Below are 54928 nucleotides of genomic sequence, written 5' to 3' on the forward strand. Positions count from 1 at the left end.
GGATCGAAACCGCCTTCCAGCTGGAAGATTGCCTTCAGGTTGTTGCCGAGGGCTTCGCTGCCCTTCAGGCCCCAACGGCTGTTGGTGACCGCGCCGTTGGTCAGTTCCCACAGATTGTCGTTGTTGGCGTTGGCGTTCGTGGTGAAGCGGATGCTCTGGTCGACGATACCGTACAGGGTGACGGACGTCTGGGCGTACGCCGAACCTGCCAACAGGCTGCCGGCTGCGAGGACGATGGCCGATTTCTTCATGGTGCTCCTTTTCTGTCTTGTATTGTTCTCCGCCGGATCACGGCAGTGACGAGGTCTACGTTTGGTGTAGACGTCGCGAAAATCTAACAAAACGTAAGCATTAAGGACACAAAACTCCGCCAAAGCGCGCTTTCCAGCAGGATTTTGGTGCAATTCCGTTGTCTGGCCGCTACACAATTCCGGATTGGTGCGAAGCGGCAAAGCCGGAAACCGGCCTGTGCACTGAGCTGGCGGGGGAACGGGAGAAAGCGGGGGAGAGAGGGGGAGAGAGGGGAGGGACAAACCGCGGCGCAGGAGCCGCGCCGCGGTCAGGGTGAGCAGCGATGAGGGCTGGGGGAATCAGCCCTGCGGGATTTCGATCTTGACTTCAAGGACCTCGAGATTGTCCTGGCGCTCGAGGCTCACGCGCAGGTCCTGGTCGCTGATCTTGACGTACTTTGAAATCACCGCCACCAGCTCGCGCTGCAGCGCGGGCAGGTAGTCGGCGGGCGCGGAATGGCCGGTGCGCTCGTGGGCGAGGATGATCTGCAGCCGCTCCTTGGCGACCGACGCGGACTTCTTCTTCTCTCCCAGCAGGAAGGAAAGGATCGACATTGGGATGAGCCCTCCTGACCGTTACTTGTTGCCGAAGATGCGGGAGAACAACCCCGGCTTCTGGTAGTCGATGAAACGCATCGGCTTGTCCTTGCCGAGGAAGCGGTCCACCACGTCGCCATAGGCGTCGGATACGTCGCTGCCTTCCAGGTGGATAGCGGGCGTGCCCTGGTTGGACGCATGCAGCACGGCTTCAGACTCCGGCACCACGCCGATCAGCTTGATGCGCAGGATTTCCTGGATGTCGGTCAGCGACAGCATCTCGCCGCCATGCACGCGCTTGGGGTTGTAGCGGGTGATCAGCAGGTGTTCCTTGATCGGGTCGCCGCCTTCGCTGGCGCGCTTGGTCTTGGATGCCAGGATGCCCAGGATGCGATCCGAATCGCGCACCGATGACACTTCCGGGTTGGTGACGATCAGCGCTTCATCGGCGAAGTACATCGCCATCAGCGCGCCCGACTCGATGCCAGCGGGCGAATCGCAGACGATGAATTCGAAGTCCATGTCGATCAGGCCGTTGATGACCTTCTCGACGCCGTCGCGCGTAAGCGCGTCCTTGTCGCGCGTCTGCGAGGCCGGCAGGATGAACAGGTTCTCGCACTTCTTGTCCTTGATCAGCGCCTGGCGCAGGTTGGCTTCGCCCTGCACCACGTTGATCAGGTCATACACCACGCGACGTTCGCAACCCATGATCAGGTCGAGGTTGCGCAGGCCGACGTCGAAGTCGATCACGGCAGTCTTGTGGCCACGCAGGGCCAGGCCGGCGGCAAAGCTGGCGCTGGTGGTGGTCTTGCCGACGCCTCCCTTGCCGGAGGTCACAACGATGATTTTTGCCATGGCTCTTTGGTCCAGTAATGGGTTGAAGCTTACGCTGCTTTGATTGGGGATCCCGAGGGGCGCGCTGGCTTATTTGAGCCGCAACGCTTCCAGGATCAGTTTTTCATCGGCCAGGCGGACCTGGGCGGTCTTGCCGAGCACGTCGGCCGGGAGCGTCTGCTCCGCGGTGCGATAGATGCCGGCGATGGAAATCAGTTCAGGCTCCATGCACGTGCTGAAGATGCGCGCGCCGGTATTGCCCTTGACGCCCGCCAGCGCGCGGCCGCGCAGCGGGGCGTAGATATGGATGTTGCCTTCGGCGATCACTTCGGCGCCGTGGCTGACCACGTCGAGGATCACCACGTCGCCCTGCGCGTAGATCTGCTGGCCCGAGCGCACCGGCTTGTCGATCAGCAGGGTCTGGGTCTGGCGGATGGCGGCGGCCACGGCGGCGTCGGTCGCGGCGGCAGCGGCCGCGCGGACGGCCTCTTCGCGCGCGGCCTGTTCGGCGGCGGCTTGGTCGGCGGCCTGTTCCGCGGCAGCAGCGGCCTTGGCCTCGGCGGCGCGATCGGTGGTGCTGCCGCGGCGGCTCTGGCTGTCGAGCAGCGGCAGGCCGAAGCGCTCGGCCCACTCGCGCTGGCCGGGACGGGCCACCACCCCAATGGCGCGCGCCTTGAGCGTGGCAAGCGTCTCGATCACCGTTCCGAGCGCAACGGCGCCATCGTCTTCCAGTGCGCGCAGGTCCAGCGCGATCACGTCATTGGAGAAGAAGTCGGGAGTGGCTTCGAAGCGGGAGAGGAGGTCATCCCGCAGCGCAGCCATGTCGGCGGTCTGGAGGGCGAGAAGGAGGGCGTCGACGTTGCCACTGCGCAGCTCGAAGCGTGGCGTTTTCTTCTGGGACATAGCCGGGTGACCGTGGAAATGCCACATTCTAACGTTGTCTCTGTCGCGAACTGTAACAATTGGCGTGATAAAAGCGATGTAGGCGCGATGCCGGCGTGATGGGTGGCCTGTGCGTTCCATATGCACTGCGATGGCACAGCGTGGCCCGGCGAATGTGTGCCAGCCGTGGCCTGCGCCGCGCGACAGCGGGACGGCATAGCGTGGGCAAAGCAAAGCCTTGTTACGATTGCGCCATCTGATAGCGGAGTTCCCATGGGCGCCATCGTCAATTGCGTAGCCTACCGGCAGGGCAAACGGCTCGGCACGGTCGGCATGGAAGAGATTCCTTCAGTGCTGAGCGTGCCGGGCACTTTCGTCTGGCTCGGGTTGCACGAACCCGACCTCGCGCTGCTGCGCCAGGTGCAGCACGCCTTCGGCCTGCACGATCTCGCGGTGGAAGACGCGCTCGACGCGCACCAGCGTCCCAAGCTGGAGGCCTACGGCGATTCGGTCTTCGTCGTGCTCAACACCGCGCAATTGGTAGAGGATGAAGTCGTGGTCGGCGAGACCCATCTCTTCGTCGGCCCCAACTACGTGGTGTCGGTGCGCCACGGCGCCAGCAGCACCTACGCCCCGGTGCGCGAGCGCTGCGAACATGACCCGCAAGGGCTGGCCAACGGCCCCGGCTACGTGCTGTACGCGCTGATGGACTTTGTCGTCGACCACTACTTGCCAATCGTGACGCGGCTGGAAGATACCTTCGAAGCGCTGGAGCAAGGCATCTTCCGCGACGAATTCGACCGCGCGGCGATCGAACGCCTGTATCGGATCAAGCGCCAGGTGCTGCGGCTGCGCAATGCGGTCAGTCCCGTCGAGGATATGTGCGGCCAGCTGATCCGCCTGCACGAGGACCTGGTGCCAAAGGAGCTGCGCGCCTACTTCCGCGACATCGAGGATCACGCCAGCCGGCTGGTGCGCACGCTCGACGTGGTGCGCGAAATGCTGACCACCGCGGTGCAGGTCAATCTGGCGCTGGTCACCGTGGGCCAGAACGAGGTGGTCAAGCGGCTGGCCGGCTGGGGCGCGATCCTGGCGATCCCGACCGTGGTGTTCAGCCTGTACGGGATGAACTTCGATTTCATGCCCGAACTGCAATTCCACTACGCCTACCCGGCGGTGATTGGCGTGACGGCGCTTGCCTGCGGTGCGCTGTGGCGGCGGCTGCACCGGGCGGGATGGATCTGAGCACGTTGCTTATATATCTGTACGACGAATGTTATGGGGTGAAATCAAGGTGCGTTGATTATTCGCGCGGATAGTAAGACTGCTACCGAGCCTGCCTACCGGGCGCGTGCCCTGACTCCTACACTGGAGCAAAGAAGGCGCCGCGCCCGGAGTCCGCCATGTCGATTGCCCGTTCCCCGATTGCCGTCTTGCTGGCCGGCGCCATCGCCGCATGGCTGTCTGTGCAACCCGCCGCTGCCGCGCCGCAGCCGCCCGCGCCGGCGCAGGCCCAGACCCGCGATGCCGTCACGGCCTATGAGGCCGGCAACTTCGACCAGGCCCTGCGCGGTTTCGCCAGTGCCGCCCGCCAGGGCAACCGCCTCGCCCAGTTCAACTACGCCATGATGCTGCTGCGTGGCGAGGGCACCCCCGCCCGCCCGCAGGAGGCTCTGGTATGGCTGAAGAAGGCGGCCGACAATGAGATGACCCATGCCCAGTACACCTGGGGCGACCTGCATGAGCGCGGCGAGCTGGTGCCCAAGTCACTCGAGGAAGCCAACCGCTGGTATGAGCGCGCGGCGCAGGGCGGGCACGTGCAGGCGCAGATGGCGCTGGCGACCAACTACTTCACCGGGCGCGGGGTGCCGCGGGACTACGCGCAGGCGTTCGCGTGGTACAGCCGCGCCGCCAGTGCCGGCGACGGCGGTGCGCAGTACATCGTCGGCAGTTTCTATGAGCACGGCGAGCCAGGCGTGGTCGACCGGGATATCGAGCAGGCCAAGATTTGGTATGCGCGCTCGGCCGCGCATGGGGATCCGGGGGCGCTGGCGAAGTTGAGGTCGTTGCTGCAGGAGACGGTGCGGGGCAGGGCGGGGATGTAGGGAAGAGAGAAGCAGAAAGCGAATCCGACGGTGTTGGGTGCACCAGAACCGCCCGAGCTAGCCTAAGCAAGGTGTTCTCCCTCTCCTCTCAGGGGGAAAGGGTTGGGGGAGGGGTGGGCTAGCCAGGAACCACATCAAGCGGGGCCAACGGTTTTAACCCGCCGCGCTCAGCTTTTGACACGCCTGCCCTCTCCCCCGGCCCCTCTCGCGGGAGAGGGGAGCAAACAGGCGGTTTGTTGAGGCTGTCTCAGTCCTCTGAACTCAGCCGAGTTTCTTGCGCAGCAATTCGTTCACCTGCGCCGGATTCGCCTTGCCCTTGGTCGCCTTCATCGCCTGACCAACCAGCGCATTGAACGCCTTCTCCTTGCCGGCGCGGAACTCCTCCACCGACTTGGCATTGGCCGCCAGCACATCGTCGATGATCTTCTCCAGCTCACCGCTGTCCGACATCTGCTTCAGCCCCTTGGCCGCAATGATCGCATCGGCATCGCCGCCATGCTCGCCCGCCCACATCGCCGGGAACACATCCTTCTTGGCAGTGTTGTTCGACACCGTGCCATCGGCAATGCGCGTCAGCAGCTTCGCCAGTTGCGCCGGCGTGACCGGCGCGGCATCGATGGCGATGCCTTCGCGGTTGAGCTGCGAGGCCACGTCGCCCATCAGCCAGTTGGCCGCCGGCTTGGCATTGGCCGCGCCGGCGTCGGCCACCACGGCCTCGTAGTAGGTGGCGAACGCCTTGGTCGCGGTCAGCGTGGTGGCGTCATACGCTGACAGGCCGTATTGCGAGACAAAGCGCGCCTGCATCGCGGCCGGCAGTTCGGGCAGTTCGCCGCGCACGCGGTCGACCCACGCCGCGTCGATTTCCAGCGGCATCAGGTCCGGATCGGGAAAGTAGCGGTAGTCGTGCGCGTCTTCCTTGGTGCGCATCGCGCGGGTCTCGCCGGTATCCGGGTCGAACAGCACGGTGGCCTGCTGGATCTTGCGGCCGTCCTCGATCTCCGCGATCTGCCACTGCACTTCGTATTCGATGGCCTGCTGCAGGAAGCGGAACGAGTTCAGGTTCTTGATTTCGCGGCGGGTGCCGAATTCCTTCTGCCCGAACGGGCGCACCGACACGTTGGCGTCGCAGCGGAAGCTGCCTTCCTGCATGTTGCCGTCGCAGATGCCCAGCCACACCACCAGCGAGTGCAGTGACTTGGCGTAGGCCACCGCTTCGGCGGCGCTGCGCATGTCGGGCTCGGTGACGATTTCCAGCAGCGGCGTGCCGGCGCGGTTCAGGTCGATGCCAGTCATGCCGGCGAAGTCCTCGTGCAGCGACTTGCCCGCGTCTTCTTCCAGGTGGGCGCGCGTCAGGTTGACGGTCTTCTCGTAGAACTCGCCCTTCTTGCCCTCGACCTGGATGGTGATGGTGCCGCCCTGGACCACCGGGATCTCATACTGGCTGATCTGGTAGCCCTTGGGCAGGTCGGGGTAGAAGTAGTTCTTGCGCGCAAAGATGCTGCGCGGCGCGATGGTGGCGCCGATCGCCAGGCCGAACTGGATGGCACGCTCGACCGCGCCCTTGTTGAGCACCGGCAGCACGCCCGGCAGCGCCAGGTCCACCGGCGAGGCCTGCGTATTGGCCTCGGCCCCGAAGGCGGTGGAGGTGCCGGAAAAAATCTTGGAGGCCGTCGAAAGCTGCGCGTGCGTTTCGAGGCCGATCACCACTTCCCATTGCATGGCGGTATTCCTGTTCGGTTCTTTCGGTTCTGTTTGTTGCGGTGGAGCGGCGCTGCCGCCCCGGTGTTCTTTGGCTTCGTTCCGCCTTCTAGGGGTCGGGACTGGCGAGCCATGAGTCGAGCTGGGCCAGCGCGGCCACGCGCGCCACCGCGTCGCCGCCGACGGTGACGCCTTGCACCTTGCGTGCGGCAGCGGGCACGTCGCGGCGCATATGCAGCTCGCTGGTGCCGTCAAAGCCGTGGTACGCGCCCGGGAAGATCTCCAGCCGGAAGCGCGCCCCCGGCTGGCGCGCCAGCACGGCGCTCTGCAGCATGGCGCAGCGGGTAGCGGGCGTCCAGTCGTCAGCGCCGCCGATCATCAGCAGTATCGGCGCGCGCAGGCGGAAGCTGTGCTGCTGCACCGCGCGCTTGCAGCCGGGGTAGAACGCAACCGCGCGTTCCACCTGCGGCGTGCCGGCCGGCCACGGGCGGCTGGCGTCGACGGTGGCCAGCACCGCCTGCGCGCCGTTGGACCAGCCCAGCAGCACGACGCGTGAGGTATCGATGCCCGGCTGGCTGGCCAGCCAGCGCAGCGCGGCCAGCGCATCGGCGCGGCGGGTGCGGTCGTCGATGCCGCGCGTGTCGGTCGGCTCGGTGCAGATGCCGTGGGGCCGTCCGCGGGCGCTGAAGCTGTCGGGCATCAGCACGGCGTAGCCGCGTTCGGTCAGCCACTGGGCGTATTCGCGATAGCGCTGCTGCAGCATGGCGGCGACCTCGCCGTCTGGTGTGGTCTCGCGCGCGGCGTGCGCCGACAGCAACCCGCCGCAGCCGTGCAGCGCCACCACCACCGGCAGCGCGCGCGCCGTTGCGCCTTCGCGCGGCAGGAACCAGTAGGCGGTCAGCGCGGGCGCGGTCGCGTCGCCGCGCAGCTGGACGCGCTGCGCCGGCACGGGTGCCGCTGCGGATCCGGGCGTCGGCCGCGTCACCGCGTTCGGTGCCAGCGCGCCGGCGGGTGTCAGCGGCGCCGGCTGCGTCAGCGCGGGCGCGGGGAGGTCGGGCGTATGCGCCGCGGCGCCGGCCAGCCACGCACCCAGCGCCAGCGCCACGGCCGCGCGCAGCAGCCGGCTGGCGGCGCTGGTGGAGCGGGGCGGGGTGGCGGAGGCGGTGGCCATGGCGGTCGGCATCGGCGGTATTGGCAAGATCAGCGCGTGCTGGCGCAGGCGCCGCTGCCGGGCTCGAACATCACGGGCCAGGCCTGCTCGTAGATGCCGGGCGTGCAGCGCTGCTGGCAGTTGGCATGCGCCAGCGTGACGCGGCGCGGGTCCTGCCAGACCATCAGCTTGCAGCCGCTGCCGTCATTGGCGCGCAGCTCGATATGCGGCCTCTTCTGGACCTGGCGGAAGTCCGCCAGGTTGAAGCTGCACGAGCCGCGCCTGCCGACCCACAGCTTCCACGACAGCTGCTGCACGCTGTTGTCGGACACGCGCAGCTGGGCATCCTCGCGGAAGCCGTCTTCCTCGGTGCGGCGGCAGTCGCCCACCAGGTCGATATCGCGGCTGGCGATCGGCGTGGGCCGGCCGAGCCCGCCCGGCAGCGGGATGCAGCCGGCCACCGCCGCGGCGAGCGCGGCGGCCGCCATCAGGCGCAGCGGAAGCAGGCGGGGGGCGGAGCGCGAGGTCATGGTCATGCCTTGGCGGGACGGCGCAGGTGCCAGTCGGTCGCCTGCTGGAACGCGTGCGCGGTCTGCAGCAGGCGCGCTTCGTCGAAGTAGTTGCCGATCAGCTGCAGGCCGACGGGCATGTTGCCCTCGCCGAAGCCGCACGGCACGCTCATGCCGGGCAGGCCGGCCAGGCTGGTCGACAGCGTGAAGATGTCGGCCAGGTACATCTGCACCGGGTCCGAGGTCTTCTCGCCCAGCTTCCACGCCACCGTCGGCGCCACCGGGCCCATGATCACGTCGCACTGGTCGAAGGCGCGCTGGAAGTCGTCGGCGATGATGCGGCGGATTTTCTGCGCCTGCAGGTAGTAGGCGTCATAGTAGCCGTGCGACAGCACGTAGGTGCCCACCAGGATGCGGCGCTTGACCTCCGGGCCGAAGCCTTCGGCGCGGCTCTTCTTGTACATGTCGAGCAGGTCGCGGTACTCGGCGGCGCGGTGGCCGTAGCGCACGCCGTCGAAGCGCGACAGGTTGGACGAGGCCTCGGCCGGTGCGATCACGTAGTACACGGGAATCGACAGCTCGGTCTTGGGCAGCGACACCTCGACCAGCGTGGCGCCGAGCTTTTCATACTCGGCCAGCGCCGCGCGCACGGCCTGCTCGACGTCGGCGGACAGGCCCTTGCCGAAGTATTCCTTCGGCAGGCCGATGCGCAGGCCGGCCAGCGGGCGCTCGGCGGTGGCGCTGGCACGCGGCTGGCCCAGCAGGCGGGTGTAGTCCTCGTCCACGCCGCCCTGCTCGGGCGGGATGCTGGTCGAATCCCTGGGATCGAAGCCGGCCATGGCGTTGAGCAGCAGCGCGCAGTCCTCGGCGCTATGGGCCATCGGGCCGGCCTGGTCGAGCGACGAGGCGAACGCGATCATGCCGTAGCGCGACACGCGGCCATAGGTCGGCTTGATGCCGGTGATGCCCGAGAACGACGCCGGCTGGCGGATCGAGCCGCCGGTGTCGGTGCCGGTGGCGGCGGGCGCCAGGCCTGCGGCCACCGCCGCGGCCGAGCCGCCAGACGAACCGCCCGGCACGCGGCTGGTGTCCCACGGGTTTTGCACCGGGCCGAAATGCGAGTTCTCGTTGGACGAGCCCATCGCGAACTCGTCCATATTGGTCTTGCCCAGCGTGACCATGCCGGCCGCGGCCATGCGCTCGACCACGGTGGCGTCGAACGGGCTTTCGTAGTTGCCCAGCATCTTCGAGCCGGCGGTGGCGCGCCAGCCACGGGTGACGAACACGTCCTTGTGCGCGACCGGCACGCCGGTCAGCGGCGTGGCCTCGCCGCGCGCGCGGCGTTCGTCGGCGGCGCGCGCCTGCGCCAGGGTGCGCTCGGCATCGACGTGGATAAAGGCGTTGAGCGCGGCGGCTTGCTCGATGCGGGCCAGGTACTCGCGCGCGAGCTCCTCGGCGGAGACGGAGCGCGCGGCCAGGGCGTCGGCGAGCTGGCGCAGGGAAGTCACGGAATCAGCGGAAAAGGGCATGACAGTCGGTTGGCATCAGGGGTGGCGCAGGGTGACGTAGTGAGGTAGCGGCCGCGATAGCGGGGTTCGCGGCGGCGGCGGTCACTCGATCACCTTGGGCACCAGGTACAGGCCGTTTTCGGTGGCGGGCGCGGGGCGCTGGTAATCTTCGCGGCGGTCGGCTTCGGTGACCACGTCGTCGCGCAGGCGCTGGGCCATGTCGCGCACGGCCGACAGCGGGTGGGCCAGCGGCACGATGCCGGTGGTGTCGACCGCCTGCATCTGCTCGACCAGCGAGAAAAAATTGTTCAGCTGCGCAAGCGTCTGGGCGGCCTCGTCATCGCTGGTTTCGATGCGGGCCAGGTGGGCGATGCGCTTGACGTCGGATAGGTCGAGGGCCATGGCGTGGTGTTCGGATGCTCGGATGCGGAAGGCGCCGGCGGGGCCGGCGGCCGGCCGTGCGGCGGAGGCGTCGCGCGGCCCGGACAGGCGGCTCCGGAGCGCGGCAAAGACGCCACGGAGTCGTCGGAATTACAGGTATTTTCAGGCTGTAAACGCCCGAAGCAGCAGGAATTATAAGGTATCATTGCGTGCTTCCGACCTTTGGCAACGCCTTCGTCACATGGCTGCCAAACTGGCTGCATACAGCCTTGGCCGGCGCCCCCGCGCCAGGGCCGCCGAAAGCGCCAGAAGGTGGAAAAAACCTGGGTCCTCTGATTAGGCCTCTGCCGCCGGCCGGACTATGTCTCAATGTCTTATGACATGCCGGTCCAGCGCCCGACAAATACTCGCGAACTTTTGCGCGAGGTCTAATCAAAGGTTCCCGTAGGGCCGGCATCGCGCATTGCAAATCGCAAAAATGCAAATTCGCAAAAGTGCTAGATTGCAACTTTGCAACCGCGTGCCGGCGGCGGTGCCGATCCCGATTCCGACTCTGCTCCCGGCCGCCCCGCGCCGGACGGCGGGCGGGCCGGGAAGCCGAGAACCATTCCGTATTCAACACAAGCATTTCGTGGCCGGGCCGCCCGCGGTGCCGGCCGCTTCGCCTACCCGCGAACACCACCACAGACAGGATTCCTGATGTTCGGATTTCTCCGCAGCTACTTCTCCAACGACCTGGCGATCGACCTCGGCACCGCCAACACGCTGATCTACATGCGCGACAAGGGCATCGTGCTGGACGAGCCCTCGGTCGTCGCGATCCGCCAGGAAGGCGGCCCCAACGCCAAGAAGACCATCACGGCGGTGGGCAAGGAAGCCAAGCAGATGCTGGGCAAGGTGCCGGGCAATATCGAAGCGATCCGCCCGATGAAGGACGGCGTGATCGCCGACTTCACCGTCACCGAGCAGATGCTCAAGCAATTCATCAAGATGGTGCACGACAGCAAGCTGCTGCGTCCGAGCCCGCGCATCATCATCTGCGTGCCGTGCGGCTCGACCCAGGTCGAACGCCGCGCCATCCGTGAGTCGGCGCTGGGCGCCGGCGCCAGCCAGGTGTACCTGATCGAGGAGCCGATGTCGGCCGCGATCGGCGCCGGCCTGCCGGTGTCGGAGCCGTCGGGCTCGATGGTGGTCGATATCGGCGGCGGCACCACCGAGGTGGGCATCATTTCGCTGGGCGGCATGGTCTACAAGGGTTCGGTGCGCGTGGGCGGCGACAAGTTCGACGAGGCCATCGTCAACTACATCCGCCGCAACTACGGCATGCTGATCGGCGAACAGACCGCCGAAGCCATCAAGAAGGAAATCGGCTCGGCCTTCCCGGGTTCCGAGGTCCGCGAGATGGAAGTCAAGGGCCGCAACCTGTCCGAAGGCATCCCGCGCGCCTTCACCGTCTCGTCCAACGAAATCCTGGAAGCCCTGACCGATCCGCTCAACCAGATCGTCTCGGCGGTGAAGATCGCGCTGGAACAGACCCCGCCGGAACTGGGCGCCGACATCGCCGAGCGCGGCATGATGCTGACCGGCGGCGGCGCGCTGCTGCGCGACCTGGATCGCCTGCTGGCCGAGGAAACCGGCCTGCCGGTGCTGGTCGCCGAAGACCCGCTGACCTGCGTGGTGCGCGGCTCCGGCATGGCGCTGGAACGCATGGACAAGCTGGGCAGCATCTTCTCCTACGAGTAAGCAGAAGGACGCTCACGTGGCGATGCGCGGCCTGCCGGATCCAGCGATCAGGGCGGTGTCGCGGCGCTGCATCCGTCAGGGGCTAGCCCCCACCGAACCCGCCGCCTGGCCGTGCCGCCCCCTTTTGGGGCGCGGTACGGCGGGCGGCGGGGCGTTTCCGCGTGTGCACCGGTTTTCAATCGGGTAAATGGATTACTCCCCTCCGCCGCTCTTCAAGCAAGGCACCTCCGCTGTCGCCCGGCTGGTCCTGTATGTGGCCATTGCGCTGGCGCTGCTCGTGGTCGACGCCCGCTTCGACGCGCTCAGCGTGGGCCGGCAGGTTGCCGCCACCGTGCTGATGCCGGTCGAACGCCTGGTGCTGACGCCGCGTGACGCGCTGCGCACGGTGTTCGACTATGCGCAGTCCTCCGCCATGCTCGCCACCGAGAACCGCGAACTGCGCCAGAGTGCGGTGCAGCAGGCCGAGGCCTCGGTGCGCCAGGCGCAGCTCGAGGCCGAGAACAACCAGCTGCGCAAGCTGCTCGGGCTGGCGCAGCAGTCGGCCACGCCGGTCACGGCCGCCGAGATCCTCTATGATGCGCGCGACCCCTACAGTCAGCGGATCGTGATCGACAGGGGCAGCCAGCACGGCCTGCGTGCCGGCTATCCGGTGATCGACGAGCGCGGCGTGGTGGGCCAGGTCACGCGCGTGTCGCCGTTCCAGTCCGAAGTGACGCTGCTGACCGACAAGGACCAGGCCATCCCCGTGCAGGTGGTGCGCAACGGCCTGCGCAGCGTGGCCTTCGGCGGCGCGCGCGCGGGCCAGCTCGACCTGCGCTTCATGGCCGCCGCGGCCGACCTGCAGCAGGGCGACCTGCTGGTGACCTCGGGCCTGGACGGCACCTATCCGCCGGGCCTGCCGGTGGCCAGGATCGTCCATATCGAGCGCAAGGCCGATACCGCGTTCTCGCGCGTGTACTGCGAGCCGGTGGCCGGCGTGCGCGCGCACCGCCAGCTGCTGGTGGTGCGCTACGACGCCGCCATCCCGGCGCGCGAGACTGTCGAGGCCAAGCCGGAGGCGCCGGTCAAGGGCGCCAAGTCCGCCGCCGCGCGCGCCGCCGCCGCCAGCGCCGCCGCAGCCAAGGCCCCGCCCGCCAAGGAGGCGTCACAGTGACCAATCGCCAATACCTGCTGCGGCCGGTCAATCCCGCCTTTATCGCGCTCAGCTTCGTGCTGGCGTTCCTGTTCAACCTGATGCCCTGGGGCGACACGCTGTGGATCCCCGACATGGTGGCGCTGGTGCTGGTGTTCTGGAACATCCACCAGCCGCGCAAGGTGGGCATGGGCGTGGCGTTCGCGCTCGGCCTGCTGATGGACGTGCACGATGCGCGGCTGCTGGGCGAGCACGCGCTGGCCTACACGCTGCTGGCCTACTTCGCCATCACCATCCACCGGCGCGTGCTGTGGTTCACCGTCTATACCCAGGCGCTGCATGTGCTGCCGCTGCTGTTTATCGCGCACGCGGTGCCGGTGCTGATCCGCCTGGCGATGGGCGCGCCGCTGCCGGGCTGGCCGTTGTTGCTGGCGCCGGGGATCGAGGCGCTGCTGTGGCCGCTGGCCACCAGCCTGCTGCTGGCGCCGCAGCGCCGTTCGAGCGATGTCGACGAGACGCGTCCGATCTGACGCCGCACGCACCTGACCGCACCTAAACGCTCACTCCTGGCCAACGCAGTACCATGACCGAAATCCGCAACGTCGAACTGGAAATCGGCCGCTTCCGCATCCGTGTGGCGGCTGCCGCCCTGTTCACGGTGATCTGCTTTGGCCTGCTGTTCACGCGCTTCCTGTGGCTGCAGTGGTACAAGCATGACCAGTACTCGGCCAAGGCCGAGGATAACCGCATCTCGGTGGCACCGATCGAGCCCAACCGCGGCATCATCATGGACCGCAACGGGATCGTGCTGGCGCGCAATTATTCCGCCTACACGCTCGAGATCACGCCGTCCAAGCTGACCGACACGCTGGACAACACCATCGAGGGCCTGTCGGCGCTGGTCGATATCCAGCCGCGCGACCGGCGCCGCTTCAAGCGGCTGATGGAAGAGTCGCGCAGCTTCGAGAGCCTGCCGCTGCGCAGCCAGCTGAGCGACGAGGAAGTGGCGCGCTTTTCCGCGCAGCGCTTCCGCTTCCCGGGCGTGGACGTGCGCGCACGGCTGTTCCGGCAGTATCCGCTGGGCGAGTCGGCCTCGCACGTGATCGGCTATATCGGCCGCATCTCGCAGCGCGACCAGGAGCGCATCGAGGCCATGGACGAGGCCAACGATGCCGAGAGCGCCAAATACGACCCGCGCAAGGACGGCGACAACTACAAGGGCACCAACTACATCGGCAAGATCGGCCTGGAGCAGAGCTACGAGACCGAGCTGCACGGCCTGACCGGCTTCGAGGAAGTGGAAGTGAGTGCCGGCGGGCGCCCGATCCGTACCTTGTCGACTTCGCCCGCCACGCCGGGCAACAACCTGATCCTGTCGCTCGACATCCGCCTGCAGCAACTGGCCGAGGCGCTCTACGGCGACCGCCGCGGCGCGCTGGTGGCGATCGAGCCTTCCACGGGCGACATCCTGGCCTTCGTCTCCAAGCCGACCTACGACCCCAACCTGTTCGTCGAAGGCATCGATACCAATACCTGGAACGAGCTGAACAACTCGCCCGACAAGCCGCTGCTGAACCGCCCGCTGCGCGGCACCTACCCGCCGGGCTCGACCTACAAGCCCTTCATGGCGCTGGCGGCGCTGGCCACCGGCAAGCGCACCGCAGCCTGGGGCATGTCCGATCCGGGCTTCTTCACGCTGGGCAACCACACCTTCCGCGACGACAAGCCGGGTGGACACGGCTGGGTCGACATGCACAGCTCGATCGTGCATTCGTGCGACACCTATTACTACGCGCTGGCGCGCGACATGGGCGTCAACGGCATCCATGACTTCATGAAGCCGCTGGGCTTCGGCCAGATCACGGGGATCGACATCGAAGGCGAAAGCCGCGGCATCCTGCCGTCGACCGACTGGAAGCGCAAGGCCTACCGCAAGCCCGAGCAGCAGAAGTGGTATGACGGCGAGACCATCTCGCTGGGCATCGGCCAGGGCTACAACAGCTTCACCATCCTGCAGCTGGCGCAGGCCACCTCGGTCATCGTCAACAACGGCAAGGTGATGAAGCCGCACCTGGTCAAGGCCGTGGAAGACGCGGTCACGCGCAAGCGCACGCTGACGGTGCCCAAGGAAAGCTACACGATCCCGCTCAAGCAGGCCGATATCGACGTGATCAAGCGCGCCATGGTGGCGGTGACGCACTCCGGCACGGCGGCGCGCGTGTTTGCTGGCGCGGCTTATGAATCCGCCGGCAAGACCGGCACCGCGCAGACCTACAGCCTGGCCAAGGGTGAGAAGTACAACCACCACGCACTGGAAGAGCGCAAGCGCGACCACTCGCTGTACACCGCCTTTGCGCCGTCGGACAACCCGAAGATCGCGATCGCGCTGATCGTCGAGAACGCCGGCTTCGGCGCCGCGGTGGCCGCGCCGATCGCGCGCAAGCTGATGGACTTCTACCTCACCGGCAAATGGCCCGGCGAGCTGGAAGCGATCGCGCCGCCGGCCACCGAGCTCGTGGCAGGCCGCCCGCCGGTCAATACGCCCAGCGTGTTCACCACCGGCCAGACCGCCAGCATTGCCAGCGCCACTGTGATGTCCGGCGGCGCGGCCGCGAGCGGGGCCGGCGCCAGCGCGGTGGCCGCGGCCTCCGCGCCGCACGCCGGCGCCTCCGCCGCCATCGCCGCGGCCATCGACCCGGCCGCGATCGCGCCGGCATCGGCGGTGCAGTCGCTCGATGAACGCATGCTGCAGGCGCTGGGCCACAGCAAGCCCCTGGCGCCGCAGCCGGCCTCCGCGCCCGCTGCGCAGCCGGTCAAGGCGCCCGCGCCCAAACCACGCGTCAAGCCCGTGTCCGCCAAGGCGGCCAGCGGTGCCGACGCCACTCGCTGAAGGAGACGCGCATGGATCGACGCCGCGTCCTGTCACTCGTCAAGACCGCGCTGACCGGTTTTGACAAACCGCTCTCACTGATCGTCTTCCTGTTGTTCGCTACCGGCATCGTGGCGCTGTACTCGGCCGCCATCGACATGCCGGGCCGGGTCGAGGACCAGCTGCGCAACATCCTGCTGTCGTACGTGGTGATGCTGGTGATCGCCTACATGCCGACGCAGACGCTGATGCGGGTGGCGGTGCCCATCTATACGGTCGGGGTGGCGCTGCTGATCGCGGTGGCGATGTTCGGGCTGATCCGCAAGGGCGCGCGCCGCTGGCTCTATGTCGGCATGGTGATCCAGCCGTCCGAGATCATGAAGATCTCGATGCCGCTGATGCTGGCCTGGTACTTCCAGAAGCGCGAGGGCGTGATCAAGTGGTTCGACTTCGTGGTGGCGCTGCTGCTGCTGCTGATCCCGGTCGGGCTGATCGCCAAGCAGCCTGACCTGGGCACCGCGCTGCTAGTGATGGCCGCCGGCATCTACGTGATCTACTTTGCCGGCCTGTCGTGGCGGCTGATCCTGCCGCTGTTGGGGCTGCTGGTGGTGGCGATCACGCTGCTGATCACGTTCCAGAACGATATGTGCGCGCCGGGCGTGAACTGGCCGGTGCTGCACGATTACCAGCAGCATCGCGTCTGCACGCTGCTCGATCCGACCAGCGATCCGCTCGGCAAGGGCTTCCACACCATCCAGTCGATCATCGCGATCGGCTCGGGCGGGGTGGAGGGCAAGGGCTGGCTCAAGGGCACGCAGACGCACCTGGAGTTCATCCCGGAGAAGCACACCGACTTTATCTTCGCGGTGTACTCGGAGGAGTTCGGCCTGATCGGCAATGCGGTGCTGCTGGTGCTGTACCTGCTGCTGATCTTCCGCGGACTGTTTATCGCGGCTAACGCGCCGACGCTGTTCTCGCGGCTGCTGGCGGGATCGATCACGCTGATCTTCTTTACCTATGCCTTCGTCAATATGGGCATGGTGAGTGGCATCCTGCCGGTGGTGGGGGTGCCACTGCCGCTGATGAGCTATGGTGGTACGGCGCTGGTGACGCTGGGGGCGGGGATCGGGATTCTGATGAGTATTTCGCGGCAGAAGCGGTTGATCCAGACGTAGCGCGGCCCAGCGTGCTAAGGGTTTGCTCCCCTCTCCCGCCTGCGGGAGAGGGAGAACACCTTGCTTAGGCAAGCTCGGGCGGCTTTGGTGCACCCAACACCGCGCCCCTCTTCTGGCTGGGTGGGTTTGTTAAACTGCCACCCAATTTTCTCTACCGGTTCCCGCCATGAACGCCCAAGACGTCGCAGCCTACCTGCAGAGCAACCCTGAATTCTTCGAAGAGCACGCCGAGCTGCTGGCCGCGGTGCAGCTGACCAGCCCGCACAGCCACCGCGCCGTGTCGCTGCAGGAGCGCCAGATGGAAATCCTGCGCGAGAAGAACAAGGGTCTGGAGCTGCGCCTGGCGGACCTGGTCCGGCACGGCCACGACAACGACCGCACCCAGCAGCGCATGCATGACTGGCAGCTGCGCCTGCTGGCCGAAGCCGATTCGCACGCGCTGCCCTATGCCGTGCAGGACGGCCTGCAGCAGGTGTTCGATGTGCCGGCGGTGGCGCTCAAGCTGTGGGACGTGGCCGAGCAGTACGCCCATATGGAAGTGGCGCAGGGCGCCAGCGAAGACCTGCGCATCTTTGCCGAAGGCCTGCGCGCACCGTACTGCGGCACCAACGGCGGCTTCGAGGCCGCGGCGCTGCTGGAGCGCGACGATATCGTCTCGCTGGCGATGGTGACGCTGCGCGTGCCCGTGCGCGCCGCCGACGCGGGTGTGGACGCACAGGGCGCGGCCTTCGGCCTGCTGGTGCTGGGCTCGCCCGATCCGCGCCGCTTCCATGAAGGCATGGGCACCGCCTACCTGACGCAGATCGGCGAGGTCGCCGGTGCCGCGCTGAACCGGCTACGCGACTGAGGCGCGGTCGACCACAGCGGCTGACGCCATGACCGCACGCCGGCCGCCCCGCCAGGCCAACGACCCCGCGCCGGCCAGCGACAGCGCGCCCCCGCCGGCTCCCGATCCTCTCGTCACGCGCTACCTCGACTGGCTGCGCGGCAGCCGCAAGCTTGCCGAACACACGCTCTCCAGCTACAGCCGCGACCTGCGCGTGCTGCAATCCCACGCGGCACGCTACGCGCCCGGCGCCGGGCTGCTGGCGCTGCAGACCCACCATATCCGCAACTTCGCCGCCCGGCTGCATGCCGTCGGGCTGGTCGGCACCAGCATCGCGCGCACGCTGTCGGCATGGCGCGGCTTCTACCAGTGGGCGGCTCGCCATGGCCACGGCGTCACCGTCAATCCGGTCGACGGTGTGCGCGCGCCGCGCTCGGGCCACGCACTGCCCAAAGCGCTGTCGGTCGAGCACGCGGTGGCGCTGGTGTCGCACCCCGCCGGCACCGATGCGCAGGCGCTGCGCGACCACGCGGTCTACGAGTTGTTCTATTCGAGCGGATTGCGGCTGTCCGAGCTGGTGCAGCTCGATGTGCGCTACGCCGATGCCGATGGCTACCGCTCCGGCAGCTGGCTCGACCTGGCCGGCGCCGAGGTCACGGTAACCGGCAAGGGTTCGCGGCAGCGCTCGGTGCCGGTCGGCAGCAAGGCGGTCGAGGCGCTGCGCGCCTGGCTGGCGGTGCGCGACACACTGCTGCGCCCCGGCGCCGCCCCGGAAGACGCGCACGCGCTGTTCCTGGGGCCGCGCGGCAAGCGGCTGTCGATGCGCACCGTGCAGCTACGGCTCAAGCAGCAGGCCTTGCGCGCCGGCGTGCCGGCCGACGTGCATCCTCATATGCTGCGGCACTCGTTCGCCACGCACCTGCTGCAGTCGTCCGGCGACCTGCGCGCGGTGCAGGAGATGCTGGGACATGCCAGCGTCTCGACCACGCAGGTCTATACCGCTCTCGATTTCCAGCACCTGGCGCGCGTCTACGACAAGGCCCATCCGCGCGCCGGTCGCGCGCGCAAGACAGCGGCGCCGCAGGATGCCGAGGCTGCGGACGACCCAGCCGAAGACTAGTCGTCAGCCCACTGCGCCAGCACTTCGCGAAAGCGCTCCATCTCCGGCAGGAACCAGGCGCGGAACGCCTGCACCTTGGGTGCCTCCAGCATGCCCGGCGCGCACACGAAATACAGCAGCCACGGACACGGGATGCTGACATCGAACAGCCGCATCACGCGCCCCGCCAGCAAGTCGTTGTAGGCCAGCGACGAGCGGATCAGCGCGATCCCCTGGCCCGCGGCAGCGGCTTGCAGCAGCAGCGACGAATCCTCCAGCAGCAGGCCCTTGCGCGGCTCCGGCCAGTCCAGCCCGGCGGCCTCGAACCACGGCTTCCACGGATCGCCCTCGCCGCGCAGCAGCGGCAGGCCGCCCATGTCCTGCGGCCGCTCGGGCAGCCGTCCGCCGTTGAAGCCGGGGCTGCAGACCGGGAAGAAGACGTCGTCCATCAGCTTCTCGACATACAGGCCGGGATAGTCGCCGCTGCCCATGCGCAGCGCGATATCGACCTCCTCGCGGGCAAAGTCGACCAGCGTGTTGGACGACAGAAGCTCGACGTCCAGTTCCGGGTGGCGCTCGATAAAGCTGCCGATGCGCGGCGTCAGCCAGCGCGCGGCGAACGACGGCATGGTGCTGATGGTCAGCCGCTTGTCACGGTTGCCGGCCTGCAGCACGCGCGTGGCATCGGCGATCTGCAGCAGTGCGTCGCGCACGCGCTCGGCATAGACGCGGCCGGCCGGCGTCAGCGCGACGCGCTTGCCGTGGCGCTCGAACAGCGGCATGCCCAGCTCTTCTTCCAGCGCGCGGATCTGGTGGCTGACCGCGCCGTGGGTGACGAACAACTCGGTCGCGGCGCGCGAAAAGCTCTCGTGCCGCGCCGCGGCCTCGAAGGCGCGCAGGGCGGTCAGCGCGGGCAGACGCGGCAATTCACGATGCCAGCCGCGCGGCAGGTCCTTTTCCCAGGCGCTTTTCCAGGCCATGGCGGTCTCCCTGATCTCTGGGGGTATGTGAGTTTGACTAACAAGAACAAAGAAAATATATCGTTTTGATAGTGCCCGGGCAATCACTAATATTCTTTCACCGGCCCCTGCTGTTGCGATTTTTTTCACGGTGATTTCCACGTTATTTAACTGGCTCGGTCCCAATACCGGGCCAGTTGCCGAGAAACCCGCGACACTTCGGCGCCCCCTGCCGAAGCCGGCTGAACGGAGAACCCTCATGAAAACCGTGCTCACAACGACTGTGTTCACCCTGAATCCTGGCGAAGTCACCGCGCTGTCGGTGCACGCCGCCCAGCGCCTGCACGTGGAAAATGCCCGCGGCACCGACGTATGGCTCACGCGCGAGAACGATTCGGAGGACTACTGGCTGCGTTGTGGCGGCAGCCTGTTGCTGCGCTCCGGCGATGAGGTGACGGTCAGCGTCGATCCGCGCGCGGAGCAGCCGGTGCGGCTGGCCCTAATCGCCGAAGCGCGCCGCCCGGCGCTGTCGCTGGCCGATGTGCCGCACCTGGTGTATCGCAGCCTGCGCCGTTTGGTTCGAGGTACGGAGTGGACGCCTAACCAGGACCAGGTCACCGCATCCTGACGCGGGAGCCGGCGAGGCATCGTCCACGTCACGCCCGGGCCGCGCGCACCTGCGCCTGGTCTGGTCGCGTGGCGGATCGGACGATGCGCCACGCTCGCGACCGTAAGCGGTGCAGGGAAGGGAGCCGGCGCAAGCCGGCCCTTTTCGTTACACTCTCGCCATGCATCCGATCCACGTCATCGAACGCGGCCGCGAGGACTATCAGCCGTGCTTCGACGCGATGCGCGCCTTTACCGCCGCACGCACGCCCGAGACGCCCGACCAGATCTGGCTGGTCGAGCATCCGCCGGTCTACACGCTGGGCCAGGCGGGCGATCCCGCACACCTGTTGTCGCCGGATGACAACATCCCGGTGGTGCAGATCGATCGTGGCGGGCAGATCACTTATCACGGTCCCGGCCAGGTCGTGGCCTACCTGCTGGTCGATTTGCGCCGCCGCCACCTGATGGTGCGCGAGCTCGTGCACGGCATCGAGCAGGCGGTGCTGGACACGCTCGCGGCGTATAATCTCGCAGCCGAACGCAAGCCCGGCGCCCCCGGCATCTACCTGTCCGACGGGCCGCACCAGGGCGCCAAGATTGCCGCGCTCGGCCTCAAGATCCGCAACGGCTGCAGCTACCACGGCGTCAGCCTCAACGTGCAGATGGACCTGTCGCCGTTCCTGCGCATCAATCCCTGCGGCTATGCCGGACTGGAAACGGTCGACATGGCGAGCGCGGGCGCCACCTGCCCGGTGGCCGATGCCGGTGGCACCCCGCTGCCCGTAACCGCGGCAAGACAACCCGAAATCGCGCAGCGCCTGGCGGCGGCATTGTGCGAAGTGCTGGCAGCGCACGAAGCCCGCGTGCTGGCAGCCGAAGAAACCGCCACGCCGGCCCTGGCCTCCTAGTCAAAAGCGAAATGCACGCTGAGCGCGTGCGGAGAAATGTATGAGCGACGCCCTGATCGCCACTTCCAGCGAAGCCCCGCAGTCCCCCGCGGAGCAGTACGACCCGACCCGCAAGCAGAAGTCGGCCGACAAGACCGCACGCATCCCCATCAAGATCGTGCCGGCCGAAAAGCTCAAGAAGCCGGACTGGATCCGCGTCAAGGCCGCCACCGGCAGCTCACGCTTCTACGAGATCAAGGACATCCTGCGCGCCAACAACCTGGTGACGGTGTGCGAGGAAGCGAGCTGCCCCAACATCGGTGAATGCTTCGGCAAGGGCACGGCCACCTTCATGATCATGGGCGACAAGTGCACGCGCCGTTGCCCGTTCTGCGACGTCGGCCACGGCCGCCCCGATCCGCTCGACGTGAACGAGCCGGGCAACCTGGCCCGCACCATCGCCCAGCTCAAGCTGAACTACGTGGTGATCACCAGCGTCGACCGCGACGACCTGCGCGACGGCGGTGCCCAGCACTATGTCGACTGCATCTCGCAGACGCGCGACCTGTCGCCCGCCACCCGCATCGAAGTGCTGGTGCCTGACTTCCGCGGCCGCCTGGACAAGGCGCTGGACATCCTGCAGGCCTGCCCGCCTGACGTGATGAACCACAACATGGAAACCGTGCCGCGCCTGTACAAGCAGGCCCGCCCGGGTGCGGACTACGAGCACTCGCTCAAGCTGCTGCAGGAATTCAAGCGCCGCAACCCCAATGTGCCGACCAAGTCCGGCCTGATGGTGGGCCTGGGCGAGACCGACGAGGAAATCCTCGAAGTCATGCGCGACATGCGCGCCCACGACATCGACATGCTGACCATCGGCCAGTACCTGGCGCCGTCGAACCACCACCTGCCGGTGCTGCGCTACGTCCATCCCGACACCTTCAAGATGTTCGAGGAAGAGGCCTACAAGATGGGCTTCACCCACGCCGCGGTGGGCGCGATGGTGCGCAGCTCGTACCACGCCGACCAGCAGGCGCATCAGGCGGGGTTTGCCTGAGCGACAGCGCTGCAAACTGATCGAGCAGAGACGGCCGGGACTTCCCGGCCGTTTTTCTTTGGTGCCCCGCCATGGTGCAGCCGGCCGCAGTGGCCCTTGCGCCCCTAGGGTCAACCCTGACTGTTTCTCCTCGTTTCGTTTCGATATTATGAATTCATCGATAAATTATCGATGAAATACAACTGCGTCACATTCCGGCTTGCCTGCCTACACTGGTAGCAAGTGCGCTACCGGGAATCCCATGAACTCCTGCACCGTCCACCGACTCGCCGAGCAGGCGCTGCTGTACAGCGTCGCTCCGCCCGCATCGCTGGAAGTCCAGCGTCGCATCTGGGCGATGGCCGCCAGGGCGGCGGACTGGCGCGGCGTGGTGGACGTGGTGCCGGGCATGAACAACCTGACGGTGATCTTTGACGGCAGCGCCGACGTGGACGCGCTGGAACGCAACCTGAAGCTCGCGTGGGCCTCGGGCGAGGCGCGCAATGCGACGGGCAAGCTGGTGGAGATCCCGGTGCGATACGGCGGCGAGCACGGCCCGGACCTGGGCGACGTGGCCGCCCATACCGGCCTTTCCCCGCAGGAAGTGGTGCGCCGCCATGCGGCCGGCGAGTACGTCGTCTACTTCCTCGGTTTCCAGCCTGGCTTCGCCTATATGGGCGGCCTGGCGCCCGAGCTGGCCACGCCGCGCCGGCGCGAGCCGCGCGTGGCGGTGCCGGCCGGCTCGGTCGGCATCGGCGGCGAGCAGACCGGCATCTATCCGGCGGTGCTGCCGGGCGGCTGGCAACTGATCGGGCATACCGCAGCCGAACTCTTCGTGGCGGACCGCGATCCGCCGTCCCTGTTCGCGCCCGGCGACACCGTGCGCTTTGTCGCCGAGGAAATCATCGCGTGATCGAGATCATCCGACCTGGCGCGCTCGCCTCGGTGCAGGACCTGGGCCGAACCGGCTTTCGCCGTTTCGGCGTGGGCCGTTGCGGTGCGATGGATCCGCTGGCCGTGGCGGTCGGCAACCGGCTGCTGGGCAACGAGCCGGGCTGCGCCGCCATTGAATTCACGCTGGGCCGCGCCGCGGTGCGCTTTCACGCGGACCTGCGCGTGGCGCTGGCCGGCGCCGAGTGCGGCGCCAACCTGGACGGTGTGCCGGTGTGGTCGTGGCATGCCTTCGATGCGCACAAGGGCGAGACCCTGACGCTGCCGTCGACACGCGGCGGCACGCGCGTGTACCTGTGCGTGGCCGGCGGCATCGCTGTCGAGCCGGTGATGGGTTCGCGCAGCACCGATTTGAAATCCGGTTTCGGCGGCCTGGGCGGGCGTCCGCTGCAGGAAGGCGACCGCCTGCCCGCGGGGCGCCCGGGCCTGGCGGCCGAGGGCGACTGGATCGGCGTGCAGGCGCCGACATGGGCGCTGCCGGCCAAGGTTGATGGCAAGGCCACGCCGATCCGCATGCTGCCCGGGCCCGAGTACGAGGATTTTGACGCCGCCTCGCAGCAAGCGCTGTGGCAGGCCGACTGGACCGTCACGCCCAACAGCAATCGCATGGGCCTGCGCCTGAACGGACCGGCGCTGGTGCGCCGCCCTGAGCGCAGTGCCGACCTGCTGTCGCATGGGGTGGTCCCCGGCGTGATGCAGGTGCCGCCGGCCGGCCAGCCGATCGCGCTGATGGCCGATGCGCAGACCACCGGCGGCTATCCCAAGATCGGCGTGGTGATCGGCGCCGACCTGTGGCGGCTGGCGCAGGTGCCGCTGGGCGCGCCGGTGCGCTTCGTGCAGGTCACGCTGGGCCAGGCCACGGCGGCGCAGGCCGAGGTGGACCGCTACCTGCGCCAGATCGACCAGGCGCTGCAATGGCAGGGCAAAGGCATGACCATCGCCGCGCGCCGGCGCACGCTGACCCGCGCGGCGGCATGAGGGCACGCGCGCAGCACAGGTAACCGCGCCGGCGCGCAGACCACGCACCGGCCACACTGACAAAGGCGGCGGCACACACCGCACCGCACAGGAGAACGGCAATGCAGATCGATTTGAACGCCGACCTCGGCGAAGGCTGCGGCAACGACGAGGCGCTGCTGGCGCTGATCAGTTCCGCCAACGTGGCATGCGGCTGGCACGCCGGCGACGCGGCCACCATGCTGCAGACGGTGAAGTGGGCGATCGAGCACGGCGTCGCGATCGGCGCGCACCCGAGCTACCCGGACCGCGAGAACTTCGGGCGCACAGAAATGCAGCGCGACCCCGAGGCCGTCTACGCCGACGTGCTGTACCAGATCGGCGCGCTCGACGCGATCGTGCGCGCGCAGGGCGGCCAGCTCCATCACGTCAAGGCGCATGGCGCGCTCTACAACCAGGCCGTGCGCGATCCCGCGCTGGCCCGCGCGATCGTGCGCGCGGTGCGCGACTTCGATTCCGACCTGGTGTTCTTCGGCCTGGCCGGCAGCCAGATGATCGACATCGCCAGAGAGGCCGGCCTGCGCGTCAAGCAGGAAGTCTTTGCCGACCGCGGCTACAACCCCGACGGCACGCTGGTCAAGCGCGGCACGCCCGGCGCGCTGCACGAGGACGAGGAAGTTGCCCTGAGCCAGACCCTGACCATGGTGCGCGAGCAACGCGTGCGCGCCATCGACGGCACCTGGGTACCGATCCGCGCTGAAACCGTGTGTCTGCACGGCGACGGCGCCCACGCGCTTGCCTTTGCGCGCCGCATCCGGGAACGGCTGGGCGCGGAAGGCATCGCGATTCGCGCCAGCGACTGAGCGCACCCGCGCCGCTTCGCTGGTTTCTCCCGCGGCCCGCTCCGTCGTGCTGTACGACGGCTGCCGTCCGCGCGCCTTCGTTTTATTCGTTTGGTGTCTCTTATGGAACAGGCAGTCAATCTTTGGCCCCTTGTCGGGGTCGGCGTCATCATTATCGGCTTCGTGCTGCGCTTCAATCCCATGCTGGTGGTGGTACTCGCCGCGCTGGCCACCGGGCTGGCCGCGCCGATGCCGCTGATGCAGATCTTCACCGCGATCGGCACCGCCTTCGTCAAGGCGCGCAACCTGCCGCTGATCATCCTGCTGCCGCTTGCCGTGATCGGCCTGCTCGAGCGGCACGGCCTGCGCGAGCATGCGCAGGCATGGATTGCGCGCATCGCCTCGGCCACGGTCGGGCGCCTGCTGATCGTCTACCTGGGCGTGCGCGAGCTGACCGCGGCGATCGGCCTGACCAGCCTGGGCGGCCATCCGCAGATGGTGCGCCCGCTGCTGGCACCGATGGCAGAAGGCGCAGCCGAGAACCGCTTCGGCCACCTGCCCGAGCCGGTGCGCCAGCGCGTGCTGGCCTTCTGCGCCGCCACCGACAACGTGGGCCTGTTCTTCGGCGAGGACATCTTCGTCGCGTTCGGCGCCATCGCGCTGATGCATACCTTCCTGCTGTCATCGAACATCGACGTCGAACCGCTGCATATCGCCGTGTGGGGCATCCCCACCGCGATCTGCGCCTTCCTGATCCATGCGGTGCGCCTGAAGCGCCTGGATGGCTGGCTGGAGCGTGAGCTGGGCGGCCAGGCCGCCACAGCCAGCGCCGCCGGAAATGTCGCAATGAAGTCCGGCGAGTAAGGGGCCAGCCATGATCGTTTCCATCGAATATCTCTACTGGCTCGCCGGCCTGGTGCTGGCCATCACCGCGCTGATGACCTTCGCGGATCGCACGCATCCGCGCCGCCTCAGCACCGGCCTGTTCTGGCTGCTGTATGCGATCGTGTTCCTGATCGGCGACCGGTTGCCGCCCGCGGCAGTGGGCATCGGTGCTGTGGTGATGGCGCTGATCGCCGGCTTCGGCGGCGTCGGCCACGGCAAGCATGACAGCCTGCCAGAAGAAGAACGCCGCGCCAGTGCGAAACGCCTCGGCAACAAGCTGTTCATCCCGGCGCTGCTGATTCCGCTGGTGACCGTGATCGGCACGATGCTGTTCAAGGACGTCAAGCTGGCCGGCGTGCCGCTGCTCGATCCCAAGAACGTGACCTTTGTCTCGCTCGGCATCGGCTGCCTGATCTCGCTGGGGGTGGTGTGCTGGCTGACGCGCGACACCGTGGCGCAGGGCGTGCGCGAATCCCGCCGGCTGACCGAGTCGCTTGGCTGGGCGCTGGTGCTGCCGCAGATGCTGGCGATGCTGGGCCTGGTGTTTGCCGACGCGGGCGTGGGCAAGGCCGTGGCGCACCTGTCCACCGCCTACATCAACATGGACTACAAGCTGGTCGCGGTGGCGGTCTACTGCGTGGGCATGGCGCTGTTCACGGTGATCATGGGCAACGGCTTCGCGGCCTTCCCGGTGATGACCGGCGGCGTGGGCGTGCCCATCCTGGTCGGCATGTTCGGTGCCAACCCGGCGGTGATGGCGGCGATCGGCATGTTCTCGGGCTATTGCGGTACGCTGATGACGCCGATGGCGGCCAACTTCAATATCGTGCCGGCCGCGCTGCTGGAGCTGGACGACAAGAACGCCGTGATCCGCGCCCAGGTGCCGAGCGCGCTCGCCATCCTCGTCGCCAATATCGTGCTGCTGTACTTCCTGATGTAACCGCGGAGCCCTTGCCATGCATACCGTGCTTCTGACCGGCTTCGAGCCGTTCGAGAACGAACCGATCAATCCGTCCTGGGAGGCGGTGCGCGCGCTCGACGGCGAGCGCGTCGGCGATGCCGTGATCGTGGCGCGCCAGCTGCCGTGCGTGTTCGGCGCGGCGATCGACGCGATCGGCGAGCTGGTTGGCGCGCTGCAGCCGACGCTGGTGATCGCCGTCGGCCAGGCTGGCGGGCGCACGGAGATGTCGGTGGAGCGCGTGGCGATCAATGTCGACGATGCGCGCATCGCCGACAACGCCGGGGAGCAGCCGATCGATACGGCCATTGTCGAAGACGGCCCCGCTGCATACTTCTCGACGCTGCCGATCAAAGCCATGGTGCGCGACATGCGCGCCGCGGGCGTGCCGGCCTCGGTGTCGCAGACGGCGGGCACGTTCGTGTGCAACCATGTGTTCTACGGGCTGATGCACCGGCTGGCGCAGCACAAGCGCGGCGAGGTCCGTGGCGGCTTCATCCACATCCCCTATCTGCCCGAACAGGCCGCGCGCCATCCCGGCCAGCCGAGCCTGGCGCAGGAAACGCTGGTCAAGGGATTGCGCCAGGCCGTGGCGACGGCGCTGGCGACCCGCGCGGACGTACGCGAGCAGGGCGGCCAGTTGCACTAGCCTGCCCGGCCCTGGCTACTCCTGCGTACCGGCCGCGGCCGCCTCACGGCGCGCCGCGGCTTTTTTCATGGCATGCCGGCGCAGGCTGACCTGCTCGAAGCGCCAGATCACATAGCAGAACGCCAGGAACGGCCACAACCAGCCCAGCCATTGCGCCAGGCTGTTGAAGTGGACGAAGCGGCCCATGCGCCAGCCTTGCTCCGAAATCCACGCATACGGGTTGGACGGCAGCACGTTGGTCAGCACCACCAGCGTGAGCAGCGCCGCCATCGCCAGCACCGCGCGCAGCCAGCGCGGCAGGTACAGCAGCAGCGCCAGCACCAGCGAGCTGGTCAGCAGCGCGAAGCGGCCGCCTTCGGACAGCCAGACGAAGGCGCTTTCGGCCGGGAACTGCAGCTCGGCCACGGTGGCCTTGAGCAGCAGCGCCGCCGCCAGCAGGCCGGCCAGGATGCGCAGCGACGGTGCGCTGCGGCGCATGGCGATCGAGGCGAACAGCCCCGTGCCGACCCAGCTGCTGGCGGTTACCAGCGATTCCAGCAACTGCTGGCTCTGCATGTCCTCGGGCCGCAGTCCGATATGGTCCTGCCACGCCTCCAGCTGCGGGAACAGCATCTGCAGCACCTGCATCGGCCACGAATCCGGATCGGTCAGCCATTCGCGCACGATGCCGCCCATGCCGAACAGGTGCTCCTGCGGGAAGATCTGCGCAAACGGCCACAGCATCAGCAGGATGATGGCAAAGCTGGCGTGCGGCTCGAACCAGGCATGGCGCAGCCGCGTAAGGCGCCCGTCGTCGATCAGCGCGCGGGTGAAGGGCGCCACCACCGCGCCGCCCAGCAGCGCGCCCAGCGCATTGGTGATCAGGTCGATGTTGGACGAGATCCGGCTCGGCAGCCAGGTCTGGAACGCTTCCATGCACGCCGACAGCAGCGCGCCCGCCACCAGCGCCACCAGCGTGGCGCGCCCGCCCGACATGCGCGGATGCAACGCCAGCACCACCAGCGCGCCGAAGGGGAAATACCCCAGCACATTGGTCAGCAGGTCGAAGTCGGTGATATAGCGCGGCTTGGGCGCGGTCAGGAAGGCGAACGGCGAGATGCCGTTGTCGACCCAGCCCGAAAACGGGTACAGGCTTGCGTACACCACCAGCAGCGTGAAGCAAAGCAGCCCCACGCGGGCCAGCGGCGAATACTGTGGCCCGGCCGGTTCGGGTACGGACGTTGCCGCCGCAGGCAGCGGCGAGGGCGGCGCGGAGGGCGGCGGGGGAGCCGGCTCCATGGGCATATCTCCTTGCTTGTCTTTACTTTAGCTGCAGTGTGCCGGCCCAGTCGAGCACCGTGGCGATCACCGCGTCGCTGGCGTCAGCCAGCGCCTTGGCGCCGCCGGCACCATCGCCGCTGGGCGCGGGCCGGCGCACCTCGAAGGTCTGCTGGCCGATCATGCCGTGGTGGTACACCGTGGCGCGCAGCCGCACCACGCCCTGGCTGGTGGTGGCGCTGTCGAATACCTGCTCGAACTGGAGCAGGTCGACCTTGAGCGCCGGCACGCTGGTGTCGCCGGACCAGGTCAGCGCGCCGCGCGCCGCCACGGCTTCGCGCAGCCGCTCGTCGAACAGGCGCGTGGGCGACATCACCCAGCGCTGCGTGGCATAGGCCTGCAGCCGCTGCGCCTGCGCGTACCGCAGCCGGTAGTAGAGCGCGTTGCCTTCGAGCCAGTCGGGGCCGTCGGTCTGCGTCACGCGCAGTCTGGGCAGCGGCGCCGGGCCCGGGTTTGTCGCGGGGAGGGCAGCGGACGGACCCAGGTCATAGGTGATGGTGGGCGTGCCGCGCGACAGCGCGCAGCCCGACAGCACCAGCGCCGCGGCCACCAGCGCCAGCAGCGTGGCGGAGGCGGAGGCGGAGGCGCGGCGATGTTGGCGTGGCATCTCGGGGGCAGGGTTCACGGCGATGTCTCGGCGGTTGGCAGTTCTTTGGTCTGGACAGGAGGGCGCCGTCATCAGGGCGTGCTGAAGCCCGGCTCGCCCGGCCCCGGCGTCGGCGTCGGCACGCCGAACAGCACGCTGTTCGGGCTCTCGTTGAACTGGCCGGCGGCGCGCTCGAAGGTGCGCGCGGTCTGGCGCGCGTCACGGGCCAGGCCGTTGAGCTGCGGCAGCGTTTCCTGGCTGAAGGTGCCGGCCGCCGACTGCACCGAGGCGGACGCGCCCTGCAGGTCGCGCCCGACGCTGTCGACGGTGCGCATCACGGTGCCGTTCGGGTTGGCCAGCTCCTGCGTCAGGCGCCGGGTCGATTCCAGCGTGGCGTTCAGGTTCTCGGTGACTTTCGGCAGCCGGTTCGTGGCCGGCGCCAGCGAAGCCGAGAGCTGCGAGTAATCCTCGGCGGTCTTGCGCACCGAGCGGATCGCCGCCATCAGCTCGGCGCGGTTGGCGGTCTGGAACATGTCGTTGAGCGAGGACAGCAGCGTCTCGGCCTGGGTCAGCAGCGTGTCGCCGCGCTTCTCCAGCTCCTCGAAGAAGCCGGGGCGCATGGCGATGCGCGCCGGCGCCTTGGGCGAGGTGGCCAGCGGCGGCGAGGTCGCGGAGCCGTCGTGCGCGGCGGAGTCATCGAGCTGCACGTATGCGATCCCGGTCACGCCCTGGAAGCCCAGCGTGGCATAGGTGGTGCGCGTAATCGGCGTGTCCTTGTTGACGCTGATGCGCACAATGATCTGGCCTGGCACCTGCGGATCGAACTTGATCGATTCGACCTTGCCCACCGCCAGGCCACGGTACTTCACGTCCGCCTGCGGGCCCAGCCCGTTGACGGTGGAGCGGGTGATCAGGTCATACGGCACGCGCACCGCGTGGTCGCTGCTGAACCAGAAGATCGCGAACATGACCAGCACGGCCAGGCCGATCGTGAACACGCCCGCGAGGAATGCGTTTGACTTGTTTTCCATCATGCTTCTCCAGAGGGCGCCGCATCCGGCCGCGCGGGGTGTGCGGACTGCGCGGACTGCCCTGGCTGCTGCAGCGCCTGCAGGGCGCGCTGGGCACGCTCGCCCAGGAAATACTCGCGGATGAAGGGGTGGTCCACCTTCACCACTTCGGGGATCGGCGCCGCGGCCACCAGCTTGTGGTCGGCCAGCACTGCGACGCGGTCGGACAGCGCCACCAGCGTGTCCAGGTCATGCGTAATCATCACCACCGTGAGGCCCAGTTCGCGGCGAAGTTCCCGGATCAGCGCGACATAATCGTCCGAGGCCATCGGGTCCAGCCCCGCGGTGGGCTCGTCCAGGAACAGCAGCTCGGGCTCCAGCGCCAGTGCGCGCGCCAGCGCCACGCGCTTGATCATGCCGCCGGACAGGTCCGACGGCATCTTGTCCGCATCGCGCGCGGACAGGCCTACCAGCTGCAGCTTGAGCAGGGCCGCGCGGCAGATCAGGTTGTCGGGCAGCGCACGCAGCTCGCGCAGCGGCAGCGCGATATTGTCGATCACCGACAGCGCCGAGAACAGCGCGCCGCGCTGGAACTGCAGGCCCCAGCGGTTGCGCAGCGCCTGCAGCTGCGCCGCGTTCAGCCGGCGTGGCTCTTCGCCGAACACGCGGATGGTGCCCGAGGTGGGCCGCTCCAGCCCGACGATCTGGCGCAGGAGCACGGTCTTGCCGCTGCCCGAGCCGCCGACGATCGACAGCACCTCGTCGCGGTAGACGTCCAGGTCGATGCCGTCGTGCACCACGACCTTGCCGAAGCGCTTGACCAGGTTGCGCACCTCGATCACCGGCGTGGGCTTCGGTTGCGAGGCTTGCGAGGGGGCTTGCGAGGCGGGCGGCAAGGAACTCATATGCCCACGTCCTTGAACAGGATCGCAATCACCGCGTCGGCCAGGATCACGATGGTGATCGAGGTCACCACCGAGGCGGTCGTGCCTTCGCCCAGGCTCTGCGTGTTGGGCTTGATGCGCAGCCCGAAGTGGCACGCCGTCAGCGCGATCAGGATGCCGAACACCACGCCCTTGCCCAGCCCCAGCCACAGGTTGGCCACCGGCACCGCGTCGGGGAGTTCGCGCAGGAAGAAGGCGGCGCTGATGCCAAGCTGCATGCGCGCGGCCAGCATGCCGCCGGCCAGCGCCATCACGTCGGTCCACGCCACCAGCAGCGGCATGGCGACGGCCAGCGCGATCACGCGCGGCATGATCAGCCGGAAGCCGTGCGAGATGCCCATCACGCGCATCGCGTCGAGTTCCTCGGTCACGCGCATCACGCCGATCTGCGCGGTGATGGCCGAGCCCGAGCGCCCCGCGATCAGGATCGCCGCCAGCACCGGCCCCAGCTCGCGGATCACCGCCATGCCGAGGATGTTCACGATAAAGGTGCTGGCGCCGAAGGTGCGCAGCTGGTTGGCCGACAGGTACGACAGCACGATGCCGATCAGGAAGCCGACCAGCGCGGTGATGCCCAGCGCCTTGTAGCCCACGTTGTAGATATTGGCCGAGATTTCGCGCCACGGTCCGCGCTGCGGCATGCGCGCGAAGCGCAGCAGGTCGAAGGTGAGCTGGCCGAGCATGGTGATGCCACGGCCCAACTGCTCGCCGAACGACAGCACGTTCGCGCCGAACAGCGTGACCGGGTTGAAGCGGTCCACCATGTGCTTCTTCCAGCCTTCGTCCTGCACCGCGGCGATGCGCTCGAACACGCGGCGCTGGCCGTCGCTGGCATCGAGCTGCGACGGCAGCTTGCCATCCCACGCCTGCCACAGCAGCTGCCCGCCGATGTGGTCCAGCCGCTCCACTTCCGCGAGCGACCACTGGGCATGCTCCGGCGCCAGGGCCAGTTCGTGCAGTTGCGACCGCAACTGCCGCGCCTGGTGGCAGCCGGCCAGGGCGAGCGCGGTCCAGTCGCCACGCAGCTGTACGCTGACGGTTCCGTCCCCGCGGGTGATCTGGAAATCTGGCGTCGTCTGGCGTTCCAAGGGCAAGGGATGTGATGACCGAGTCCCGATTCTAAGCCACCCGCCCCACTGGCGCGACCGCGGGCATGCCGCCGCCCTGCCCGGGCACGCCGCACGGCTACAATGCGGCATCCGTGGCCGGCGCCCGCGCTTGCCTGTGCGCTATACGATCCCCGTCGATCCCAGTCCTCTTGCTCCCTTTATCCCGCATGCCCGCCGATCCTGCCAGCCCGTCCAATCCGTCCGCCCAGTCCGCCCAGTCCGCCCAGTCCGCCCAGTCCGCCCTCTCCTGGCGCATCGATGCCGACGCCCTGCGCGCCGCGCTCTCGCCCGCGCTGCGCGATTGGACGCTGGAACTGGTGGAGAAAACCGGCTCGACCAATGCCGACCTGACCACCACCTGCCGCCAGATGCCCTGGTCCGACGCCGGCCGGCTGCGCCTGGCCTACCGCCAGACCGCCGGGCGCGGGCGCCAGGGCCGGACCTGGCAGGGGCAGGCGGGCATGACCTTCTCGGTGGCGTTGCCGCTGGCGCTGGCACCGGCGCAACTCAGCGGCCTGAGCCTGGCCGTGGGCCTGGCGCTGGCCGAGGCGCTGGGCGATGTCGATGCGCGGCTGGGTGCGCGCGTCGGCCTGAAGTGGCCCAACGACCTGCAGATCGACGGCCGCAAGCTGGCCGGCATCCTGATCGAATCGGTGCCTGCGGGCCCGCAGCGGGTCTGGGCCGTGATCGGCATCGGCCTGAACCTGGTGCGCGACGCGCAGATGGAAGCGGCGCTCGGCCGCGAACTGGCGGGCGTGGCCGAGGCGCTGCCCGGCTTCGACGCCCAACGCGACGCGCCGCGCCTGCTGGCCGCGTTGCTGGAGCGGCTGGCGGTGATGCGCACGGACTTCCTCGCGCATGGCTTCGGGCCGATGGCGCGGCGCTGGTCCGCCGCCGATGCCTACCGCGACCAGCCGGTGCGGCTGCTGCACGACGGCCAGGTGATGGCCGAGGGCATGGCGCGCGGCGTCGACGAGGCCGGCCACCTGCTGCTGGAAACGCCGGCGGGGCTGGAGCGCATCGCCAGCGGCGAGCTGTCGCTGCGGCCTGCGCCGGGCCAGGGAGACGCCGCATGAGCACGCCGCGGCTGCTGATCGATATCGGCAACACCCGCCTGAAATGGGCGTGGTGCGAGCCGGATGCGCCGGTGCCGGCGACCGCGGGCCTGCCCACGCCATGGCAGCACGCCGGCGCGGTCACGCATGCCGACGACGGCGCACTGAAGACGCTCGCCGCCGGCCTGCGCGCGCTGCGCGGCAGTGGCCCGATGCCGGCGGTATGGATCGCCAACGTGGCCGGCCCGGTGATCGCGGCGGCCGTCGATGCGGCGCTGGTCGATGCCTTCGGCGCCTTGGCGCCGGTGCAATGGGTGCGCAGCGCCGCCGCGCACGGCAACCTCGCCAACGGCTACCGCGAGCCCACGCAACTCGGCGTGGACCGCTGGGTCGGCGCCATCGGCGCGCACCGCTGGCTGCCGCACGACACGCTGCTGGTGGTGACCGCGGGCACGGCCACCACGCTCGATATCGTCACGGTTTCAGCAGATGGTCGGGCGCGCTTCGAAGGCGGCCTGATCCTGCCCGGGCTGGCATTGATGCTCGGCACGCTGGCGCGCAACACCGCGCAGCTGCCGGCGCTGGACGTCGACGACGCCGGCACTGTGGCCGGCGCGAACCTGCGCTGGGCCGACAACACCCACGACGCGATTGCCGCCGGCTGCCTGGCGGCGCAGGCGGGCGCGATCGAGCGCACCTGGCGTGCGCTGGGCGAGCGCGGTCCCACGCGCTGCCTGCTCTCGGGCGGAGCGCGCGCCGCGTTGGAGGGCGCGCTCGCGGTGCCATGCGAGATGCACGATAATCTGGTGCTGCTCGGCCTGCATGCGATGGCATTGGCCGACGCGTAGGGCTACCTGCCATCTTTTTGCCCCAGCTGCCAGCTATCTCCCACCCGATTCATTCCGTCCCCGCCCCATGCTTGCCAACCTCCCACGCCCGCTGCGCATCGCGCTGCTGTTGCTGCTGCTCGCCAATGTCGCGCTGCTGGCGGCGGTGCTCGGGGTGTTCGGGGCGAACCCGCTGTCGGGCTGGTTTGAAACGCCGCGTGAGCCGCATCGGCTGGAGCAGCAGGTGCGCGGGGAGCGCATGCGGTTGCAGCCACCGGCCTCGGCGGCAGAGGCCGCGCCGCGCAGTGGGTTGCCCGCCACCACGGCAGGCACGGTGACCACGCTGGCCGCCGCCTGCATGGAAATCGGCGGCTTCAGCGCCCAGGCCGCGCGCCGCGCCGCCGACGACCTGGCCGCTGCCGCGCTGCTGGTGGAGGCGTTCGAACGCCAGGAACAGGTGCGCTGGTGGATCCACCTGCCGCCGCAGCCCACCCGCGAGAACGCCGAGCGCAAGCTCGCCGAACTGCGCCGGCGCAACGTGACGGAATACTCGCTGGTGACCGCCGGTGCGGCCGAGGCGGCCACCTACACGGTGTCGCTGGGCCTGTTCCGGGAGCGCGAGCGCGCCGAGCGCTACCTCGACACGCTGCGCGGCCACGGCGTGCGCACCGCCATGCTGACCGAGGCCGCGCGCCCGCTCACGCGCCAGTGGCTGCGCGTGCGCAATGCCGATGACGCCGCGCGCGCTCGGATCGAGGATATGCGCCAGCGCTATGGCGCCGAGGACGTGCTGGCCTGCTCCTGAGTCGCACGCAAGCGCGTCAGGCGCCCTGGCGCACCCTGGTCAGCAGCTTGGTGGTCGAGCGGTCGTGAAGGAAGGGGATGGCGTAGGCCTGGCCGCCCCAGCTGCGCACCAGCCGGGTTTCTTCCAGCGTGTCGATGTCGTAGTCGCCGCCCTTGACATAGATGTCGGGGCGTACCAGGCGGATCAGCTCGACAGGGGTCTGCTCGCGGAACAGCGCCACCAGGTCGATCGATTCCAGTGCGGCCAGTAGCGCCATGCGGTCCGACTCATGGTTGAGCGGGCGGTCATCGCCCTTGCCCAGCATCCTCACCGAGGCATCGCTGTTGACGCCCACCACCAGGCTCGCGCCCAGGGCGCGCGCCTGCGCCAGGTAGGTGGCATGGCCGCGGTGCAGGATGTCGAAGACACCGTTGGTGAACACCAGCGGGCGCGGCAGCGCGGCAATGCGCGCGGCCAGCGCGGCGGGGTCGTCGGAGGGCGTCAGCTTGGATTCGAAGGCGGGTACGGACATGGGTCAGGGTCGGAAGTTGAAGGCCGGCCCCGCAACGGGCCCGGCACGCTTGTCCGAGATGGTACCCCGTCTTGTGCCCGACACCGCTGCGGGTTTGCGGCCTAGCCCGCCAGCGGCAGCGCCATGGCCGCGTCATTGGCCGGCAGCGGCACGGTCGCAGCGGCAATGCCGCGCAAAACCGCCACCAGCGCCTGCCGCACGGCGTCGATGCATGTGGCCTGTGCGCGCCCGCTCAGGTAAAGCAGGCTGACGCTGGCCCACGCCGGGAAGCCCTCGGGCACGTCCGCCACGTAGGCCGCGCTGGCGCCTTCGATCCACGGCACGTTGAATTTCAGCACCGGCGTTACGCCACCGCGCGAGCGCCACAGGGCCACCTGAGCGTTCCATGACGGCGCCACGGTCAGCCTGACGCTGTCGGACACGCCCGCCAGGTAGCGCCGCACCGCGCTGTCGGCGTCGGCATCGTCGGCCGCAGGGTCCAGTGCTCGCGCACCTGCCCTGGGTGGTCGCCCGCGACGGAGAGCGGCGGCAGCCGGATCAGGCTGCGCTGGGCCATCATCACATGCTCGGCCATCACGCCGCCCGGGCCGGGCAGCCCGTCCACCGTGACGACGCAGTCGATCAGCCCCCTGGCCAGCGCCTGGCCGGCCTGGCCTCCGTTACCGATCACACCCCTGCCAAGCCGGCGGTGCAACGATGCTATCCGAATTGCGGGATATTACAAAATGAATTGATTTAATCTTTAATGGCGGATCATCAATGCATCGGCGCACGTCGAGATAATCATCGGCAGTGAATTAAGTATTTTATTTTCCGAATTAAATGTCCTGGAGGATCGCGCCCCCACTGGGTTTGCGGCTGATGTATCGGGAAGGCATCGCTGGGCGCTTAAACCGGTGATTGCGTAACCGAATACCTCCCGCGGTTGCGCGGCTTCTGCTACGGCCCCGGGTTTTCTGAAATCATCGGAAAAACAGGAAACGGGAAATGCGCTGGCGCCGCGCCAATGAAAAAGCCCCGCCGGAGCGGTAATGCCGTTCAGTTAAGGTCCTTTCTGAGGAACCGGACGGAGTAGCGCTTAGGCAGGGCTTTGACTACACGGGGGCACTTACGCCCCCGTCGTTTTTGGACGATCGCCAACTGAAGTTTGGCGCGCATGCGCTGCAGATGGGCCGGCAGCTTGCCTGGGGCCATGCCGGCTGCCCAGATCAACTCGCCCTGTATCAGGCGCAAGGCCAGCACAAAGCTCAGGTCGGTGGGCTCGGCGCGGGCCTCGAGCGCAGCCTTGGCCATCTCCAGACGCACCAGGTTGTACGCAATCAGTGCCCCCCAGATTTCCTGATACACGCCCTCAGGCTGGCGGCTGCGCAAGGTCAGTTCCGCCCCGAGCATCGTTTGCTTGAGCTCCCGATAGCTCGTTTCGATTTCCCAACGGCGGCGGTAGCACGCGAGGATATCGGCGGGCTTGAAGCGTCGACGGTCCGTCAATGAGGTCAACAGGATGCGATCTGAGTCCTTGTCTCGAATCGCACGCGCTGTCCAGGTCTCTGGCAAGGCCGGATTCTTGGTCCGCGCCTGAGGCGAGACCTTCATCTGGACGATGCCATCGTCCTCGCTGCCGGAGAGCAGCTCCCACTGCAGATTCTTCTTGGCGGGGATCAGGAAGTGGCGCTCGCTGCCGCCCATGCGCAAGCCCCACAGGATCTCTGCGGCCAGAAAGCCCTTGTCAAAGATCGTCAACGAATGATCCGGGATCCGCTCAATGAGCTCCTTGGCATAGAGCATCTCGTTGCGCCCGTAACAGCCAAAGGCGATATCGGCAACAAGATGGGTGGGAACAGCCGTGAGCGAGACCCCGCGGACTTGTGGATAGCTGGCGACCTTGCCGCTGGCGTAGCTCTGCGCGCCAAAGTGGAGGCGATTCTCAGGGCTATCGGCGGTGCGGAAGGTGGTCCCATCCATGGCGTAAAGCGCCAAGCCCTTCCATTTGTAGTGCGCAGCATCCTGAGCCACCCACGCCCGCGCGGTCTGCTCAAACAGCCACAACAGAGGCTTGTCTCCAAGCCGCTCGCGGGCTTGGGCAATCCCGCTCTTGCTGACACAGGCGTTGGCATCGTTGGGCAGTGCCAGATCCAGCGTCTCCAGCACATCGGGAATCGATTGGTGCCGATAGAGCGCCAGCGCGATGACCAGCCAGACCACCTGCTCTGCTGGCAGTCGACGCCGGCGAACGGACGCTGTTCCTGTGGCTGCCAGCGCCTGCTCAATCCAAGCCATCGGCAGATGCTCGCTGAGCCGGGCAAAACTGGCCGGCTCACTAAGCTCAAGGGTGGCGTGGACTTGTTCCGATAGCATCGGAACGGCAAGTTAACAGCTCGACACCTTGTTTACAACCCCTGCAAAGAAAAATGCCGTTCAGACTTAACTGAACGGCATTACCGCCGGAGCGGGGCTTTGCTGAATGCAGCCGTGGCCGCGCGGCCCAGGCTTACGCCGGCTGGGCGCCGCCAGCGCCGGGCAGGCGCGCATTCAGTTCCTTGCGGTAGCGGTTCAGGTCCTGCACCGTCTCGAAGGTGCGTTCGAACAGCAGCGACATGTTGTGCAGGATCCGCTCGATGACCTTCTTCTCCCAGCCTTCGTCGAAGCGGATCTGCTCGTCCAGCCAGTGCTCGAGCCAGTCCGGGTCCGGCAGGCGCGACTGCACCGTGTCGTTGGGGAACAGCGCCTTGTTCACGTGCAGGTTGGTCGGGTGCAGCGGCTTCTCGGTGCGGCGCGCCGAGGCCATCAGCACGCCGATCTTGGCGAAGGCGGCGCGCGCGTTGTCGCCGAACTGGGCCAGGTACTTCTTCATGTAGCGCAGGTAGGCGCCGCCGTGGCGGGCTTCGTCCTGCGACAGGGTGCGGTAGATATGCTTGATCACCGGTTCCGTGTGCCATTCGGCGGCGCGGCGGTACCAGTGGTTCAGGCGGATCTCGCCGCAGAAATGCAGCATCAGCGTTTCCAGCGGCGGGGCCGGGTCGAACTCGAAGCGCACGGCGTGCAGCTCTTCCTCGGTCGGCACCAGGTCCGGGCGGAAGCGGCGCAGGTACTCCATCAGCACCAGCGAGTGCTTCTGTTCCTCGAAGAACCAGATGCTCATGAACGCCGAAAAGTCGGAATCGTGGCGGTTGTCGCGCAGGAACATTTCGGTCGCGGGCAGGGCGGACCATTCCGTGATCGCGTTCATCCGGATGGTCCTGGCCTGGTCGTCCGTCAGCAGGCTGGCGTCAAAGGTATCCCAGGGGATGTCCTTGTCCATGTGCCAGCGGACGGCTTCCAACGATTTGAACAGTTCGGGGTAGAGCATGGTAAGCCTTTGAAATTACGGGCAGATTCTACCAGATGCGAATTATTCTCTTCTTCTTTTTTAGCCGGGATCGGGCCAAATGCAACGTTATTTGCGAGGTTTGGCGCAGCCGGCTGCATTTTGCGGCCGATCAGCGGCGCCCGGGCGTGCCAAGTGCCATTCACGCCGCCCCGTCTTTGTGACGCCGGGCACTCAAGGCGACAGCGCCCGCTCCGCCGCCAACGCCGGGGGCGCCGCGCCGGGCACGATGCCGAACAGGAACGCCGCCAGTTCGGCGGCCTGGGCCTCGGCGTCGCGTTCGCCCAGGGCCATCAGCGCCTGGGTGAACTCGGGCTCGAACAGCAGGTAGCTGGCAAAGGCTGCGCCGCGCGCCTCGGTGCCGCCCAGCGGCGCCAGCAGCGCGCGCACGGTGCGCGGCAGCTGCTTCTGGTGCTCGGCGGCAATGGCCTCGATCGGCTCGCTTGGGGAGATCGTCATCACCTGCACCGGGCGCCAGCCCTCGCGGTCGCCGGCCATTTCCGGCATGCGCGCGAGCAGCCGGTTGATATGCAGCAGCCGCTCCAGGTCGGCGTTGAGCCCGTCCAGGAAGATGCTGGCCAGCGCCTGGCCGCCCACCTGAGCCAGCGACGGGTAGCCGCCGGCCGGTACCGTGTCGAACCAGCCCGAGCGTTGGCGCGAGGCCGCGCCGATCGCCAGGATGCGCGACGCGCCCAGGTGGATCGCCGGTGACAGCGGCGACATCTGCCGCATGGTGCCGTCGCCGAACCACTCATGGTGGCCGTCGATCTCCAGCGGCGTGGCCGGGAACAGGAACGGGATCGATGCCGATGCCAGCAGGTGGTCGACCGTGATCTGCGCCGGCACGGCGATGCGCTGGCTGCGGTGCCACGGGTGGATGCGGTGGTGCGACTGGTAGAAGGTCACGTGGCGGCCGGTGCTGTACGACAGCGCTGTCACCGCGAACGCCTGCAGGGCCCCGCTGTCCAGGCTGGCCTGCACGCGCGCGGGCTCGAACAGCTCGCCCAGCATGCTGCCCAGCGGGGTGTTGTCGAAGAGCGCGCGCGGCGCGCGCCGCTGCGTGGCCCAGCCCAGCGCCAGCGTCGACAGCCAGCGTGCGCCCGACACGCCCACGCGCAGCACGTCGGTGCGGTAGACGTCGTCGGCATGGATGCTGTGCCACAGCGCGCCCAGGCTTTGCGTGGCGGCCTGGAAGTCGGCCGCGTGGATGGCCAGGCCGGCGCCGTTGATCGCGCCCGCCGAGGTGCCGGCGATGATGCCGAACGGCAGCGCCCCGTGCGCCTTGCCGTGGCGCGCGGCGATGCGCGCCAGCCCGCATAGCACGCCCGCCTGGTACGCGGCGCGGGCGCCGCCGCCCATCATGATCAGCGCGGTGGCAGCGGGGTTGGGTCCGGATTGCGGAGCAGGGCGGGGTCCCGACAAGGGGTCGCGGTGCATTGGGGGCTGGGCGAAGGGTGTGGTGGGGCCGCGCCGGCTGGGGGTCAGGAAGCGTTGCTGCCGCCGTTGGCGCCACTGTTGCCATTGCCGTTGCCATTCCCCGCGTTCTTGGCGGGCTTGGCCTTGGCCGCCTTACTGGCCGGCGCCTTCTTTGCAGCGGTTTTCTTTGCCGCCGGCTTGCCAGCGGGCTTGGCCGCCGCGGCCTTGCGCGGGGGGGCGTCTTTCGGCGTTACCGCGGGCGCTTGCGCAGGCGTGCCGGGGCCGGCCGCGCCAAAGCCGCTCATGCCGAACGGTGCAATGCTGGCCGCGGCGGCGCTGCTGGCGATATGGCTGAACTGTTGCTGCAGCATGTCCCACCACAGCCCCGCGTTGGGCGGCGCGGCGGGCTCCGCTTCGCCCGCCCCGGCCTGCGCGCCTGCAGCCTGGGCAGGCTCCTGCGCAGCGGCCTCGGCCTGCGGCTCGTTGTGACCCGTGGCGCCGGTATCGGCGCCGGACCGTTGCGGTGGCGTGGCGCTGGGCGCGTTGGCCGCGCGCGCGACGTTCTCCATCGCCGACTGCATGGCCTCCGGCGAGAGCGCGTTGCCGAAGGTCTGCAGCGCCACCAGCGTGGCGCGCTGCACCTCCAGGCCCTGGATGGTGGTGTGCAGCAGGTTGGTATTGAGCTGCAGCCAGCTCTCCACCGCCTTCAGGTCGGCGATGCGCTTGTCGAGCTCATCGAGGTCCATCGGCGGGGCCATCGCCTGCAACCCGGGCATCAGGCCGCCGGGCATGCCGGTACCGCTGCCCCACAACCGGCGCACAAAGTCGAAGCCGTTGGTGAAATCGGGAATCTGTCCGAACATGGTCGCGCGCTCCGTGTGCGACGCAGCCCAGGGCCGGCCAACAGTGGGCCGGCGGCTGCGTCGTCGTTATCTGAATTGTGGCGGCCGCTTCTGGCGCAGGCTCGCCATGCCTTCGTGCACGTCGGGGCCGGCAAAGCCCATGAATTCGAGCGCCAGCGAGGTATCGAAGGCGGGGCCGGCCATGCGCAGCCAGTTGTTGAGGGCGTACTTGGTCCAGCGGATCGCGGTCTGCGACCCGGCCGCCAGCCGGTTGGCGACCTCGAAAGCGCGCGCAACCAGTTCGTCCTCTTCCACCGCCAGCGAGACCAGGCCGATCCGCTCGGCCTCCTCGCCGCTGACCGACTCGCACAGCATCAGATAGTACTTGGCCTTGGCCATTCCGCACAGCAGCGGCCACACGATCGCGGCATGATCGCCCGCCGCCACACCCAGCCGGGTATGGCCGTCGACGATGCGCGCGGTCTTGGCGGCGATCGAGATATCGGCCAGCAGGCCCGCCACCAGCCCGGCGCCCACGGCCGGGCCGTGCATGGCCGAGACCACCGGCTTGTCGCAGTTGATGACGTTGTAGACCAGGTCGCGCGCCTCGTGCCACACGCGCGTGCGGGTCTCGAAGTCATTGGCCATGTCCTCCACCAGCGCCAGGTCGCCGCCGGCGGAAAAGCCCTTGCCCTCGCCGCGGATCAGCGCCACGCGCACCTCGGGATCGGCGGAGACGTCGCGCCAGATCTCGGCCAGCTCGCGGTGCATGTTGGCGTCCGCCGTGGCCAGCTTCTGGTTGGCCGACTGGGCGGCGCCCATGATGATTTCCAGGATGGGGCCGTGGCGGCGCAGCGTCAGCGCGCGATAGCGGGCGTAGCGTTCGGAGAGTTCAGCGGAAGGCGAGTCATTATTGGGGGCAGTCATGGGTGGCCTGTCAGGTGAGGGGCGTGGGCCGCGCCGGATGGATTGCGAATTTACCAACCGATCGGTCGGTTAATTATATGCGCATCCGGACGGGCGCGGCCTTGCCGACAGGCCGGGCGGCGTTCAGGCCGCCGCCACCAGCTGGTCGATCGCGCCGAACACCGAATGCCCCTGCGCATCGAACATCTCGATCTTGACCGCGTCGCCGAACTTCATGAATTCGGTCGACGGCTTGCCTTCGTCGATGGTCTCCAGCGTGCGCTTCTCGGCGATGCAGCAGTAGCCCTTCTTGCGGTCGACGTTGGAGATCGTGCCCGAGCCGACGATGCTGCCGGCGCGCACATTGCGCGTCTTGCAGATATGCGCGATCAGCTGGCCGAAGTCGAACACCATGTCGGTGCCGCAGTCGGGCTGGCCCACCTTCTTGCTGTTCCAGTGCACGGTCATCGGCAGGTGCAACTTGCGCTCGCGCCAGGCCTCGCCCAACTCGTCTGGCGTCACCGCCACCGGCGAGAACGCCGTGGCGGGCTTGCTCTGGAAGAAGCCGAAGCCCTTGCCCAGCTCGGCCGGGATCAGGTTGCGCAGCGAGACGTCATTGGCCAGCATCACCAGGCGGATGGCGTCGCCGGCCTGCCCGGGGCTGGCGCCCATCTTCACGTCGCCGGTGATCACGGCCACCTCGGCCTCGAAGTCGATGCCGAAGGCTTCGCTGGCGCAGACGATATCGTCCTGCGGCCCGAGGAAGTCGTCCGAGCCGCCCTGGTACATCAGCGGATCGGTCCAGAACTCAGGCGGCATCTCGGCGCCGCGCGCCTTGCGCACCAGCTCGACATGGTTGACGTAGGCGGAGCCGTCGGCCCACTGGTAGGCGCGCGGCAGCGGCGCCATGCAGTCCTTGGCGGCGAACGGGAAGGGGTGGCGCGCGCGGCCGGCGTTCAGTGCGTCGTACAGGTCCTGCAGCTGGGGTGCGTAGAAGTTCCAGTCGTCCAGCACGGTCTGCAGCTTGCCGGCGATATCGGTGGCGTAGTGGGCTTGCTTCAGGTCGCGCGACACGACCACCAGCTGGCCGTCGCGCGAACCGTCCTTCAGGGTTGCGAGTTTCATGAATGCGGTGCGGTAGAGATCGGGGGGGCGTCCGCGTGGCGGACACAACGCCCGCTAGTCTACCGTGGCCGACATTCAGTCCACCGTGATGCCCTTGGCCTTGATCAGCTTGCCCCAGCGGTCAGCCTCGGCGCGCGCATAGCTGGCGAATTCCTCGGGCGTGCTGTAGACCGCCTCGACGCCCACGCCTTCGAGCTTCTTCTGTACCTCGGGCGTCTTCAGCGCCTTGACCAGTTCGGCGTTCAGGCGTGTGACCACGGCCTTGGGCGTGCCGGCCGGGGCCACCATGCCCTGCCAGGCGTAGGCCTCGAAGCCGGCCACGCCGCCTTCGGCCACGGTGGGCACGCCGGGCAGGGCAGCGAGGCGCTTGGGCGTGGCCACGCCGAGCGCGCGCAGCTTGCCTGCCGTCACGTTCTGCTGGCCCGAGGCCAGGTCCAGGAACATCAGGTCGACCTGGCCCGCCAGAAGGTCCTGCACGGCCGGGGCGGCGCCCTTGTAGGGCACGTGCGTCATCTTGACCTTGGTCTGGTCCATGAACAGTTCCATCGCCAGGTGGTGCGGGCTGCCTGCGCCGGGCGAGGCGAAGTTGACCTTGCCCGGGTTCTTCTGCGCGTACTCGACCGCCTCTTTCAGCGTGCGCGCCGGGAACTTGGGATTGGCCACCAGCACCAGCGGGAAGCGCGCGAGCTGGCCGATGTAGACGAAATCCTTCTCCGGGTTGTACGGCAGCTTCTTGTACAGCGACGGGTTGGCGGCCAGCGTGGCGGTGTCGGCGGTCAGCACGGTGTAGCCGTCGGGCTTGGCGTGGGCGACGGCATCGGCGCCGACGATGGTGGCCGCGCCCGGGCGGTTGTCGATCACCACCTGCTTGCCCAGCCCCGGCGTGATTGCCTGGCCGATGGTACGCGCCACCACGTCGGTGCCGCCGCCTGCCGGGTAGGGCACGACCCAGCGGATCGGCTGCGCCGGCCAGTCGTCGGCGCGGGCAGGCGCGCTGGCGCCGGACAGGGCGCCGGCCGCGGCCAGGGCCATCAGCACGATGCGGGTGGAACGAAGCTGAAGCAAGGGACGCAGGGGGCGCATCGGTAGTCTCCGTGTTAAAAAGGGGCCCGGCTCGGCGGGGCATGCATGTGTACGCCGGCAAGGTCTGTTGCGAAGAAAGTCTACCGAGGACTTAAAAATTGGTAAATCGATTTCGCTATAGTAAATTTACCTAGGAATTTGCCCGGGGAACGCTCCTGGGAGCGGCCTTTCGGGCCCATCAACAAGCCAACCAATCCGCTGCATGTCCGAACTCGAAGAAGACGACGCAAAGCTGCGCTCCGGGATCCAGTCCATCGAGGTGGGCTTCAAGTTGTTGCAGGCGCTGGCGGCATCGCCGCGCGCGATGATGCTGCGCGACCTGGCCGCGGCCGCCGGCATGAACCCGGCCAAGGCGCACCGCTACCTGGTCAGCTTCATGCGGCTGGGCGCGGTGGCGCAGGACCCGGTCAGCGGGCGCTACGACCTGGGGCCGTTTGCGCTGCAGCTGGGGCTGGCGGGGCTGAACCGGCTCGACCCGGTCAAGAAGGCGCGCCCGATCCTGTCGCAGCTGCGCGACGAGATCGACCTGACCGCCGGCATCGCGGTCTGGGGCAACCACGGCCCCACCATCGTCCACTGGGAGGAATCCAGCCACCCGGTCACCGTCAGCCTGCGTCTGGGCGACGTGATGCCGATGCTGAACTCCGCCACCGGACGCCTGTACGGCGCCTACCTGCCGCGCAAGCAGACGCTGCCGCTGATTGAGCGCGAACTGGGCGCGCGCGGTAACGATGGCGTGCCGGACATGCCGCGCTCGCTGGCCGAATACGATGCGATCTGCACCGAGGTGCGCGCCCATGGTGCCGCGCGCACGCGGGGCGGGGTGCTGCCGGGCATCAACGCGTTTTCGATGCCGGTGTTCGATGCCAACGGCCATCTGGCGATGGGACTGATCGTATTGGGCGCGCAAAGCATATTCGATGCAGAATGGGGCGGTACGATGGATTGCCGCGTACGCGACATCGCCCAACAGCTCTCATCGGAACTCGGCTACCTTGGTGCCGCCCCTCCGGCCGGACAAACCGGCTAAACCCGACCCGCGCCCCCGCCTCCCCGCGCGGCCAGGCACGGATCCCCGCGTCTGGCGCCGGCGACGCTGGATCATCGTCATTGCGCTGGTGCTGCTGGTCCACCTGCTGGCCGTGGTGGGCTTCGTGCGCATGCCGGGGCCGCTGATCCCGGTGGACGTCAGCAACACGCCCACGTTGGAGGCGGTCCTGCTGCCACCACCCAAGCCGCCCGCCCCGCCCAGGCCGCTGCACGCCCCACGTCCGCGCCCGAAACCGGCCGCGCCGGCCCCGGCTCCCGAAACGCAAGAGACGCCTGCGCCACCCCTTGCCACCAGCCCGCACGGCCCGGCCGAGATGGCATCCGGTATGGGTGGCGAAGGCACCGCAGCCGGACCCGCGGTGGCGCAACCCGCCGCACCGAATGGTGGGGGTGCCCCGGACGGCACCCGTTACAACGCGCCGCCATCGGCCACCATGCACTACGCCAGCTTCGTCAACGGCGTGCAGAACCCGGACGGCCTGATCCGCTGGGAGCAGGACGGCAAGCGCTACCGGCTCGCGGTCGAGACCCGTGTGCTGTGGTTCAAGTTTGCCTTCCAAAGCAGCGGCGCGATGGCCGAGCAGGGACTATTGCCCGAGCGCTACGAAGAGCGCCGCCGCAACAAGCTGGAGAGCTCGCGCTTCGACCCCGCGACCGGCATCGCCGTGCTGGCCTCGGGCAGCCAGGCGCAGTTCCCGCCCGGGGCGCAAGACCGCTTCAGTGTGTTCCTGCAACTGGTAGGCCTGGTGCGCGGCAATCCGCAGCGCTACGTCACGCCAGGTGTGACGGAACAGTTCCTTGTGGCCGACACGCGCGATGTGGAACCCATGCAAGTGCAGTATGTTGGAGAGGATGACATCGATACGGGCCATGGCGTGATACGTGCCAAGCACTTCGTGCGGCTGCAGCGCCGCGCCAACGACCGCCGGCGCGTCGAACTGTGGCTGGCCCAGTCGCTCGGCTGGATGCCGGTGCGGCTGCGCCAGACCGAGCCCGACGGGACCCAGATCGACCTGGTATATCGCGGCGCCGAGGGCCAGTAGCCGGCGCGCCGACACTGACTGACGCATTGCCAACAGCAAGGAGCCCAGCCATGACCGTTGCCATGCCACCCGCCGAAACCCACCGCATCCGCGCCGATGGCGCCGACATCTATGTGCGGCTGGACGGTGCCGACGGGCCGTGGGTGATCCTGGCCCACGCGCTGGGCGCCAACCACACGCTGTGGGACGCCACCGCGCAGCACCTGGCCGCGCGCTACCGCGTGGTGCGCCCCGACCTGCGCGGCCACGGCGCCAGCGATGCTCCGCTGGGGCCCTACACCATGACGCGGCTGGCCGACGATGTCATCGCGGTCATGGACGCGCTGGAGATACCGCAGGCGCATTTCTGCGGCATTTCCGTCGGCGGCATGGTCGGGCAGGCGCTGGGGCTGCGCCATGCCGAGCGGCTGTTGTCGCTGGTGCTGGTGGCCACCAACAGCCAGACGCCGATGGAAGCGCACCCGATGTGGCATAACCGCATCGGCCAGGCCGAGGCACACGGCATGGCCGGCATGGCCGACGCCACGCTGGAGCGCTGGCTTACCACCCCGTTCCGGGCGAGCCATCCTGACGAAGTGTCGCGTATCCGCGACATGCTGGTGGCTACCCAAGTGCGCGGATATGTGGGTGTGGCCGAGGCCATCATGGCTTTCGACCTGACCGGCGCGCTTTCCCGCATACATTGTCCTACGCTGGTAGTAGCAGGCGAGCAGGACCAGGGTGCCTCGGTGGCGATGGCGCAGAGCATCGCCGCCGCCATCCCCGGGGCCCGGCTGGAGGTGATGCCGCAGGCGGCGCACCTGGTGCATGTGGAGCAACCCGAGCGCTTCCATGCCGCGCTGGACGCTTTTCTCGGCAACGCCGCATGCGGAGGCCAGTGCGACGTTCCGTGACAAGCAACACACTGATGTAAAACGCTCAAGAAACTTGTTGCATTGGCCGATGCCCAACCTATGTAAGGCAGCAAATCGTGGCAATGTGGTGACCAGCACTGGCAGCTTGATTTCCCGCGGGTCATCCCAAGTTTGGAGGTAAAGCCGCGGCGCCCCCCTCAAGGCATCAACGAGGCAAGAATCACAAGGGCATGCCGCCCATCCATGACGCCCAGGAGGTGTGCCATGCAAATGATCTACAACAGCGACAACTACTGCATCGTTGAATTCGGTGCGGATGTCGATCAGGCGCCGCTTGAGTTCGGTGGCTATGAAATCGTCGACAAGAACCTGAAGCGCGAGATTTTCCTCGGCGGCCATCTGGCCGAAAGCTTCCGCGCCGATGTGAAGCGCCTGATTGAAAGCGAGCCATCCGTGGAGGAAGTCGATGACTTCCTCGGCAAGTTCGACAATGTGATGACACACCCGCTGGTGATGCACTGAGCGGCTTTGCTTCGAATGGTCACGCCCGCTTCGGCGGGCGTTTTTGCTTTTTGCGGGTGCTGCGCGCCGCGCTCAGTACTGCTCCCATGGCAGCCCGTCATGGCGCCAGCCGTTGAGCGTATTGCGGTGGCGCTGCGCGTCGAGGTCACCCTCGAAGCCATGCAGCACATAGCAGACGTTGGAAAACCCCGCCCCTTCCAGCGCCCGCGCCGCCGCCGACGAGCGGTTGCCGCTGCGGCAGATCAGTAGCACCGGACGCGCCGAGACCTGGCCGGCCAGCTTCTTCACCACCGGTACGAAATGCGGATTGACCTCCCAGTCCGGGCCGTCGTTCCACGGCACGTTGTGGGCGCCCTTGGGATGGCCGACGAACAGGTATTCCATCTCGCTGCGGCAGTCGATGAAGAGCGTCTCGGGCGTTTGCTCCAGCAGGGCCTGGGCGTCGGCGGGGGAGAGGTATTGCATGGTCGGGAAAGGAGCGGGCGTGGAAGTGCCCATGCGGTGACGGTTACGTCTCTCAGTGTAGGCGCCAGACCGTCCGACAGGCAACCACGGGCGGCCGCAAGGCCTTGATACACCTGATAAAATCGCTTCTCTTTGGCCAGCATCGGCCACAGCCGCGGCCCACCGTCGTGCCACCATCGGTCGACGGGCGGCTCGCCTTTCCAGAGTTCCCCGCCATGAGTGCCCCTGAATCCCGCGCCACGCCGCGCCCCTACACCCGGGCTGCCGAGCTGCCCCGGCTGCTGCAAGAACGCATCCTGATCCTGGATGGCGCCATGGGCACCATGATCCAGCGCTACAAGCTGACCGAGGCGGACTACCGCGGCGAACGCTTTGCCGAACACAAGGTGGACGTCAAGGGCAACAACGAACTGCTGCTGCTGACGCGCCCGCAGGTCATCAGCGAGATCCACGAGCAATACCTGGCTGCCGGCGCCGACCTGATCGAGACCAATACCTTCGGCGCTACCCGCGTGGCGCAGGAAGACTACAAGATGGCCGACCTGGCGTACGAGATGAACGTCGAGGCCGCGCGCCTGGCGCGCGCCGCCTGCGACAAGTACAGCACGCCCGACAAGCCGCGCTTTGTTGCCGGCGCCTTCGGCCCCACGCCCAAGACCGCCAGCATCTCGCCCGACGTCAACGACCCGGGCGCGCGCAACGTGACCTTCGAAGAGCTGCGCGTCTCATACTACGAGCAGGGCAAGGCCTTGCTCGAAGGCGGCGCCGATGTGTTCCTGGTCGAGACCATCTTCGACACGCTCAACGCCAAGGCGGCACTGTTCGCCATCGACCAGCTCTTTGAGGACACCGGCGAACGCGTGCCGGTGATGATCTCGGGCACCGTCACCGATGCCTCGGGCCGCATCCTGTCGGGCCAGACAGTGGAAGCGTTCTGGAACAGCCTGCGCCACGCCCGGCCGATCACCTTCGGCCTGAACTGCGCGCTTGGCGCCACGCTGATGCGCCCGTATATCGCCGAACTGGCCAAGGTTTGTGATGCCGCGGTGTCGTGCTACCCCAACGCGGGTTTGCCGAACCCGATGAGCGACACGGGCTTCGACGAAACGCCTGAAGTCACTTCGTCGCTGGTGGAAGAATTCGCCGCTTCCGGCCTGGTGAACCTGGTGGGCGGCTGCTGTGGCACCACCCCCGAGCATATCGCCGCCATCGCCCAGCGCGTGGCAGATAAGACCCCCCGCACCTGGCCCGGCCAGTATCGCGACGCCGCCTGAGCCCGGAGCCTGAGAACATGAGCGACAACAAACTGCCCCCCCGCCCGATGCGCCTCTCGGGCCTCGAGCCCTTCACCATCGACGACGACACGCTGTTCGTCAACGTCGGCGAACGCACCAACGTGACCGGCTCCAAGGCCTTCGCGCGCATGATCCTGAACGGCCAGTTCGACGAGGCGCTGGCGGTGGCGCGCCAGCAGGTCGAGAACGGCGCGCAGGTCATCGACATCAATATGGACGAGGCCATGCTGGACTCGAAGGCCGCGATGGTTCGCTTCCTGAACCTGATCGCTTCCGAGCCGGACATCGCGCGCGTGCCGATCATGATCGACTCGTCCAAGTGGGAAGTGATCGAGGCCGGCCTGCAGTGCGTGCAGGGCAAGCCGGTGGTGAACTCGATCTCGCTGAAAGAGGGCGAGGAGCAGTTCCGCCACCACGCCGAGCTGATCCGCCGCTATGGCGCGGCCAGCGTGGTGATGGCCTTCGACGAGAAGGGCCAGGCCGACACGTATGAGCGCAAGACCGAGATCTGCAAGCGCAGCTATGACATCCTGGTCAATGAAGTCGGCTTCCCGCCGGAAGACATCATCTTCGACCCGAATATCTTCGCGGTCGCGACCGGCATCGAGGAACACAACAACTACGCGGTCGACTTCATCAACGCCACGCGCTGGATCAAGCAGAACCTGCCGTACGCCAAAGTGAGCGGCGGCGTGTCCAACGTGTCGTTCTCGTTCCGCGGCAACGACACGGTGCGCGAGGCGATCCACACCGTGTTCCTCTACCACGCTATCGGCGCGGGCATGGACATGGGCATCGTCAACGCCGGCCAGCTCGGCGTGTACGACCAGCTCGATCCCGAGCTGCGCGAGCGCGTGGAAGACGTGGTCCTCAACCGTCGCGAAGATTCCACCGATCGCCTGCTGGAGATTGCAGACCGCTACAAGGGCGGCGGCGCGAAGAAGGAAGAGAACCTGGCCTGGCGCGGCACGCCCGAGCAGCCGGTGCCGGTGGGCGAACGCCTGGCGCACGCGCTGGTGCATGGCATTAACACCTTTATCGTCGAAGACACCGAGGAAGTTCGCCAGCAAGTCGAGGCGCGCGGCGGCCGTCCGATCGAGGTGATCGAAGGCCCGCTGATGGATGGCATGAACATCGTCGGCGACCTGTTCGGCGCCGGCAAGATGTTCCTGCCGCAGGTGGTCAAGAGCGCCCGCGTGATGAAGCAGGCGGTGGCGCACCTGCTGCCCTACATCGAGGAAGAGAAGCGCCTGCTGGCCGAGGCCGGCGGCGACGTCAAGGCGCGCGGCAAGATCGTGATCGCCACGGTCAAGGGCGATGTGCACGACATCGGCAAGAACATCGTGTCGGTGGTGCTCCAGTGCAATAACTTCGAGGTGGTCAACATGGGCGTGATGGTCCCGTGCAACGAGATCCTGGCCAAGGCCAAGGTCGAGGGCGCGGACATCGTCGGCCTGTCGGGCCTGATCACGCCGTCGCTCGAAGAGATGGCCTACGTCGCCTCGGAGATGCAGCGCGACGACTACTTCCGCGTAAAGAAGATCCCGCTGCTGATCGGCGGCGCCACCACCTCGCGCGTGCATACCGCGGTCAAGATCGCGCCCAACTATGAAGGTCCGGTGGTGTACGTGCCGGACGCCTCGCGCTCGGTCAGCGTGGCCTCGAGCCTGCTGTCGGATGACGGCGCGGCCAAGTACCTGGACGAGCTGAAGGCCGACTACGACCGCATCCGCACCCAGCACGCCAACAAGAAAGCCACGCCGATGGTGACGCTGGCGCAGGCACGCGCGAACAAGACGCCGCTCGACTGGAGCGGCTACGTGCCGCACAAGCCCAAGTTCATCGGCCGGCGCGTGTTCCGCAACTACGACCTGGCCGAACTCGCCAACTACATCGACTGGGGCCCGTTCTTCCAGACCTGGGACCTGGCCGGCAAATTCCCCGACATTCTCAACGACGAGATCGTCGGCGAATCGGCGCGCCGCGTGTTCTCGGACGGCAAGGCCATGCTGTCGCGCCTGATCCAGGGGCGCTGGCTGACCGCCAACGGCGTGATCGCGCTGCTGCCGGCCAACACCGTCAACGACGACGATATCGAGATCTACACCGATGAGACCCGCAGCAAGGTCGCGCTGACCTGGCACAACGTGCGCCAGCAGAGCGAGCGCCCGGTGGTGGACGGCGTGCGCCGCCCGAACCGCTGCCTGGCGGACTTCGTGGCACCGAAGGACAGCGGCATCGCCGACTACGTCGGCATGTTCGCGGTCACCGCGGGCCTGGGCGTGGACAAGAAGGAAGCGCAGTTCGAAGCCGACCACGACGACTACAGCGCGATCATGCTCAAGTCGTTGGCCGACCGCCTCGCCGAGGCCTTCGCCGAATGCCTGCACGAGCGTGTGCGCAAGGACCTGTGGGGCTATGACGCGGGCGAACAGCTCAGCAACGAGCAGCTGATTGCCGAGTCGTACCGCGGCATCCGCCCCGCGCCCGGCTATCCGGCCTGTCCAGAGCACACCGTCAAGGGCCCGATGTTCGAATTCCTCGACGCGGCCGAGATCGGCATGGGCATCACCGAGTCGCTGGCAATGACCCCGGCCGCTTCGGTCAGCGGCTTCTACCTGGCGCATCCCGACTCGACCTACTTCACCATCGGCAAGATCGGCCAGGACCAGCTCGACGACATGGCGGCGCGCCGCCATGAAGACCGCTCGACGCTGGAGCGCGCACTCGCGCCCAACCTGTAACCGCGTGCGACGGCGGGGCGGTGCCGATATCGGCACCGCCCCGCTGCGCGGGGCCTTGATGCAGCAGGGAAAACCAGCGTGGCAGGCCGCATCCGCCGCATGTCGGCGTTGTTTGCGGCGCAACACAACTCCTTACACAGCCTTTCAACTCCTCACAGACCGGTGCAGCCCCGGTCCCTAGACTGAGGGCTCGATTCACGCAAACACCACGGCGTGAACACCGCAGCGAATGTTTCGTTGCGGGGCACCCTGAAAGGAGTCCTTCCATGAAGAAACTGCTGATCTCCCTGTCCGCTCTGTCGCTCGCCGCTGCTTCCTCGCTCGCCATGGCACAAGGCACCGGCGTCTCCGTGGGTACGAAGGCCGATGCGGGCGCTTCGGTGAACGCAGCGCCGGCAACTGGCGCCGCGCAGTCGGGCCTGTCCACCGCGGGCAGCGCGGCCGAGAAGGGCCTGTCGACCGCCGGTGCGGCAACTGACAAGGGCCTGTCGGCAGCGGGTACGGCAGCGGACAAGGGCCTGTCGACCGCCGGCGCGGCGGTAGACAAGACCACCGGCGCCGCGGCCGACACCACGGGTGCGGCCAAGGCCGAGGCCGGCAGCAAGGCCAAGTCCGGCAAGCACGCCGCCAAGTCGACCAAGAAGTCGAAGGCCGACGCCAGCGTGGGCGTGGGTGCCGAAGCAGGCGCCAAGGCGCAGTAATCCCCTGCAGTACTAGCCCTCTGCAGTCACCGGCGCCAGGACCCTCCCGGGATTCTCCCAACCCCTGACGCGCCGCAGCAAAGCGGGACGGATCGCATCCGTCCCGCTTTGCGTTTGTGCGTGCGCTGGTGCGTGCAATTGTGCGCGGCGATCCGGCAAGCCGGCACCCGGCGCGGCGTGCGTGCCGCCTGGCCCGTGCCCCATGTGCTGCGTACGCGTTGTGGCCGCACGTCATTGTCAGCCTGACACTGACAGCCCGCGCGCGCGGCCGGCACTACAATGACAGCAACGCAAGCGGTTCCGCCTGCACCCCGACGTGCACCGGGCAGTGTGCCGGTCCGTTCTATCCGTGGAGCCCCACATGATCCGCGTCCTGATCGCTGACGATCACGAGATTGTGCGTGCCGGGCTGCGCCAGTTCATTTCCGAAGAGCCCGACATCCAGGTGACAGGCGAAGCCGGAAGCGGCGACCAAGTCATGGCGAAGCTGCGCGACGCCGAGTTCGATGTCCTAGTTCTCGACATTTCGATGCCTGACCGCAATGGCATCGACGTGCTCAAGCTGATCCGCCAGCGCAAGCCCGACCTGCCCGTCCTGATCCTGTCCACCTACCCGGAAGACCAGTACGCGATCAACCTGATCCGTGCCGGCGCCTCCGGCTACCTGACCAAGGAGAGCGCCCCGGACGACCTGGTCAAGGCCATCCGCACGGTGGCCCAGGGGCGGCGTTACGTGAGCGCGACCGTGGCCGACCTGCTGATCGGCGGGCTCGACAAGCCCACCGAGCAGCCGGTGCACCAGATGCTGTCCGAGCGCGAGTTCCAGATCTTCTGCAAGCTTTCGCGCGGGCAGTCCGTGTCGGTGATCGCCGACGAACTGTTTCTCAGCGTCAAGACCGTCAGTACCTATCGTTCCCGCATCCTCGAAAAAATGGGCATGAAGACCAACGCGGACCTGACTTACTACGCCATCAAAAACGGCCTGGTCGAGTAGCAGCCCGCGGCTGGGCTGTGCCGAACCGGGCGAGCAACCTTGAATATGTCGGAGCAGGCTTCGAACACTTCCTACCGGGCGCTGAGCATACTGCTGATTGAAGACTCGGCGGTCCTGCGAGGCATGCTGCTCGAATACCTGAAAGACTTCTCGTTTATCGAGAACGTGGACTGGGCCGATACCGAGGCGATGGCCCTGCGCCTGCTCGCGGCCGGCAAGTACGATGTCGCCATTGTCGACCTGCAGCTGCGCCAGGGTAACGGCATCAATGTGCTGCGCGCGATGCAGCGCAACGGCTCCGGCACGGTGCGCATCGTCTACACCAACCATGCCCAGGTCGACATGTACCGGCGCCAGTGCGCCGAGGCCGGGGCGGACTACTTCTTCGACAAGTCGCTCGAACTGGAGCAGGTGTTCCGCGTGATCGAGGAACACGCGGCGCCCGCGCCCTGATACCAGGCGGCGCGATGCACGTCCGTGCGCCCGGCCACGCAGGCCGCGCGCGTCTCGCTTGATTCCTGCCTCGCCCCTCAGGCGCGCGCCGGCTCCTGGCTTTCCGGTTCCTCCGCCGGCTGCAGCACCGACGCCGTCAGCGGCACCTCGACATGGATGCGTACGCCCGAGTGCGCCGCGGAATCGATCTGCATGCTGCCGCCCAGCGCGGTGACGCGCTGCTCCATGCCCAGCAGCCCGTGGTGGCCTGAGGTGCTGACCGCGTCGAAGTCGGGCGGCATGCCCTTGCCATCGTCGCGCACGGTCAGCGTCAGCCGGTCGTCGTGGCATTCCAGGCAGACGTCGATGCGCTTCGCCTCGGAGTACTTGCTGGCGTTGGTCAGCGATTCCTGCACGATCCGGTACAGCGCGATGGCAGCCTCGTCGCGCAGCGGCG

The 54928-nt window shown here is 67.8% G+C and carries 57 protein-coding genes (2 of these 57 only partly in view); 30 read left to right on the forward strand and 27 right to left on the reverse strand.

Translation table 11 applies throughout. The annotated features are described in order from the left end of the window. From AC10V3_RS00255 to minC, 4 genes are all read right to left on the reverse strand, one after another. On the reverse strand, positions 1-251 hold the start of the coding sequence (locus tag AC10V3_RS00255) for a porin (protein ID WP_022533165.1). Its footprint begins 847 nt before the window's first position; the window shows 251 of its 1098 coding nt (coding positions 1-251); the start codon lies at positions 249-251; its stop codon lies beyond the left edge, outside the window. 339 nt (positions 252-590) lie between these two features. Further along, positions 591-845 carry a cell division topological specificity factor MinE gene (gene minE, locus AC10V3_RS00260; RefSeq protein ID WP_006164360.1) on the reverse strand — a complete coding sequence of 85 codons (255 nt, stop codon included), beginning with the start codon at positions 843-845 and terminating at the stop codon, positions 591-593. 21 nt (positions 846-866) lie between these two features. Next, positions 867-1682, reverse strand: coding sequence for a septum site-determining protein MinD (gene minD / locus AC10V3_RS00265; protein WP_022533166.1), 816 nt, complete (start codon positions 1680-1682; stop codon positions 867-869). A gap of 69 nt (positions 1683-1751) precedes the next feature. Beyond that, positions 1752-2564, reverse strand: a complete 813-nt coding sequence (gene minC / locus AC10V3_RS00270; RefSeq protein WP_041680914.1) for a septum site-determining protein MinC — start codon at positions 2562-2564, stop codon at positions 1752-1754. Positions 2565-2816: 252 nt separating this feature from the next. Here minC and AC10V3_RS00275 point away from each other — a divergent pair, with 252 nt between their 5' ends. Continuing rightward, complete coding sequence (locus tag AC10V3_RS00275) at positions 2817-3788, forward strand: magnesium and cobalt transport protein CorA (protein WP_022533168.1); 972 nt, start codon at positions 2817-2819, stop codon at positions 3786-3788. Positions 3789-3946: 158 nt separating this feature from the next. After that, positions 3947-4648: a tetratricopeptide repeat protein gene (locus AC10V3_RS00280; protein WP_022533169.1), complete on the forward strand. Its 702-nt coding sequence runs from the start codon at positions 3947-3949 to the stop codon at positions 4646-4648. Positions 4649-4909: 261 nt separating this feature from the next. Here the strand turns inward: AC10V3_RS00280 and gatB are convergent, their stop codons facing one another. From gatB to gatC, 5 genes are all read right to left on the reverse strand, one after another. After that, positions 4910-6367, reverse strand: coding sequence for an Asp-tRNA(Asn)/Glu-tRNA(Gln) amidotransferase subunit GatB (gatB, locus tag AC10V3_RS00285; protein WP_022533170.1), 1458 nt, complete (start codon positions 6365-6367; stop codon positions 4910-4912). An 88-nt stretch (positions 6368-6455) separates the two neighbouring features. Beyond that, positions 6456-7517 carry a dienelactone hydrolase family protein gene (locus AC10V3_RS00290; protein ID WP_490922924.1) on the reverse strand — a complete coding sequence of 354 codons (1062 nt, stop codon included), beginning with the start codon at positions 7515-7517 and terminating at the stop codon, positions 6456-6458. A 29-nt stretch (positions 7518-7546) separates the two neighbouring features. Further along, the gene (locus tag AC10V3_RS00295; RefSeq protein WP_349605242.1) at positions 7547-8032 is read right to left on the reverse strand and encodes a hypothetical protein; all 486 of its coding nucleotides are present in this window, start codon (positions 8030-8032) and stop codon (positions 7547-7549) included. Then, on the reverse strand, positions 8029-9534 hold the full coding sequence (gene gatA, locus AC10V3_RS00300) for an Asp-tRNA(Asn)/Glu-tRNA(Gln) amidotransferase subunit GatA (protein WP_022533173.1): 1506 nt from the start codon (positions 9532-9534) through the stop codon (positions 8029-8031). The genes AC10V3_RS00295 and gatA overlap by 4 nt, the downstream gene beginning before the upstream one ends. A gap of 81 nt (positions 9535-9615) precedes the next feature. Then, a complete protein-coding gene (gene gatC / locus AC10V3_RS00305) occupies positions 9616-9915 on the reverse strand; it encodes an Asp-tRNA(Asn)/Glu-tRNA(Gln) amidotransferase subunit GatC (protein WP_349605240.1) in 300 nt (99 codons plus the stop codon). Between the two features lie 678 nt (positions 9916-10593). On the opposite strand from gatC, the gene AC10V3_RS00310 reads away from it, so the two are divergent. From AC10V3_RS00310 to xerC, 7 genes are all read left to right on the forward strand, one after another. Continuing rightward, the gene (locus AC10V3_RS00310) at positions 10594-11637 is read left to right on the forward strand and encodes a rod shape-determining protein (RefSeq protein ID WP_008648066.1); all 1044 of its coding nucleotides are present in this window, start codon (positions 10594-10596) and stop codon (positions 11635-11637) included. A 187-nt stretch (positions 11638-11824) separates the two neighbouring features. After that, on the forward strand, positions 11825-12790 hold the full coding sequence (gene mreC / locus AC10V3_RS00315) for a rod shape-determining protein MreC (protein WP_022533175.1): 966 nt from the start codon (positions 11825-11827) through the stop codon (positions 12788-12790). Then, positions 12787-13299, forward strand: coding sequence for a rod shape-determining protein MreD (mreD, locus tag AC10V3_RS00320; protein WP_022533176.1), 513 nt, complete (start codon positions 12787-12789; stop codon positions 13297-13299). The genes mreC and mreD overlap by 4 nt, the downstream gene beginning before the upstream one ends. Positions 13300-13352: 53 nt before the next feature. Then, positions 13353-15659: a penicillin-binding protein 2 gene (gene mrdA / locus AC10V3_RS00325; protein ID WP_490922926.1), complete on the forward strand. Its 2307-nt coding sequence runs from the start codon at positions 13353-13355 to the stop codon at positions 15657-15659. A gap of 11 nt (positions 15660-15670) precedes the next feature. Further along, a complete protein-coding gene (gene rodA, locus AC10V3_RS00330; RefSeq protein WP_022533178.1) occupies positions 15671-16813 on the forward strand; it encodes a rod shape-determining protein RodA in 1143 nt (380 codons plus the stop codon). 166 nt (positions 16814-16979) lie between these two features. Further along, the gene (locus AC10V3_RS00335; protein ID WP_022533179.1) at positions 16980-17660 is read left to right on the forward strand and encodes a DUF484 family protein; all 681 of its coding nucleotides are present in this window, start codon (positions 16980-16982) and stop codon (positions 17658-17660) included. 28 nt (positions 17661-17688) lie between these two features. Continuing rightward, entirely contained in the window at positions 17689-18759 is a 1071-nt protein-coding gene (gene xerC, locus AC10V3_RS00340) for a tyrosine recombinase XerC (protein WP_490922928.1), read from the forward strand. Here xerC and AC10V3_RS00345 read toward each other — a convergent pair. Further along, on the reverse strand, positions 18756-19718 hold the full coding sequence (locus AC10V3_RS00345; RefSeq protein ID WP_490922929.1) for a transcriptional regulator GcvA: 963 nt from the start codon (positions 19716-19718) through the stop codon (positions 18756-18758). The two genes, xerC and AC10V3_RS00345, sit on opposite strands and share 4 nt — an antisense overlap. A 238-nt stretch (positions 19719-19956) precedes the next feature. On the opposite strand from AC10V3_RS00345, the gene AC10V3_RS00350 reads away from it, so the two are divergent. From AC10V3_RS00350 to pcp, 9 genes are all read left to right on the forward strand, one after another. Beyond that, complete coding sequence (locus AC10V3_RS00350) at positions 19957-20325, forward strand: DUF2917 domain-containing protein (RefSeq protein ID WP_022533182.1); 369 nt, start codon at positions 19957-19959, stop codon at positions 20323-20325. Between the two features lie 160 nt (positions 20326-20485). Next, entirely contained in the window at positions 20486-21214 is a 729-nt protein-coding gene (gene lipB / locus AC10V3_RS00355; RefSeq protein ID WP_041680915.1) for a lipoyl(octanoyl) transferase LipB, read from the forward strand. A 40-nt stretch (positions 21215-21254) separates the two neighbouring features. Further along, the gene (gene lipA, locus AC10V3_RS00360; protein ID WP_022533184.1) at positions 21255-22250 is read left to right on the forward strand and encodes a lipoyl synthase; all 996 of its coding nucleotides are present in this window, start codon (positions 21255-21257) and stop codon (positions 22248-22250) included. Positions 22251-22491: 241 nt separating this feature from the next. Continuing rightward, positions 22492-23142 (forward strand): 5-oxoprolinase subunit PxpB, encoded by a 651-nt coding sequence (gene pxpB, locus AC10V3_RS00365; RefSeq protein WP_022533185.1) that lies wholly within the window; start codon positions 22492-22494, stop codon positions 23140-23142. Then, a complete protein-coding gene (locus AC10V3_RS00370; protein ID WP_022533186.1) occupies positions 23139-24158 on the forward strand; it encodes a 5-oxoprolinase subunit C family protein in 1020 nt (339 codons plus the stop codon). Before pxpB ends, AC10V3_RS00370 begins: the two co-directional genes overlap by 4 nt. Positions 24159-24259: 101 nt before the next feature. Then, complete coding sequence (gene pxpA, locus AC10V3_RS00375) at positions 24260-25000, forward strand: 5-oxoprolinase subunit PxpA (protein WP_490922933.1); 741 nt, start codon at positions 24260-24262, stop codon at positions 24998-25000. A gap of 102 nt (positions 25001-25102) precedes the next feature. Then, on the forward strand, positions 25103-25843 hold the full coding sequence (locus tag AC10V3_RS00380; protein ID WP_022533188.1) for a DUF969 domain-containing protein: 741 nt from the start codon (positions 25103-25105) through the stop codon (positions 25841-25843). Positions 25844-25853: 10 nt separating this feature from the next. Then, complete coding sequence (locus tag AC10V3_RS00385) at positions 25854-26804, forward strand: DUF979 domain-containing protein (RefSeq protein WP_022533189.1); 951 nt, start codon at positions 25854-25856, stop codon at positions 26802-26804. Between the two features lie 16 nt (positions 26805-26820). Beyond that, the gene (gene pcp / locus AC10V3_RS00390; protein WP_022533190.1) at positions 26821-27471 is read left to right on the forward strand and encodes a pyroglutamyl-peptidase I; all 651 of its coding nucleotides are present in this window, start codon (positions 26821-26823) and stop codon (positions 27469-27471) included. 15 nt (positions 27472-27486) lie between these two features. Here the strand turns inward: pcp and AC10V3_RS00395 are convergent, their stop codons facing one another. The 5 genes from AC10V3_RS00395 to AC10V3_RS00415 form a co-directional block, all read right to left on the reverse strand. Beyond that, the gene (locus AC10V3_RS00395; protein ID WP_022533191.1) at positions 27487-28749 is read right to left on the reverse strand and encodes a VanZ family protein; all 1263 of its coding nucleotides are present in this window, start codon (positions 28747-28749) and stop codon (positions 27487-27489) included. Positions 28750-28771: 22 nt separating this feature from the next. Next, the gene (locus tag AC10V3_RS00400; RefSeq protein WP_041680916.1) at positions 28772-29395 is read right to left on the reverse strand and encodes an ABC-type transport auxiliary lipoprotein family protein; all 624 of its coding nucleotides are present in this window, start codon (positions 29393-29395) and stop codon (positions 28772-28774) included. Between the two features lie 71 nt (positions 29396-29466). After that, positions 29467-30408 carry an MlaD family protein gene (locus tag AC10V3_RS00405; RefSeq protein WP_022533193.1) on the reverse strand — a complete coding sequence of 314 codons (942 nt, stop codon included), beginning with the start codon at positions 30406-30408 and terminating at the stop codon, positions 29467-29469. Beyond that, entirely contained in the window at positions 30405-31289 is an 885-nt protein-coding gene (locus tag AC10V3_RS00410) for an ABC transporter ATP-binding protein (RefSeq protein WP_022533194.1), read from the reverse strand. Before AC10V3_RS00410 ends, AC10V3_RS00405 begins: the two co-directional genes overlap by 4 nt. Then, positions 31286-32422: an MlaE family ABC transporter permease gene (locus tag AC10V3_RS00415; RefSeq protein WP_349605234.1), complete on the reverse strand. Its 1137-nt coding sequence runs from the start codon at positions 32420-32422 to the stop codon at positions 31286-31288. The genes AC10V3_RS00410 and AC10V3_RS00415 overlap by 4 nt, the downstream gene beginning before the upstream one ends. A gap of 182 nt (positions 32423-32604) precedes the next feature. Between AC10V3_RS00415 and AC10V3_RS00420 the strand changes: the two genes are divergently transcribed. The 3 genes from AC10V3_RS00420 to AC10V3_RS00430 all read left to right on the forward strand — a co-directional run bounded on the left by AC10V3_RS00420 (position 32605) and on the right by AC10V3_RS00430 (position 35124). Further along, positions 32605-33513, forward strand: a complete 909-nt coding sequence (locus AC10V3_RS00420; RefSeq protein WP_490922936.1) for a biotin--[acetyl-CoA-carboxylase] ligase — start codon at positions 32605-32607, stop codon at positions 33511-33513. Next, complete coding sequence (locus AC10V3_RS00425; RefSeq protein ID WP_022533197.1) at positions 33510-34340, forward strand: type III pantothenate kinase; 831 nt, start codon at positions 33510-33512, stop codon at positions 34338-34340. The genes AC10V3_RS00420 and AC10V3_RS00425 overlap by 4 nt, the downstream gene beginning before the upstream one ends. A 67-nt stretch (positions 34341-34407) precedes the next feature. Then, positions 34408-35124: an SPOR domain-containing protein gene (locus AC10V3_RS00430; RefSeq protein WP_022533198.1), complete on the forward strand. Its 717-nt coding sequence runs from the start codon at positions 34408-34410 to the stop codon at positions 35122-35124. Positions 35125-35140: 16 nt separating this feature from the next. Here AC10V3_RS00430 and rfaE2 read toward each other — a convergent pair whose 3' ends face one another. From rfaE2 to AC10V3_RS00480, 10 genes are all read right to left on the reverse strand, one after another. After that, a complete protein-coding gene (gene rfaE2 / locus AC10V3_RS00435) occupies positions 35141-35635 on the reverse strand; it encodes a D-glycero-beta-D-manno-heptose 1-phosphate adenylyltransferase (protein ID WP_022533199.1) in 495 nt (164 codons plus the stop codon). Between the two features lie 101 nt (positions 35636-35736). Continuing rightward, positions 35737-36078, reverse strand: a complete 342-nt coding sequence (locus AC10V3_RS00440; protein ID WP_022533200.1) for a hypothetical protein — start codon at positions 36076-36078, stop codon at positions 35737-35739. Further along, a complete protein-coding gene (locus AC10V3_RS00445) occupies positions 36036-36305 on the reverse strand; it encodes a hypothetical protein (RefSeq protein ID WP_349605233.1) in 270 nt (89 codons plus the stop codon). The genes AC10V3_RS00440 and AC10V3_RS00445 overlap by 43 nt, the downstream gene beginning before the upstream one ends. A 368-nt stretch (positions 36306-36673) precedes the next feature. Further along, complete coding sequence (locus tag AC10V3_RS00450; RefSeq protein ID WP_490922939.1) at positions 36674-37990, reverse strand: IS4 family transposase; 1317 nt, start codon at positions 37988-37990, stop codon at positions 36674-36676. Positions 37991-38123: 133 nt separating this feature from the next. Then, positions 38124-38981, reverse strand: a complete 858-nt coding sequence (locus AC10V3_RS00455; protein WP_022533202.1) for a ferritin family protein — start codon at positions 38979-38981, stop codon at positions 38124-38126. A 192-nt stretch (positions 38982-39173) separates the two neighbouring features. Beyond that, the gene (locus AC10V3_RS00460; protein ID WP_022533203.1) at positions 39174-40436 is read right to left on the reverse strand and encodes a patatin-like phospholipase family protein; all 1263 of its coding nucleotides are present in this window, start codon (positions 40434-40436) and stop codon (positions 39174-39176) included. Positions 40437-40480: 44 nt separating this feature from the next. Then, positions 40481-41278 carry a PhaM family polyhydroxyalkanoate granule multifunctional regulatory protein gene (locus tag AC10V3_RS00465; protein WP_022533204.1) on the reverse strand — a complete coding sequence of 266 codons (798 nt, stop codon included), beginning with the start codon at positions 41276-41278 and terminating at the stop codon, positions 40481-40483. A 66-nt stretch (positions 41279-41344) separates the two neighbouring features. After that, positions 41345-42184 carry an enoyl-CoA hydratase/isomerase family protein gene (locus tag AC10V3_RS00470; RefSeq protein WP_022533205.1) on the reverse strand — a complete coding sequence of 280 codons (840 nt, stop codon included), beginning with the start codon at positions 42182-42184 and terminating at the stop codon, positions 41345-41347. Positions 42185-42307: 123 nt separating this feature from the next. Continuing rightward, positions 42308-43288, reverse strand: a complete 981-nt coding sequence (locus AC10V3_RS00475) for a fumarylacetoacetate hydrolase family protein (RefSeq protein WP_022533206.1) — start codon at positions 43286-43288, stop codon at positions 42308-42310. Between the two features lie 75 nt (positions 43289-43363). Continuing rightward, positions 43364-44320 carry a Bug family tripartite tricarboxylate transporter substrate binding protein gene (locus AC10V3_RS00480; protein ID WP_041681201.1) on the reverse strand — a complete coding sequence of 319 codons (957 nt, stop codon included), beginning with the start codon at positions 44318-44320 and terminating at the stop codon, positions 43364-43366. A gap of 253 nt (positions 44321-44573) precedes the next feature. On the opposite strand from AC10V3_RS00480, the gene AC10V3_RS00485 reads away from it, so the two are divergent. The 4 genes from AC10V3_RS00485 (at position 44574) to AC10V3_RS00500 (ending at position 47840) form a co-directional block, all read left to right on the forward strand. Next, positions 44574-45401 (forward strand): IclR family transcriptional regulator, encoded by an 828-nt coding sequence (locus AC10V3_RS00485; protein ID WP_022533208.1) that lies wholly within the window; start codon positions 44574-44576, stop codon positions 45399-45401. 130 nt (positions 45402-45531) lie between these two features. After that, positions 45532-46464: a DUF3108 domain-containing protein gene (locus AC10V3_RS00490; protein WP_051369834.1), complete on the forward strand. Its 933-nt coding sequence runs from the start codon at positions 45532-45534 to the stop codon at positions 46462-46464. Positions 46465-46514: 50 nt separating this feature from the next. Next, positions 46515-47357, forward strand: coding sequence for a 3-oxoadipate enol-lactonase (gene pcaD, locus AC10V3_RS00495; RefSeq protein WP_022533210.1), 843 nt, complete (start codon positions 46515-46517; stop codon positions 47355-47357). A gap of 225 nt (positions 47358-47582) precedes the next feature. After that, positions 47583-47840, forward strand: coding sequence for a BTH_I0359 family protein (locus AC10V3_RS00500; RefSeq protein WP_018314386.1), 258 nt, complete (start codon positions 47583-47585; stop codon positions 47838-47840). A 72-nt stretch (positions 47841-47912) separates the two neighbouring features. Here AC10V3_RS00500 and AC10V3_RS00505 read toward each other — a convergent pair whose 3' ends face one another. After that, complete coding sequence (locus AC10V3_RS00505) at positions 47913-48305, reverse strand: rhodanese-like domain-containing protein (RefSeq protein WP_041681203.1); 393 nt, start codon at positions 48303-48305, stop codon at positions 47913-47915. Positions 48306-48520: 215 nt separating this feature from the next. Here AC10V3_RS00505 and AC10V3_RS00510 point away from each other — a divergent pair, with 215 nt between their 5' ends. The 5 genes from AC10V3_RS00510 (at position 48521) to AC10V3_RS00530 (ending at position 54492) form a co-directional block, all read left to right on the forward strand. Further along, positions 48521-49579: a homocysteine S-methyltransferase family protein gene (locus tag AC10V3_RS00510; protein WP_022533212.1), complete on the forward strand. Its 1059-nt coding sequence runs from the start codon at positions 48521-48523 to the stop codon at positions 49577-49579. A 17-nt stretch (positions 49580-49596) separates the two neighbouring features. Beyond that, entirely contained in the window at positions 49597-52344 is a 2748-nt protein-coding gene (gene metH, locus AC10V3_RS00515) for a methionine synthase (RefSeq protein ID WP_022533213.1), read from the forward strand. A gap of 266 nt (positions 52345-52610) precedes the next feature. Then, complete coding sequence (locus tag AC10V3_RS00520) at positions 52611-53045, forward strand: hypothetical protein (RefSeq protein WP_022533214.1); 435 nt, start codon at positions 52611-52613, stop codon at positions 53043-53045. 361 nt (positions 53046-53406) lie between these two features. Continuing rightward, entirely contained in the window at positions 53407-54039 is a 633-nt protein-coding gene (locus AC10V3_RS00525) for a response regulator (protein WP_022533215.1), read from the forward strand. 45 nt (positions 54040-54084) lie between these two features. Beyond that, a complete protein-coding gene (locus AC10V3_RS00530; RefSeq protein WP_022533216.1) occupies positions 54085-54492 on the forward strand; it encodes a response regulator in 408 nt (135 codons plus the stop codon). A 77-nt stretch (positions 54493-54569) separates the two neighbouring features. Here the strand turns inward: AC10V3_RS00530 and AC10V3_RS00535 are convergent, their stop codons facing one another. Then, a protein-coding gene (locus AC10V3_RS00535; RefSeq protein ID WP_022533217.1) for a sensor histidine kinase crosses the window boundary here: on the reverse strand, positions 54570-54928 show its 3' portion. 1045 nt of this gene lie beyond the right edge of the window; only the last 359 of its 1404 coding nucleotides appear in the window; its start codon lies beyond the right edge, outside the window — the gene reads right to left on this strand; the stop codon is at positions 54570-54572.

It is taken from the genome of Cupriavidus sp. PB-02 (genome assembly GCF_058252315.1).

Excerpts from the sequence above, each read along its gene's own strand:
- gatC (WP_349605240.1), bottom strand. The coding sequence starts at position 9,915 with ATGGCCCTCGACCTATCCGACGTCAAGCGCATCGCCCACCTGGCCCGC.
- AC10V3_RS00465 (WP_022533204.1), bottom strand. The coding sequence starts at position 41,278 with ATGTTCGGACAGATTCCCGATTTCACCAACGGCTTCGACTTTGTGCGC.
- minE (WP_006164360.1), bottom strand. The coding sequence starts at position 845 with ATGTCGATCCTTTCCTTCCTGCTGGGAGAGAAGAAGAAGTCCGCGTCG.
- rfaE2 (WP_022533199.1), bottom strand. The coding sequence starts at position 35,635 with ATGTCCGTACCCGCCTTCGAATCCAAGCTGACGCCCTCCGACGACCCC.
- AC10V3_RS00405 (WP_022533193.1), bottom strand. The coding sequence starts at position 30,408 with ATGATGGAAAACAAGTCAAACGCATTCCTCGCGGGCGTGTTCACGATC.
- pxpA (WP_490922933.1), top strand. The coding sequence starts at position 24,260 with ATGCAGATCGATTTGAACGCCGACCTCGGCGAAGGCTGCGGCAACGAC.
- gatA (WP_022533173.1), bottom strand. The coding sequence starts at position 9,534 with ATGCCCTTTTCCGCTGATTCCGTGACTTCCCTGCGCCAGCTCGCCGAC.
- lipB (WP_041680915.1), top strand. The coding sequence starts at position 20,486 with ATGCATCCGATCCACGTCATCGAACGCGGCCGCGAGGACTATCAGCCG.
- AC10V3_RS00345 (WP_490922929.1), bottom strand. The coding sequence starts at position 19,718 with ATGGCCTGGAAAAGCGCCTGGGAAAAGGACCTGCCGCGCGGCTGGCAT.
- mrdA (WP_490922926.1), top strand. The coding sequence starts at position 13,353 with ATGACCGAAATCCGCAACGTCGAACTGGAAATCGGCCGCTTCCGCATC.
- rodA (WP_022533178.1), top strand. The coding sequence starts at position 15,671 with ATGGATCGACGCCGCGTCCTGTCACTCGTCAAGACCGCGCTGACCGGT.
- pcp (WP_022533190.1), top strand. The coding sequence starts at position 26,821 with ATGCATACCGTGCTTCTGACCGGCTTCGAGCCGTTCGAGAACGAACCG.
- AC10V3_RS00475 (WP_022533206.1), bottom strand. The coding sequence starts at position 43,288 with ATGAAACTCGCAACCCTGAAGGACGGTTCGCGCGACGGCCAGCTGGTG.
- AC10V3_RS00480 (WP_041681201.1), bottom strand. The coding sequence starts at position 44,320 with ATGGCCCTGGCCGCGGCCGGCGCCCTGTCCGGCGCCAGCGCGCCTGCC.
- AC10V3_RS00385 (WP_022533189.1), top strand. The coding sequence starts at position 25,854 with ATGATCGTTTCCATCGAATATCTCTACTGGCTCGCCGGCCTGGTGCTG.
- AC10V3_RS00490 (WP_051369834.1), top strand. The coding sequence starts at position 45,532 with ATGCCGGGGCCGCTGATCCCGGTGGACGTCAGCAACACGCCCACGTTG.
- AC10V3_RS00335 (WP_022533179.1), top strand. The coding sequence starts at position 16,980 with ATGAACGCCCAAGACGTCGCAGCCTACCTGCAGAGCAACCCTGAATTC.
- AC10V3_RS00525 (WP_022533215.1), top strand. The coding sequence starts at position 53,407 with ATGATCCGCGTCCTGATCGCTGACGATCACGAGATTGTGCGTGCCGGG.
- AC10V3_RS00450 (WP_490922939.1), bottom strand. The coding sequence starts at position 37,990 with ATGCTATCGGAACAAGTCCACGCCACCCTTGAGCTTAGTGAGCCGGCC.
- minD (WP_022533166.1), bottom strand. The coding sequence starts at position 1,682 with ATGGCAAAAATCATCGTTGTGACCTCCGGCAAGGGAGGCGTCGGCAAG.
- minC (WP_041680914.1), bottom strand. The coding sequence starts at position 2,564 with ATGTCCCAGAAGAAAACGCCACGCTTCGAGCTGCGCAGTGGCAACGTC.
- AC10V3_RS00470 (WP_022533205.1), bottom strand. The coding sequence starts at position 42,184 with ATGACTGCCCCCAATAATGACTCGCCTTCCGCTGAACTCTCCGAACGC.
- gatB (WP_022533170.1), bottom strand. The coding sequence starts at position 6,367 with ATGCAATGGGAAGTGGTGATCGGCCTCGAAACGCACGCGCAGCTTTCG.
- xerC (WP_490922928.1), top strand. The coding sequence starts at position 17,689 with ATGACCGCACGCCGGCCGCCCCGCCAGGCCAACGACCCCGCGCCGGCC.
- AC10V3_RS00380 (WP_022533188.1), top strand. The coding sequence starts at position 25,103 with ATGGAACAGGCAGTCAATCTTTGGCCCCTTGTCGGGGTCGGCGTCATC.
- AC10V3_RS00410 (WP_022533194.1), bottom strand. The coding sequence starts at position 31,289 with ATGAGTTCCTTGCCGCCCGCCTCGCAAGCCCCCTCGCAAGCCTCGCAA.
- AC10V3_RS00455 (WP_022533202.1), bottom strand. The coding sequence starts at position 38,981 with ATGCTCTACCCCGAACTGTTCAAATCGTTGGAAGCCGTCCGCTGGCAC.
- AC10V3_RS00400 (WP_041680916.1), bottom strand. The coding sequence starts at position 29,395 with ATGCCACGCCAACATCGCCGCGCCTCCGCCTCCGCCTCCGCCACGCTG.
- metH (WP_022533213.1), top strand. The coding sequence starts at position 49,597 with ATGAGCGACAACAAACTGCCCCCCCGCCCGATGCGCCTCTCGGGCCTC.
- AC10V3_RS00500 (WP_018314386.1), top strand. The coding sequence starts at position 47,583 with ATGCAAATGATCTACAACAGCGACAACTACTGCATCGTTGAATTCGGT.
- AC10V3_RS00505 (WP_041681203.1), bottom strand. The coding sequence starts at position 48,305 with ATGCAATACCTCTCCCCCGCCGACGCCCAGGCCCTGCTGGAGCAAACG.
- AC10V3_RS00420 (WP_490922936.1), top strand. The coding sequence starts at position 32,605 with ATGCCCGCCGATCCTGCCAGCCCGTCCAATCCGTCCGCCCAGTCCGCC.
- AC10V3_RS00395 (WP_022533191.1), bottom strand. The coding sequence starts at position 28,749 with ATGGAGCCGGCTCCCCCGCCGCCCTCCGCGCCGCCCTCGCCGCTGCCT.
- AC10V3_RS00485 (WP_022533208.1), top strand. The coding sequence starts at position 44,574 with ATGTCCGAACTCGAAGAAGACGACGCAAAGCTGCGCTCCGGGATCCAG.
- AC10V3_RS00425 (WP_022533197.1), top strand. The coding sequence starts at position 33,510 with ATGAGCACGCCGCGGCTGCTGATCGATATCGGCAACACCCGCCTGAAA.
- mreC (WP_022533175.1), top strand. The coding sequence starts at position 11,825 with ATGGATTACTCCCCTCCGCCGCTCTTCAAGCAAGGCACCTCCGCTGTC.
- AC10V3_RS00530 (WP_022533216.1), top strand. The coding sequence starts at position 54,085 with ATGTCGGAGCAGGCTTCGAACACTTCCTACCGGGCGCTGAGCATACTG.
- AC10V3_RS00275 (WP_022533168.1), top strand. The coding sequence starts at position 2,817 with ATGGGCGCCATCGTCAATTGCGTAGCCTACCGGCAGGGCAAACGGCTC.
- AC10V3_RS00510 (WP_022533212.1), top strand. The coding sequence starts at position 48,521 with ATGAGTGCCCCTGAATCCCGCGCCACGCCGCGCCCCTACACCCGGGCT.
- AC10V3_RS00295 (WP_349605242.1), bottom strand. The coding sequence starts at position 8,032 with ATGACCATGACCTCGCGCTCCGCCCCCCGCCTGCTTCCGCTGCGCCTG.
- AC10V3_RS00310 (WP_008648066.1), top strand. The coding sequence starts at position 10,594 with ATGTTCGGATTTCTCCGCAGCTACTTCTCCAACGACCTGGCGATCGAC.
- AC10V3_RS00280 (WP_022533169.1), top strand. The coding sequence starts at position 3,947 with ATGTCGATTGCCCGTTCCCCGATTGCCGTCTTGCTGGCCGGCGCCATC.
- pxpB (WP_022533185.1), top strand. The coding sequence starts at position 22,492 with ATGAACTCCTGCACCGTCCACCGACTCGCCGAGCAGGCGCTGCTGTAC.
- AC10V3_RS00430 (WP_022533198.1), top strand. The coding sequence starts at position 34,408 with ATGCTTGCCAACCTCCCACGCCCGCTGCGCATCGCGCTGCTGTTGCTG.
- pcaD (WP_022533210.1), top strand. The coding sequence starts at position 46,515 with ATGACCGTTGCCATGCCACCCGCCGAAACCCACCGCATCCGCGCCGAT.
- AC10V3_RS00350 (WP_022533182.1), top strand. The coding sequence starts at position 19,957 with ATGAAAACCGTGCTCACAACGACTGTGTTCACCCTGAATCCTGGCGAA.
- lipA (WP_022533184.1), top strand. The coding sequence starts at position 21,255 with ATGAGCGACGCCCTGATCGCCACTTCCAGCGAAGCCCCGCAGTCCCCC.
- AC10V3_RS00460 (WP_022533203.1), bottom strand. The coding sequence starts at position 40,436 with ATGCACCGCGACCCCTTGTCGGGACCCCGCCCTGCTCCGCAATCCGGA.
- AC10V3_RS00520 (WP_022533214.1), top strand. The coding sequence starts at position 52,611 with ATGAAGAAACTGCTGATCTCCCTGTCCGCTCTGTCGCTCGCCGCTGCT.
- AC10V3_RS00290 (WP_490922924.1), bottom strand. The coding sequence starts at position 7,517 with ATGGCCACCGCCTCCGCCACCCCGCCCCGCTCCACCAGCGCCGCCAGC.